Origin of the sequence: Mesorhizobium wenxiniae (genome assembly GCF_002284535.1) — a bacterium.
GTDB classification, from domain to species: domain Bacteria; phylum Pseudomonadota; class Alphaproteobacteria; order Rhizobiales; family Rhizobiaceae; genus Mesorhizobium; species Mesorhizobium wenxiniae.
Map to the genome: position 1 here is coordinate 173,015 of NZ_NPKH01000035.1, position 57,671 is coordinate 230,685.

The 57,671-nt window shown below is 59.0% G+C and carries 44 protein-coding genes and 7 pseudogenes (2 of these 51 running past the window's edge); 20 read left to right on the forward strand and 31 right to left on the reverse strand.

The window, feature by feature from the left end:
• The 3 genes and pseudogenes from istA to CIT31_RS33930 form a co-directional block, all read left to right on the forward strand.
• Positions 1–778, forward strand: a pseudogene (gene istA, locus CIT31_RS28180) (IS21 family transposase); it begins 775 nt to the left of the window's first position.
• Positions 711–1,025: pseudogene (locus CIT31_RS28185) on the forward strand (ATP-binding protein); the annotation flags it as partial. The pseudogenes istA and CIT31_RS28185, both read left to right, overlap by 68 nt.
• Positions 1,026–1,218: 193 nt before the next feature.
• Entirely contained in the window at positions 1,219–1,851 is a 633-nt protein-coding gene (locus CIT31_RS33930; protein WP_133116217.1) for a hypothetical protein, read from the forward strand.
• Here CIT31_RS33930 and CIT31_RS28195 read toward each other — a convergent pair.
• The 3 genes and pseudogenes from CIT31_RS28195 to CIT31_RS36190 form a co-directional block, all read right to left on the reverse strand.
• Positions 1,814–2,533: a site-specific integrase gene (locus CIT31_RS28195; protein ID WP_095521252.1), complete on the reverse strand. Its 720-nt coding sequence runs from the start codon at positions 2,531–2,533 to the stop codon at positions 1,814–1,816. The genes CIT31_RS33930 and CIT31_RS28195 overlap by 38 nt on opposite strands.
• 237 nt (positions 2,534–2,770) lie before the next feature.
• Complete coding sequence (locus CIT31_RS33935) at positions 2,771–2,992, reverse strand: hypothetical protein (protein ID WP_127323343.1); 222 nt, start codon at positions 2,990–2,992, stop codon at positions 2,771–2,773.
• 296 nt (positions 2,993–3,288) lie between these two features.
• Positions 3,289–3,654: pseudogene (locus CIT31_RS36190) on the reverse strand (transposase); the annotation flags it as partial.
• A 611-nt stretch (positions 3,655–4,265) separates the two neighbouring features.
• Here CIT31_RS36190 and CIT31_RS36195 point away from each other — a divergent pair.
• Positions 4,266–4,436, forward strand: a pseudogene (locus CIT31_RS36195) (transcriptional regulator domain-containing protein); the annotation flags it as partial.
• A gap of 115 nt (positions 4,437–4,551) precedes the next feature.
• Complete coding sequence (locus tag CIT31_RS28210; protein WP_236370644.1) at positions 4,552–5,067, forward strand: DUF2285 domain-containing protein; 516 nt, start codon at positions 4,552–4,554, stop codon at positions 5,065–5,067.
• A 796-nt stretch (positions 5,068–5,863) separates the two neighbouring features.
• Here the strand turns inward: CIT31_RS28210 and CIT31_RS28215 are convergent.
• The 3 genes and pseudogenes from CIT31_RS28215 to CIT31_RS28225 all read right to left on the reverse strand — a co-directional run.
• Positions 5,864–7,282 carry an NAD-dependent succinate-semialdehyde dehydrogenase gene (locus CIT31_RS28215; RefSeq protein WP_236370750.1) on the reverse strand — a complete coding sequence of 473 codons (1,419 nt, stop codon included), beginning with the start codon at positions 7,280–7,282 and terminating at the stop codon, positions 5,864–5,866.
• Between the two features lie 464 nt (positions 7,283–7,746).
• Positions 7,747–9,012, reverse strand: coding sequence for a M16 family metallopeptidase (locus CIT31_RS28220; RefSeq protein ID WP_292518214.1), 1,266 nt, complete (start codon positions 9,010–9,012; stop codon positions 7,747–7,749).
• A pseudogene (locus tag CIT31_RS28225) lies at positions 9,013–10,326 on the reverse strand (M16 family metallopeptidase); the annotation flags it as partial.
• Between the two features lie 1,682 nt (positions 10,327–12,008).
• Here CIT31_RS28225 and CIT31_RS28230 point away from each other — a divergent pair.
• Positions 12,009–12,221, forward strand: coding sequence for a cold-shock protein (locus CIT31_RS28230; RefSeq protein WP_008874821.1), 213 nt, complete (start codon positions 12,009–12,011; stop codon positions 12,219–12,221).
• 222 nt (positions 12,222–12,443) lie between these two features.
• Here the strand turns inward: CIT31_RS28230 and CIT31_RS28235 are convergent, their stop codons facing one another.
• The 6 genes from CIT31_RS28235 to CIT31_RS34470 form a co-directional block, all read right to left on the reverse strand.
• Positions 12,444–12,914, reverse strand: a complete 471-nt coding sequence (locus tag CIT31_RS28235) for a Ros/MucR family transcriptional regulator (RefSeq protein ID WP_029354830.1) — start codon at positions 12,912–12,914, stop codon at positions 12,444–12,446.
• Positions 12,915–13,380: 466 nt separating this feature from the next.
• The gene (locus tag CIT31_RS28240; RefSeq protein WP_101918715.1) at positions 13,381–13,914 is read right to left on the reverse strand and encodes a tetratricopeptide repeat protein; all 534 of its coding nucleotides are present in this window, start codon (positions 13,912–13,914) and stop codon (positions 13,381–13,383) included.
• Between the two features lie 53 nt (positions 13,915–13,967).
• The gene (gene sctV / locus CIT31_RS28245) at positions 13,968–16,031 is read right to left on the reverse strand and encodes a type III secretion system export apparatus subunit SctV (protein ID WP_029354834.1); all 2,064 of its coding nucleotides are present in this window, start codon (positions 16,029–16,031) and stop codon (positions 13,968–13,970) included.
• Positions 16,032–16,263: 232 nt separating this feature from the next.
• On the reverse strand, positions 16,264–17,154 hold the full coding sequence (locus CIT31_RS28250; protein ID WP_029354836.1) for a SctD/MshK family protein: 891 nt from the start codon (positions 17,152–17,154) through the stop codon (positions 16,264–16,266).
• Positions 17,155–17,270: 116 nt separating this feature from the next.
• Positions 17,271–17,513, reverse strand: coding sequence for a nodulation protein NopA (locus tag CIT31_RS35465; RefSeq protein ID WP_236370642.1), 243 nt, complete (start codon positions 17,511–17,513; stop codon positions 17,271–17,273).
• Between the two features lie 72 nt (positions 17,514–17,585).
• A complete protein-coding gene (locus CIT31_RS34470; protein WP_091595908.1) occupies positions 17,586–17,915 on the reverse strand; it encodes a hypothetical protein in 330 nt (109 codons plus the stop codon).
• 1,344 nt (positions 17,916–19,259) lie between these two features.
• On the opposite strand from CIT31_RS34470, the gene CIT31_RS28265 reads away from it, so the two are divergent.
• Complete coding sequence (locus CIT31_RS28265; protein WP_236370640.1) at positions 19,260–21,374, forward strand: hypothetical protein; 2,115 nt, start codon at positions 19,260–19,262, stop codon at positions 21,372–21,374.
• Positions 21,375–21,920: 546 nt separating this feature from the next.
• On the opposite strand, the gene CIT31_RS28270 is transcribed toward CIT31_RS28265, so the two are convergent.
• The 12 genes from CIT31_RS28270 to CIT31_RS28325 all read right to left on the reverse strand — a co-directional run bounded on the left by CIT31_RS28270 (position 21,921) and on the right by CIT31_RS28325 (position 31,484).
• Positions 21,921–22,724 (reverse strand): hypothetical protein, encoded by an 804-nt coding sequence (locus tag CIT31_RS28270; protein ID WP_024505378.1) that lies wholly within the window; start codon positions 22,722–22,724, stop codon positions 21,921–21,923.
• A 359-nt stretch (positions 22,725–23,083) separates the two neighbouring features.
• On the reverse strand, positions 23,084–24,121 hold the full coding sequence (locus tag CIT31_RS28275; protein ID WP_095521255.1) for an EscU/YscU/HrcU family type III secretion system export apparatus switch protein: 1,038 nt from the start codon (positions 24,119–24,121) through the stop codon (positions 23,084–23,086).
• On the reverse strand, positions 24,118–24,936 hold the full coding sequence (sctT, locus tag CIT31_RS28280; RefSeq protein ID WP_091595845.1) for a type III secretion system export apparatus subunit SctT: 819 nt from the start codon (positions 24,934–24,936) through the stop codon (positions 24,118–24,120). The genes CIT31_RS28275 and sctT overlap by 4 nt, the downstream gene beginning before the upstream one ends.
• A gap of 8 nt (positions 24,937–24,944) precedes the next feature.
• Positions 24,945–25,193, reverse strand: a complete 249-nt coding sequence (locus tag CIT31_RS28285) for an EscS/YscS/HrcS family type III secretion system export apparatus protein (RefSeq protein WP_081714428.1) — start codon at positions 25,191–25,193, stop codon at positions 24,945–24,947.
• 29 nt (positions 25,194–25,222) lie between these two features.
• Positions 25,223–25,888, reverse strand: a complete 666-nt coding sequence (sctR, locus tag CIT31_RS28290; protein ID WP_029354851.1) for a type III secretion system export apparatus subunit SctR — start codon at positions 25,886–25,888, stop codon at positions 25,223–25,225.
• Complete coding sequence (gene sctQ / locus CIT31_RS28295; RefSeq protein WP_187331393.1) at positions 25,881–26,909, reverse strand: type III secretion system cytoplasmic ring protein SctQ; 1,029 nt, start codon at positions 26,907–26,909, stop codon at positions 25,881–25,883. Before sctQ ends, sctR begins: the two co-directional genes overlap by 8 nt.
• A gap of 89 nt (positions 26,910–26,998) precedes the next feature.
• A complete protein-coding gene (locus tag CIT31_RS28300) occupies positions 26,999–27,511 on the reverse strand; it encodes a hypothetical protein (RefSeq protein ID WP_091595843.1) in 513 nt (170 codons plus the stop codon).
• Entirely contained in the window at positions 27,487–28,845 is a 1,359-nt protein-coding gene (sctN, locus tag CIT31_RS28305) for a type III secretion system ATPase SctN (protein WP_024505372.1), read from the reverse strand. The genes CIT31_RS28300 and sctN overlap by 25 nt, the downstream gene beginning before the upstream one ends.
• Positions 28,842–29,465: a type III secretion system stator protein SctL gene (gene sctL / locus CIT31_RS28310; protein ID WP_095521256.1), complete on the reverse strand. Its 624-nt coding sequence runs from the start codon at positions 29,463–29,465 to the stop codon at positions 28,842–28,844. The genes sctN and sctL overlap by 4 nt, the downstream gene beginning before the upstream one ends.
• Positions 29,462–30,109, reverse strand: a complete 648-nt coding sequence (locus tag CIT31_RS28315) for a nodulation protein NolU (RefSeq protein WP_329609620.1) — start codon at positions 30,107–30,109, stop codon at positions 29,462–29,464. Before CIT31_RS28315 ends, sctL begins: the two co-directional genes overlap by 4 nt.
• Positions 30,102–30,965 (reverse strand): type III secretion system inner membrane ring lipoprotein SctJ, encoded by an 864-nt coding sequence (sctJ, locus tag CIT31_RS28320; protein WP_095521257.1) that lies wholly within the window; start codon positions 30,963–30,965, stop codon positions 30,102–30,104. The genes CIT31_RS28315 and sctJ overlap by 8 nt, the downstream gene beginning before the upstream one ends.
• 9 nt (positions 30,966–30,974) lie before the next feature.
• Positions 30,975–31,484 carry a nodulation protein NolB gene (locus CIT31_RS28325; protein WP_095521281.1) on the reverse strand — a complete coding sequence of 170 codons (510 nt, stop codon included), beginning with the start codon at positions 31,482–31,484 and terminating at the stop codon, positions 30,975–30,977.
• 186 nt (positions 31,485–31,670) lie between these two features.
• Between CIT31_RS28325 and CIT31_RS28330 the strand changes: the two genes are divergently transcribed.
• From CIT31_RS28330 to tdh, 7 genes and pseudogenes are all read left to right on the forward strand, one after another.
• Complete coding sequence (locus CIT31_RS28330) at positions 31,671–32,369, forward strand: secretin N-terminal domain-containing protein (RefSeq protein WP_091595837.1); 699 nt, start codon at positions 31,671–31,673, stop codon at positions 32,367–32,369.
• Between the two features lie 301 nt (positions 32,370–32,670).
• A complete protein-coding gene (locus CIT31_RS28335) occupies positions 32,671–34,608 on the forward strand; it encodes an HrpF/NolX family T3SS translocon protein (protein ID WP_091595835.1) in 1,938 nt (645 codons plus the stop codon).
• A gap of 1,051 nt (positions 34,609–35,659) precedes the next feature.
• Positions 35,660–36,004, forward strand: a complete 345-nt coding sequence (locus CIT31_RS28345; RefSeq protein WP_091595831.1) for a helix-turn-helix domain-containing protein — start codon at positions 35,660–35,662, stop codon at positions 36,002–36,004.
• Positions 36,005–36,041: 37 nt separating this feature from the next.
• Positions 36,042–37,379 carry a serine hydroxymethyltransferase gene (locus CIT31_RS28350; protein WP_091595829.1) on the forward strand — a complete coding sequence of 446 codons (1,338 nt, stop codon included), beginning with the start codon at positions 36,042–36,044 and terminating at the stop codon, positions 37,377–37,379.
• Between the two features lie 57 nt (positions 37,380–37,436).
• Positions 37,437–38,612 (forward strand): methionine adenosyltransferase, encoded by a 1,176-nt coding sequence (metK, locus tag CIT31_RS28355; RefSeq protein WP_063169265.1) that lies wholly within the window; start codon positions 37,437–37,439, stop codon positions 38,610–38,612.
• Between the two features lie 19 nt (positions 38,613–38,631).
• Complete coding sequence (locus CIT31_RS28360) at positions 38,632–39,726, forward strand: adenosine kinase (RefSeq protein ID WP_245316490.1); 1,095 nt, start codon at positions 38,632–38,634, stop codon at positions 39,724–39,726.
• A 65-nt stretch (positions 39,727–39,791) separates the two neighbouring features.
• A pseudogene (gene tdh / locus CIT31_RS28365) lies at positions 39,792–40,825 on the forward strand (L-threonine 3-dehydrogenase).
• A gap of 1,084 nt (positions 40,826–41,909) precedes the next feature.
• Here the strand turns inward: tdh and CIT31_RS33940 are convergent.
• The gene (locus tag CIT31_RS33940) at positions 41,910–42,194 is read right to left on the reverse strand and encodes a hypothetical protein (protein ID WP_126089914.1); all 285 of its coding nucleotides are present in this window, start codon (positions 42,192–42,194) and stop codon (positions 41,910–41,912) included.
• A gap of 309 nt (positions 42,195–42,503) precedes the next feature.
• Here CIT31_RS33940 and CIT31_RS28375 point away from each other — a divergent pair, with 309 nt between their 5' ends.
• The 4 genes from CIT31_RS28375 (at position 42,504) to CIT31_RS28390 (ending at position 47,212) form a co-directional block, all read left to right on the forward strand.
• Positions 42,504–43,190 carry a response regulator gene (locus tag CIT31_RS28375; protein ID WP_029354874.1) on the forward strand — a complete coding sequence of 229 codons (687 nt, stop codon included), beginning with the start codon at positions 42,504–42,506 and terminating at the stop codon, positions 43,188–43,190.
• Positions 43,191–43,261: 71 nt separating this feature from the next.
• Entirely contained in the window at positions 43,262–44,683 is a 1,422-nt protein-coding gene (locus CIT31_RS28380) for a type II and III secretion system protein family protein (RefSeq protein WP_051695798.1), read from the forward strand.
• A gap of 12 nt (positions 44,684–44,695) precedes the next feature.
• Complete coding sequence (locus CIT31_RS28385; protein WP_236473720.1) at positions 44,696–45,256, forward strand: CpaD family pilus assembly lipoprotein; 561 nt, start codon at positions 44,696–44,698, stop codon at positions 45,254–45,256.
• Positions 45,257–45,340: 84 nt separating this feature from the next.
• On the forward strand, positions 45,341–47,212 hold the full coding sequence (locus CIT31_RS28390; protein WP_091595825.1) for an acyltransferase family protein: 1,872 nt from the start codon (positions 45,341–45,343) through the stop codon (positions 47,210–47,212).
• Between the two features lie 488 nt (positions 47,213–47,700).
• On the opposite strand, the gene CIT31_RS28395 is transcribed toward CIT31_RS28390, so the two are convergent.
• On the reverse strand, positions 47,701–48,840 hold the full coding sequence (locus CIT31_RS28395) for a porin (RefSeq protein ID WP_095521259.1): 1,140 nt from the start codon (positions 48,838–48,840) through the stop codon (positions 47,701–47,703).
• Positions 48,841–49,522: 682 nt separating this feature from the next.
• On the opposite strand from CIT31_RS28395, the gene CIT31_RS28400 reads away from it, so the two are divergent.
• Positions 49,523–49,879 (forward strand): hypothetical protein, encoded by a 357-nt coding sequence (locus CIT31_RS28400; protein ID WP_091595902.1) that lies wholly within the window; start codon positions 49,523–49,525, stop codon positions 49,877–49,879.
• Between the two features lie 495 nt (positions 49,880–50,374).
• Positions 50,375–51,702: pseudogene (hemN, locus tag CIT31_RS28405) on the forward strand (oxygen-independent coproporphyrinogen III oxidase).
• A gap of 231 nt (positions 51,703–51,933) precedes the next feature.
• On the opposite strand, the gene CIT31_RS28410 reads toward hemN, so the two are convergent.
• The 5 genes from CIT31_RS28410 to CIT31_RS28430 all read right to left on the reverse strand — a co-directional run.
• Entirely contained in the window at positions 51,934–53,577 is a 1,644-nt protein-coding gene (locus CIT31_RS28410) for an MFS transporter (protein ID WP_095521260.1), read from the reverse strand.
• A gap of 173 nt (positions 53,578–53,750) precedes the next feature.
• Entirely contained in the window at positions 53,751–54,734 is a 984-nt protein-coding gene (locus tag CIT31_RS28415; RefSeq protein ID WP_091595821.1) for a beta-ketoacyl-ACP synthase III, read from the reverse strand.
• Positions 54,731–55,996 (reverse strand): adenosylmethionine--8-amino-7-oxononanoate transaminase, encoded by a 1,266-nt coding sequence (locus CIT31_RS28420; RefSeq protein WP_091595819.1) that lies wholly within the window; start codon positions 55,994–55,996, stop codon positions 54,731–54,733. Before CIT31_RS28420 ends, CIT31_RS28415 begins: the two co-directional genes overlap by 4 nt.
• Entirely contained in the window at positions 55,996–56,631 is a 636-nt protein-coding gene (gene bioD, locus CIT31_RS28425) for a dethiobiotin synthase (RefSeq protein ID WP_095521261.1), read from the reverse strand. Before bioD ends, CIT31_RS28420 begins: the two co-directional genes overlap by 1 nt.
• A protein-coding gene (locus CIT31_RS28430; protein WP_029354886.1) for an 8-amino-7-oxononanoate synthase crosses the window boundary here: on the reverse strand, positions 56,628–57,671 show its 3' portion. 93 nt of this gene lie beyond the right edge of the window; 1,044 of the gene's 1,137 nt are visible here — the last part of the coding sequence; its start codon lies off the right edge, out of view; the stop codon is at positions 56,628–56,630. Before CIT31_RS28430 ends, bioD begins: the two co-directional genes overlap by 4 nt.

Below are 57,671 nucleotides of genomic sequence, written 5' to 3' on the forward strand. Positions count from 1 at the left end.
AGACGTTGGAGGATCTCAACGGCTGGCTGGCCGACAAATGCGTTGCCTAATGCCAAGGCGCGTCGGCATCCCGAACAGGGTGAGCGCACGATCTGGGACGTACTCGAAGAAGAACGCGCCAGCTTCATTCCCTATGCCGGTCGCTTCGACGGCTACCATTGCATTCCCGCGTCGGTGTCGAAGACCTGCACGGTGCGCTTCGACAACAACAAATACTCGGTGCTGTCGAGTGCCGTCGGTCGGCCGGTCGAGATCCATGCTTATGCCGACCGCATCGTCATCCGCCAGGATGGCGCGGTCGTCGGCGAGCACGCACGCTCTTTCGGCCGCAACGAGGTCGTCTACGATCCCTGGCACTACGTGCCGGTGATGGCCCGCAAACCGAACGGCCTGCGCAACGGCGCGCCTTTCCGGGAATGGGTTCTGCCATCAGCCATGGAGAAGGTGCGCCGCAAGCTAGGGGCGGCCGATGACGGCGACCGGCAGATGGTGTCGATCCTCACCTGCGTTCTGACCGACGGATTGAGCGCGGTCGAGAGCGCCTGCCAGGAAGCGCTCGAGCATGGCGTCTGTTCGGCGGCGGTGATCCTCAACATCCTGGCCCGCAGCCGCGATCCGGCGCCGGGCACGATCCTTTCCATTCCCCAGGCGCTGACCCTAGCTCACGAGCGGTCGCCGACTGCGCCCGCTTCTCAGGAGGACAAACAGCCATGGAACGCACCGAGGTACTGGAACTGATGGGGGCGCTGAAGCTCTACGGAATGCGCAGCGCCTATGACGAGATCATGGGCGTCGCCATCAAGCGACGGCACGAGCCGCCCAGGATTGTCGGTGATCTCTTGCAAGCCGAGATATCGGAGAGCAGGCCCGCTCCATCAAATACCAGTTCGCCGTCGCCAAGTTGCCGCTGGCCAAGGACATCGACGACTTCGACTTCGCCGACACGCCGGTCACCGAACCCCTGATGCGCGATCTCGCCCGGCGGCGCCTTCGTCGCCGATCAGCGCAACATCGTCCTGGTCGGCCGCCTTCACGGGTCACCCAACTCGCGCGGAAGGTCGACCGCATTGCGACGGGCGCGTGTCGACTTCCCAACAATGTCAGACAGGAGACACAACGCTATCGGAGCGATCGCATTGTCCGAAACGATTTTCCCAGTTGGCACGACGATTGCGGTCCTAGTGCGCAAAAGCAAACTAGACCTGAGAGCCGCACCGCATGAATGTAGCCTCCCAATATCTCCCGTTTGTGGCGCACCACGAAGCCGGGCACGCGGTGGCCGCCATCGTTTTGATGCGTCAGGTGTTCGACGACGACCGTAAACTCCCTGCTTTCTCAAGTGTTAGTATTTACCCCGACCCCGGTGACGGAGATTACCGTGGTGTTGTCGAAGGCGCGGGTTTTTATTCAGCGCAAGGATTCACCTCGAAGCGAAAGCCGATTTTCGAGGACGATATGGATCGATATTTGGAACGCGATTGTGCGATCCGGGAGATAGTTACGTGTCTGGCAGGTCCTTTTGCAGAATCCGCATTCGAAGGCTATCTGGACCCGTTCGATATGGCGATGAATGCGTCCGACGAGAATGAGGGGAGCAGCGACTACGCGGATGCCAAGCGAATCTATGGTGAGTTGCGGTTCCTGATGCCGCGCCGCCCCGATTGGGGGCGGATCGAAGATCGCACGGCCCGGCTAGTACTCGATCACAGGTCGGCCATCGAAGCATTGGCCGCGCATTTGCTGGTCAAGCATGATCTCCAATTCGATGAGGCTCTGATGATTGTTGCGCCGCATCTTCCGCCCATGCCAGCAGCTACGCCGCCAGAGCGTCCATTTCCGAAGCCTGCTTGATCAGCCATTCGATGTGATTTGACCACATCTGCAACACCTCGCGCTTCTCCTTGACGTAGGTATAGAGATTGTAGATTTCGCCTATGTCTGTCAGGGACGCTGCCTTGTGATTCAGTATGTGCTCGATGACGTGTGGCAATACCTGCCGCCTGCCGAAATTTGTCGCGAGCGTCCTGCGCAGATCGTGAAGGGTCCAGTTCTCCAAAGCCACCCCGTCAGTATTGACCTTGCCGTCTAGAGCCTTCTTGCCCTTCGCGTAGCCTGAGAAGTGGCTTCTTTCGTTGCCCCTCGCAGGGAAAACAAACGTGTCATTGGTCTTCGGTACCGACTGGGGGACCGACACCGCCAGTGTGGACAGCGGAATAAGCGTAGGCTCTTCGTTCTTCGTGCGGTCACCCGATAGTTCCCATGTTCCGGCTTCAAGGTTGAGTTCAGACCAACGCATCGCGGCAACTTCCGTACGCCTCTGTCCGGTCAGCATGAGCAGCTTGACGATGGAGCCGAACGAATAGCCGATATCGCCCGGTTCGGGCTCACAGCCCGTCCATATAGCCGCCAGTTCGGCATCGTTCACCACTCGCTTGCGCTTGACGATCAGGGCCGGATTTTCCAATCCCTCGCGGGGAAACCGCGACGAGCCGTTGCGGCGGTTTGCGACACCGGATAGCCGCCAGTTCGGCATCGTTCATCACTCGCTTGCGCTTGACGATCGGGGCCGGATTTTCCAATTCCTCGCGGGGAAACCGCGATGAGCCGTTGCGGCGGTTTGCGACACCAGTTGAAAATGCCCGCATATACCAGAAGGCCGTGTTAGCCGCTTGCGGGTGACCCCGGCGACGATCTTCTTGGTGATGTTAGCAATGTCGGTGTCGATCACATGGGATAGAGCGACTCCCGAGGGCAGGCACAAGATACCGGTTCAGGCTGGCCTCGACCAGTTCCCAGAAATCCCATTCTGCCTTGCCGGTCTTTGCAAAGCCCGCTCCCTTGCATTCGCGCCGATCGGCCGACCCCGTTCGAGGAAGGGCGTGATCTGGTCGGCGGCATGCAGAATCCGGGTGGCGCGGCTGGTCCGGTCGGACGCGGTCTGATCGAGGAAGCCAGCCGGAATGCCGGCGGCTCGTGCGGGAAGGGCGTTCATGAGAAGGTCCTGTCGGGCAAGCTGTTTGGGGGCACGATCACCATAGTTGATCAGGCTCCCGAGTGGGGCATTCTCGTAAATGTCGCTTGCGGACGTATGTTTGCTCTTTGTCCAGAAACAGAAAAGGCCCGATGGGACGGCCGGGCCCAGGGCGGTGTTTTGAGGGTCGTTACTCGGCGGCCTGGAGGTGATCGCCGTCGCCGTCCTCGGTATCGTCAGCGCTGATCTGCGCCTGATTGGCAAGGAAGGCTGGCAGTTCCGATGGAGCTATGCTGGAATTTGGGTGACGAGGCTGATCAAGCGGCGCTCTGCGGCTTCGTTTCGATGACCTCGATTCCGTCCAGGAACCTGGCACCTGCGATGAGTTTCGGCAACTGATTTTGTCCTTTCAATCGTCGCCACGTCCTGGCCGCGGCCATGACCAGCTTGAAGACCATCAGCTGGGCGGTTGTCGAGGATAGCGAGCCCTTGGTACGCACCGTGCGGTGGCGAACGGTCGCAAAGACGCTTTCGATGGGATTGGACCTTCGCAGATGATCCCAGTGTTCGGCGGGGAAATCGTAGAATGCCAGCGACGCATTCTGATCCTTCGTCAGGCAGTCGACCGCCTTAGCATACGCCTCGGCTTCCATCTCGATCGCCTGCGCAAGCAATTTGCGCGCGCCGCTGCGAAGTACATCCGTCAGGGTATCACCGATTTCGTCGGGCTGACGAAGGCGAACAATGTTGATAGTCTCGTTCATGGCGTATCGCTCTCCTTGAGAGGTTCTGGCAGGCTTCATCACCCGCCTCGATACGCCGCTCTCCTCAAACCGTCATCACCCAGTTTCCGCCATAGCTCCCCCCTGATTGGTCCGCTTCACCTGTGCAACTGCACAGGCTGCCATAGCGGGCAGATTGGCCTCCAATGGCGAAAACTTGCCGCAGGAGACCCTCCGATGACCGTGCCTATGGCGCCGCCGCTACGACAACTTGCCGACAAGCAGCGTGCGATCCACTGCCGCGCTACTGCGCCTTCAAGGGACGTCTGGATCGCGACGCAGGAGCCGATGACCGTTAAGGAATCAATTCCCTTGGCGTGCTCAGGTCGCGCTGGCCGTCGCTGTGCCCGTTCGACGGTCTGGTGGCAATTTGGGCACATCTTGTGTCGTCGCCAGTGCCAATGCCGCACGCTTCAACAAAAAGGTGCCTTCGACGTCTGCTGCCTTCGCCGGTGCTTTGCGAAGTGGCATAATGTTTCGACGCACGCAGGCGCGGGCAGGGGGTGTCAGTCATGAATCTCCTGACTGGCGCGGATCAGGCCGATTGGCGGGATGAAAGATCATACGACTACACCGCTGGCCTGACGCTGCGGGAGTGGGCTTGGGAGTTCTTACGCCGCAACCCGGCGTTCCAGCGCGATCTGACCGCTGCGCGCCAGCATTGCAAGACTTGGTCTCTCCGACCCTTTCTCGATATGGTCGCGTCGGCCGGCGACCTGTCACGCTGGGGTGTTCTGTTTCGCGGAGTCTTGTGGCCGCGCTTCGGTCGTATTCTGGTGTCCGCTCTGGTGCGTCCATGTGCTGCCGCTCATTGCGGAACGGTTGCCTGCCTCGTCGCCGACACCGCCGTTCGAACTCTCGGCATTGCCCTGTCGTGCAACCGTCCTGCAGGCGCCCGACAAGAGCCAGCATGTTCTTCTTCGCAATGCGGACCACGCGCTGCAGCTCGCCGTCTCGGGCGCGAATATCCTCCACCCTGTTTGCCTGCATACGCAAGCCATCTGGCCCGCGGTGCTTTTAAAGCATCGACTGAGGGGACTGGAGTGCCTCAATGCTCTCAGTCTAGGGCAACATTTGCCCCCCCGCTTGTTTGCGCCGGAAAAGCGCGGCGTCCGTTTGTCCTTCGTTCTTCGTGCGCTCGACGGTTCGCTCGCCGGAGCACCACATCGCGAGCTCGCCGAAGTTCTCATCGGTCAACGGCGCGTCCATGCCGACTGGGCGGATCCTCGCGATCATCTGCGCGACCGCATCCGTCGGGCCGTCTCGCGTGGCCGCGCGCTCATGAATGGTGGCTACAGAGATTTCCTAATTTGAAATGCGACAGTCCGCGCTGTGCGTCAGTGGATGAACGTTCGCTCGCAGCTGACCCGTCACCAACAGTTCGCCCGCCGACAGATCTGCATGGCGCCTTGCGGGTACGCTCTGGTCAGGCGTCGGCCGACGCCACAATGACATCGGTGAAGTTGCCAAGGCGGTGGTTCATTAGGGCCGGCCTCGACCTGAACCCACATCAGTGGTCGGAAAGCGGCGTGCACCGCAATGTCGCCATAGCAGCCAAGATCCTTTGAGTCCGGACCTGCAGTCCTGTTGGACCGGCGGGTGCAACAATATGGAGGGATTTGAGACCTCACACTGTCCCCTGGACCGACAGCTCGGTCAGACATCGCACTCACCGCTTGATTATGGAAATGGTGTGCCTGTAGTACAGCGGGTAGCGCTTGCTGCGCACTGTCCTAAGAATAGCAATCATGACCCGTCTGGGGATCTGCAACACGACGATCCAACCGCTTGGGCATTGTCGCATATCCCACAATGTAGAGTGCGCAACAGGGCAAAAGCTGATCCATCGGCGGTTTATCAATGCTTTTTGGCTTGGCACGGCACATGCAACGCAATCGGCAAAAGGCGCACGAACTGAGTGGCCCCATCGGCCCTAGGAGCGCTGACTTATGCCCTCCCAAGGCATGTCCGGCCCGGCAGCGAGCTCAGTCTCCTGCCGGGCATCCGTGTTTCAGGTCAACGGCGTTTGGAACTTCAAATTAGGTGGCGGCATTGACCGCAGGCCGCCCCCGGTGGGCGGCCGGTGGGCGGAGAGACAGTGCAGCAGGTTTCAAATCCCGCCCATGCAGAGATATTTCATTTCCAGATAGTCCTCGAGGCCATGGCGGGAACCCTCCCGCCCGATGCCGGATTGCTTCATGCCGCCAAACGGTGCCGCCTCCGAGGACATGCGTCCCGTGTTTATGCCAACCATGCCATATTCCAGAGCCTCTGCCACACGCCAGACCCGCTTCATGTTGGAGGCATAGAAGTATGCGGCGAGGCCGTAAATCGTGTCATTGGCCTCGCGCACGACCTGATCCGCATCGTTGAAGCGAATGATCGGCGCCAGCGGCCCGAATGTCTCCTCTTGCGCGACTGCCATGACGCTGGAAATCTCGGTGAGGACCGTGGGTTTGAAAAACGTGCCATTCTTGCCGATACGTTGGCCCCCGCATCGTATTGTGCCGCCTTTCGCAATGGCATCTGCGATGTGAGACTCTATCTTGGCCAGAGCATGCCTGTCGATGAGCGGTCCGATGTCCACTCCGGCATCGAATCCGTCGCCAACCGACAAGTGCCGGACTTTCTCCACGAATTTCTTGACGAACTCATCGTGAACGCTCGATTGGACGTAAATACGGTTCGCCGAAACGCAGGTCTGGCCGGCATTGCGAAACTTCGCCTGGATCGCACCGTCAACAGCAGCGTCGATGTCGGCATCATCGAAGATGATGAAAGGTGCGTTGCCGCCGAGCTCAAGGCTAACCTTCTTGATCTGGTCAGAGCACTGACGCATCAGCAGCCGCCCGACCTCGGTCGAACCGGTGAAGCTGATCTTGCGGATCTTGGAATTGGTGCAGAGTTCACGGCCGACGCGATCACCTTCGGACGCATAGATCAGGTTGACCACGCCATCGGGAAAGCCGGCCTGATGGGCAAGGGCGAACATTGCGCCAGCCACGAGCGGCGTCTGTTCAGCGGGCTTGAGCACGATCGTGCAGCCCGCAGCCAAGGCCGGCGAGATTTTGCGCGCCACCATGGAGGCCGGGAAATTCCATGGCGTGATCGTGCCAACAACGCCGATGGGCTGCTTGATCACTAGCATTCGGCGGTCTGTCGAGGGTGCCGAGATCGTCTCGCCATAGACGCGATTGGCCTCCTCGGCATACCATTGCAGATACGCCGCCGCATGCGATACCTCTGACATGGCTTCGGCAAGCGGCTTGCCCATTTCCGCAGTCAGAATCGCGGCGAGATCGCCTGCATGGTCGATGATCAGCTGATGCCATCGCCAAAGAACGTCGCTACGCTCTCGGGCAGTCAACGCGGCCCATCCCGACTGCGCAACATAGGCCTTGTCTACCGCAGCACGTGTCTCCTCCACGCCCATATCGGGAAGCTCTGCCAAAACTTCGCCGGTCGACGGATTGACGACCTCGAACGTCTTATTGCCAACCGGTCTGCCGAGTGCCGGCAGGCGGTCCATGGCTCCAAACAGGTGCGGGGATTTCAGACGGCGGATCATCGGCAGGCACAGGGGCAATACCGGATTCCTCCTCAACGCAGCGAACATCCAGGTCGACAGGCCGTCGGTGTGTATTCTGCACCAGCGGGTTCGTCCTAGGGCCTCGGCAAAGCAGCTGGTAGACCAAACATACGACAACAGTTCCGTTAGTTTGAGTGCCCGCGGTTCATCAGTTGATGGATTGAGCAGCCGGATGTTTGCTTCATCCACCCGCTGCCTGCTGGTGGCGTGCGAGTGTATTCTGCAAAAGGCGGCATACATGCTGAGGAGCGCCGTTTCGGCGAGAGGCCCGCCTGGACCGCCAATGCCGCGCAAGGCCCGCGAAACGACTCCGCGGGTCTGCATGATCTGCTTGGCCCACCGGCCTCCATATTCGCTCTTCCCACGAGAAGCCCCAAGGAAGAAGGAAGGCGAGATGAGTTTCTTTACTCATCCTTGCCGCCCAGCGGCGGGCCGACCACCAAAATGGCGGGCTCGGCCGAAAGCAGCTTCTTGGCCGCCGCCTTGACCTGTTTGAGCGTCACCCGACCGATGCTGCGGGCGCGACGCTGGTTGTAGTCGACGTCGGCCTTGTGAATCTGCAAATCCAGGAGCCGGTCTGCAATCGAGCTGGTCGAGCCCAGACGGTCAATGGCATAGGTGCCGATCAGGTGCTTCTTCGCCGCCTTGAGCTCGGCCCCGGTCGGTCCTTGCTGCGCCATCTGCTTTGCCACATCTCGCACGATGCTCAGCGTTTGGGCGGCGCAGTCCGAGCGTGTCTCTGTCGTAACCAGAAGCTTGTCAAGGGTCAGTTCAGAGCTGACGTGATAGGCAAGGCCGCGTTTTTCGCGCACCTCCTCGAAAAGGCGGGAAGTCATGCCCGAGCCGCCGAGGATGTCATTCATCAGCACGGTGGCGAAGTGATCCGGCGCGCTACGCTTCACGCCAGGCCAGGCCAATCGCAGCGAAGTCTGCGGCAGGTCGCAGTTCTCCTCCACCAGTTGGCCGAGCTTCGGTACGACATCGGCGACGGGGGCGAGGGTTTGTTGCTCAGGCAAGTCACCAAACAGCTGGTCGAGCCTTTCCCTCAGCGTGTTTGCATCAATGTCACCGACCACGGCAATATGGAGCCCGTCGCGAGCGAAAATCGCCTTGTGGAAGGCGAGGAGGTCGGACGGCGTGATGCCGGCCAGGCTCTCTTTTGTGCCTTCTCCCGGCCTCGAAAAAGGATGCGTGCCATAGATCGCGCGCAGCCATTTGCGCTGAGCGATTGCGTCAGGGTCGCGCTCGCTGCCGACGATGTCGGAGACAATCTCGGCGCGGACGCGATCGATCGGCCCCTGGTCGAAGCGCGGCGCGTTGAGTGCGAGCCGAAGCAGGCCGAACGCGGCGTCCTGCTGTTTGGGAAGCATGCACACCGATCCGCAGATGTAGTGTCTTTGCGCCTCCAAACCCATCTCGGCGCCGGCATCGTCGAGCTTCATCTGGAAGGCATCGCTGTCGTAATTACCGGCGCCTTCGATGAACAGGCCGGCCATCAGATTGGCCATCCCCTCCTTCCCGACCGGGTCCTGCCTGATGCCGCCGTTGAAGGCAAAGCCGATGTTGACGATTTCCACTGTGTGGTCCTCCACCAGCCAGGCGATCATGCCCTTTTCGGACTTCACCTCCTGGATGTTCATCGCAGCATGGGGCTGAGCGCCGAGCGTCATCTCTTCATTCTCCGTCTTGGGCAAGAGATAGCCCGTGGTCGAACGGTCGAACGCGAGATAGCGGGCGGCAACTGCTTTGATTTGCGCGGCGGTAACCCTGCGGATGCGAGACGGCCGTTCCTCGACATCTTTCACGGTGCCGCCGGTGGCCAGCGTCGAGCCGTATATGCAGGCGAGGTCGTCCTGGTCGTCTTCGGCAAAGATCATATCGCGCACAAAGCGCTCCTTGGCCTTGCCCAGTTCCTCGCTGCTGACACCATCCTTGGCAATGCGAGCGACTTCGGCAGCGGCCGCCGCTTCGAGATCGGCCAGCTTGGCATCGCCGCGCGGCGCGCCATAGATGGCGAACCTGGTGTCGTCGAGCATGGTGCCCTGGAAATAGGCGCAGGCGCTGGAAGCGATACCTTGCTGGACAGCGAGCGCCTGGTAGAGCCGGCTGCGGTTACCGCCGCCGAGGATTTCGGACAGCAGGTCGAGCGCTTCGGCCTCGCCCGGCTTGGCGGTATGGTAAGACGGCACCACCCACTGCGTCGAAAAACTGGGCACGCTGACGCGGGCGTCGGAGAGCGTGACGGTGCGCCTGGTGTTCTGCTCGGGCTCAACCGGCCGGATGCGCGGCGGCAGGTCGGGCCCGCGCGCCACCTTGCCATAGGTCTTCTCGGCCAGCACCTTCACCGTCTCCGGCTCGACATCGCCGGCCACGATCAGCACGGAGTTGTTGGGCCAGTAGTATTTTTCATAGAAGGCGGTGGCGTCGACGCGGTTCAGCTGCTCGATCTCCTGCATCCAGCCGATGATCGGGATGCGATAGGGCTGGTTCTGCCACAGCGTCGCGTCGATCTCCTCATGGAGCACGTCCTGCGGGTTGGTGTCGGTGCTTGAGCGGCGCTCCTCGATGACCACGTCGCGCTCGGTCTTGACGACATCGTCGGTGAGGATGAGGTTTCGCATTCGGTCGGCCTCGAAGCTCATCATCAGCTCGAGCGCCGACGGCGCCACTGTCTGATAGAAGGCGGTGTAGTCGGAGGAGGTGAAGGCATTTTGCGAGCCGCCGATCTCGAACACTGCGCGGTCGAATTCGCCGGCCGCATGGTTGGTCGTCGCCTTGAACATCAGATGCTCGAAAAAATGGGCAATGCCGGATTTGCCCGGCGGCTCGTCGGCGCTGCCGATCTTGTACCACACCATGTGGCTGACGATCGGCGCCCGGTGGTTGGGAATGACGACCACCTCCATGCCGTTGTCGAGCACGAAATCCGTCGCCTTGCCGTCCTCCCATGCGACGGGGACCGGAGCCGTCCTCGCGCCGCCCAACTCGGTCGCAACGGACGTCCTGCGAAGCCCGTGAGTGCGGGGCTTGCTTCTGATAGGGAGAGTGGGATTATGGGCTGGGTTCCTGGCAAAGTGATTTGTTCCTCATTTTGAAGGCTCTATGTCTCCCGACGCCTATTGGGAGAAAGTGGATCGGCACGCGACGCCGAGCCAGATGAGCCGTCAGCGTGTTGCCGGGCCTGACGCGGGCCTCATCTTTGGATGCGTCCGGGGAACGTTCGGCAGTATTTTGGTGGGGCCATGGGAAGTCTGCTCGTTATCCATTGGGTGTTTGCGGATACCTGAGCATGCGCCGTGCCAAGTAAGAAAGCCCCGATTTGCAAGGTTTGATCCAACCTTGATACTTGCGATATCCGACATTGTCGGGCATCCGACAGAAAGCGCCTTTCGCCGGCGCGCCGGCTACGGCGCTCGCCTCCTCCGGCGTGACGACGATCCTTTGGCGGGCGCCGCGCACACCGATCTGCCCGCCTATCAGCACTGCGACATCGAAGGACAACGCGATCGTGAATGATGGGTCTTACGCAAACATGCAGCAGTGCCACCGCCATCAGGACTTCATCCGCCCCTCAAAGCCCCGAGCGCGAGGGGACGACGTGTAAGGCAACATGTCATCCTCGACAATGATGCCGCGCATAAAGAGGTAAGGTCCCTCGTCGTACCGGCGAGCCCCTTCGCTGGGTTCGCCGAGGGTCTGGTTTGCGAACGTCGACCGACAGCATCACGCATGGGCGGCCGGATCGATAGACAAGCATTGACCGTGCCACCAGCGCATTGAGGGCAGCGCAGAGTCCAATTGGCCTGTGCCAGCCGGTATGTTGGAGCTTCAAGTGTGGCCAGCCAAGCGGGCTGAGGCCATGGAACTCCTGATATCCTGGACAGTCCAGATTGCAACGCACGACGCCTTTGGTCATCGCCCGAACGTTCATTGACGCTCAGCGAAGCTTGCGTCATCCGGACGATCTGGGAAAAGCTTGGCGGGGCCGGCGCCTTCCCAGGCGCACGGGACGCGCGACGACCCATGTGGACCTTGGATTTCACTCCGCACCTACGCTGCTTTGGCCTTGTCAGCAGCCTGGGCGGCATAGCTGAGTCCCGCCCTTGCTCAATCTGCCAAACCATCTCGCTCACAAGCGATCGGGTGGTTTGTGCCGTCTGAACGCGCATTGTCAACTTGCCGACAGTCTGGGGTTCCGAACCCGACAGTTGATTCAAACCGACAATGGCCCGCCTCAGAAGCAGGCAACCGCGCTTCGTAGCAGGCCGAAGCTAATCGAGGTTCGCGGGTCTCGGTTTGAGTGTGCAGTGTCGCTGCGCGCCTGATCTTTCGGTCTGATGACAAAAACATCGTCATTTTGGCCGACGATATCGGTCAGGAGCGGGTATTGCGGTCGAGCAGCGACCCAAGCACGTCCACAAGATGTGCCGAGTTTGCAGGGTTGGGTCATTGTTTCTGTCGACGTTTGAGCGACAGCGCACGACGAAACGTCTGGCATACGCCTCGTCTGGCACGCGCCTCGCATGTGTGGCAGGTGCTGCTGGAGATCAGGCGGTCGAGTGGGCCTTGCAATTTTCCGATTTTGCTGCGCCTAAAGTCTCGTGTACAAATCAGGCTGGCGTGAATGGCCTGCCTAAGTTGCGACTTGTTACAAAGGAATGGATATATGGCGACTGGAACGGTGAAGTGGTTCAACAGCACCAAGGGTTTTGGTTTTATTCAGCCCGACAACGGCGGTCAGGATGTCTTTGTCCACATTTCCGCTGTTGAACGAGCGGGCCTGTCGACCCTTAATGAGGGCCAGAAGATAAACTACGAGGTCGAACAGGATCGCCGCACCGGCAAGTCCTCTGCAGGCAGCCTCAGCAAGGCTGGCTAACGCGTGCGGCAAGGATGCGGCATACTCCGAACGCATTGACCGGCTCGAAACCCGGCCGGAGCATGCAACCAGGTAATGCCGCGGCAGCGATTGCTGGAGCCGTCGCGAATTCCTCTGGAATGAGGCTCTTGGACGGGAAAGGCGGGGCTCGTCCCCGCCTTTTGATTCCGCGCAGATTGGGCCTACGGCTGCCGCGCGTCCCGAACGACTGTTGATACGGATTTAGGCTGCGACCTTTTTGCGGGTCCGTTTCGCCGGCGCCGGCACCGGGGCTTCCGGCTCTTTCGGTTTGCGGCCGAGTCCGATGGTCTTGGCCAAGGCGGAGCGCGTAGCGGCGTAATTCGGCGCCACCATCGGATAATCCGACGGCAGACCCCATTTGGCGCGATATTCGTCCGGGGTCAGACCATAGTGCGTCGACAGATGGCGCTTTAGCGATTTGAATTTCTTGCCGTCTTCAAGGCTAATGATGTAGTCCGGTTCGATCGACTTTTTGATCGGGACAGCAGGTTTTTTCACAGGCACAGGCTCTTCTGCCGGTATTAGTCCGGCCGTGCCTTTTAGAGCCCCGTGCACTTGGGCGATCAGGGCAGGAAGCTCCCCCGCCGGGACGGGGTTGTTGGAGACGTAGGCTGATACAACATCGGCAGTGAGCTCGATGAGGATGTCGGTGTTGTGGGCTTCTTCTGTCATAAACTTCTCCGGGCAGCTTGAAACACAGTCGGGCGAAGTGTCGCTACATAGTGGCGGTTGACGCTGAAAGCAAATGGATCGACGGGTGCGCTGCTCCCCACCATTGAAGTCTCGGGGAAGTATCCCGTCATCGTCCATCGGCCTAGAGGCAGCGTATTGCATTATGGGAGCGGTCGCGCCTGCCCCAAGTTAGAGGCAGGCATTCGCGCGTGAATTAATCAAATCCATCCTGAGCGTATCTCGCGTGGCAACCACGAAGGCGCTCTGGCAACGAAGCGAGGCGGATGGCCTTGCGGGTGGCCGAGAGATGTCATCCGGCTCTCCTGCCGACCTCTGCCGGCCAGATCTGGAGCAACAGCTTTGCGCAGATATGGCTCTCTTCAGAGGCCATCTATGATGGGAGCCGAGCGCGTCTCGAGCCGGGGAATAGGCTGCACATGCGCTGTGCCCACCTATTGCGATCGTGCTAACCTTGGCTGTTCGGACTTGCCGTTAAGGCAAGCGACAGATTGAAGTTATGCTGCACCATCTGATTCCCTGGCTCGGTTTCGAGAGCTCGCCGATACAGGGCCTGTGCCGCGTCATGCCGCCCCTCAATGTCCAAGATCACGCCCTTCGCATTCAATGCACGTACGTTTGCTGGGGCTGCAACCAAGACGCTGTCGAGCACCTCAACCGCTTCGTGCGGGCGCTTCTGGGCCACCAAGGCTTTTGTAAGCCGTATCGCCGCATCAACATTGTCCGGGTGCTGCTTCACCTCATCCCGCAAAGCCCGCTCTTGAACATCCTGACCAACTTCGCGCAAAATGCGTTCGCGCATAGCCGGATCGATTTGATCGGCGCTGAGCAACTCTGGGGAAGATGTCTCCTGCACGGAAAGAGCGGGCTTTTGCCAGCTGGCGCAACCGCCCAAAGGCAGAATGGCGAGTACGGCAAAAAGAAGTGAGCTCCGGCGCAGAAACATAGGCGATGGAGAAACTGTATTTCTAACAAATTTCATATTATCTCTCGGTTATCAGGGAGGCGGGTCGCGTTCAGTTAGGAAAGGTGGAACTACTCTAACAATCCGCTGTTCGATCCGTGCGGGAGTTTGACGGATCCTGCCGGGCGAATTGTAAAGTCGGAGGCGAGGTCTTGATAAGACAGCACGGCGAGATCGATCCCGTTTCGCGTCAGAAAGCCGCGGACGAAACGTCGGACATCCATTGACGTCAACAGAATAGGGCGGGTTTGACCCGGTTCTGTGTTCGAAAGGACCTGACGTATCTGTGATAGCATCGCTTCGCTTTGCCGATCCTCCAGTGCGAGATAGGGGCCTGCATCCGAATCTCGAACCGCGCCACGCATCACATCCTCGCTCTCGCGTTCGACGACCAGGGCGGACACGATGCCCTCGGTGTTGGCATAGCGGTGGCAGATCTGTCGCTTCAAACCAGAACGGACATATTCCGTCAGCAGGGCAACGTTTTGCTCACGCTCGCTCCATTCGGCCAATGCCTCCAACACGAGACGGGTGTGGCGGATTGGGATACCTTCCTCCAGGAGGCGGCGCAGAACATCGGCAATCCGAGGAATCGGCGTCGTGCGCAGCACCTCTTTCACAAGATCAGAATATTCCTGCTCCATTCGGCCCAGGAAATGTCGGGTCTCTTGGATGCCCACCAATCGCGGTGCGTAGCGGGTCAACGTTGCATGGACGCGCAAGGCGAGGAGTTCGCCGGGAGCCCAATGCTCCGTGCCGGCGCCCGTAAGGGCCTGTGCAGGGGTATGTTCGACCGGGAGTCTGTCCGTTTTCGGCTCACGCCTAAGGGGGATACCGCTCGAGTCGACGTGCGCTACATCGGCTCGGAGCGTCATCTGGCTTGGATCTATCGCGTCCTGTTCGACTGGCACGCCCTCGACATCTATCCGGAATTGCGATGTAGGCAGCTGCTCGTCAACCAAGACAGGGATGCGGGGAACGATAATGCCCAGATCGGCTGTGACCAGGAGCGAAACGCGCCCAATATGTTTTTGCAATTCGGCTTGATCGATCGCCTGCATAAGATTTGGCGCTAAAAAAAATGCGATCGGGAATTCCTTCGCAGGCGCGGCTTGCTTAGGCTCCGCTGCAGTTCCATCTTTCGCATCGGCAGTGCCGGCGCCCAGCACATCAGCCTTGACAATGCTTACCGCAGCGAACACTGCGGCCAGCATCAGAAAGACGGGGAGGGGAAACCCAGGAACGAACCCCATCACGACCAGGACGCCGGCCGCCAGCCGCAAGGCTCGAGTACTGGCCGTGAGCTGACTGACCATTTCGGTACCGAGGTTGATCCTCGCCGTCCCAGTCACACGGGTGACGATGGTCGCCGCAGTAATGGAGAGCAGAAGGGCCGGAATCTGCGATATCAATGCATCGCCTATCGTCAGCAGAGTATAGTGATGCAGCACCTCGCCGAAGGACATGCCCTTGGAGAGCAGACCGATCGAAATTCCACCCAGCATGTTGATGCAGATAACCACCAGCCCGGCGATGGAATCGCCCTTCACAAATTTCATCGCGCCGTCCATCGCGCCATATAGTTGGCTTTCCTTCTCCAATTCGGCGCGCCGCCGGCGGGATTCGTTGGCATCGATGTGGCCGTTGCGTAGCTCTGCGTCGACCGCCATTTGCTTGCCCGGCAGAGCATCCAGCGTGAAACGCGCCGCCACTTCTGCCACCCGTTCGGCACCCTTCGCGAGGACCATGAATTGCACCATGGTGACGACCAGAAATATGACGAAACCCACCACGATATTGCCTGAGATGACGAAATCGCCAAAGGTATGAATAATGCTGCCGGCCTCCCCCTCGGCCAGGATCAGTCGCGTCGTTGCGACCGTCAGCGCGAGACGGAATACAGTGGAAATCAAAATAACGCCGGGCAAAGAGGAAAAATCAAGTGGAGTACTGACATACAGGGCAACCATCATCAGCAGTATGGCCAACCCCATATTGAATCCTATCAGTGCGTCGACCACCACGACCGGGATAGGCATGACCATCATCGCGACAGCCAGAAGCAGCATCAACGCAACCATTAAATCCGGGCTGGCCGGCGCACGCTTGATGAAGTCACGCAGGACGTTGGCCATCGAGACACCTTTGCAATCGGTTGAGACTTACTCTGCTGTTACGCCCTGAAACGTAGCTTTCGAACTCCGAAGGCGCCTCGGCCTTGGCCAGCGCGTGACCCTGCATGAGAGCCACAAACAGGCGCGAAATGGCTGGGCAGCAAATGTTTCCAACGCAGCCAGCTTGTCAGCACCGAGCGCGACAGGATGTTTGGCTGGCCATAGAGTGCTGCTTGATGGGGCCTGCGAGCTTTCAATATGGGAGAGCAGCAATGCGGCCATTCCTGCTCAGCAGCACACGGCTGTCCTCAATACGATCGACTACCCATCCATCAGCCAAAATGGCCCCGACAAAATACTTCTCGCTGTCGATGACAAGATACGGTTGGGCCCCATGCCACACAGCTTCGACCGCGATTGCGGATGGCGCCTTCTCCTCTTTGATGAGCACTCCGTTCACCAGTGTTAGAGTACCCTTGGTGCGACGATCGAACGATTGCTGAAGCTTCTGCCAGCTGATGACCGATTCAGACGTGACGGTGCCCTCGGCGGTCACAACACCCTTTGCGGAGCCAATCTTGACGTCGAGAAGACCCGCTCGATCGACTTCCTCCTGCAGCTCTTTGGCCGCTGCCCCCGTAAGTTCATTGTCAGCGCGGTGACTGATCGTTCTGGACGCGACTTCAGCCCGAAGTGAATTGGGGCTCGATCCACTTGCATTGCCAAGATAGGAGAACATGCCCGAAAGCGCGCCGATCCCGAGTGAGCTGATTATGACCATGGCGAGCACACCGATCGGTAGGCGCGGTATGCCGGTCGAACCAGGCGGCTCTGCATCCTGCACGGACCAAGCAATGGACATCTCGCCTACGAGCAGGACGGCAGGAAGGGGCACAACAACGGACTGGCCTGCGGCGATATTCCGGTTGCCCTCGATACTGAGTCCGGGTGCAAGCGCCTCGAGTTCGATCGACTTGCCAAGAAGAGTTACACGAAGATGATGCGGTGCCAGTCCTTGCTCGACAAAGACCAAATCGGCATCGAAGCCGCTGCCGATTAAACACGTTTGAAGATCCGTCTTGCCGGTCAGTCCGCAATAGAGCCCCGAAAGCACTTCGAAACGGAGGGAAACCGCGTCATCCACAGAGCATCTCTCAAACAGGATAGAAGCCGCACGGCAATTGCCATGCGGCTCATTTCGGGACTACGTCGCGTCAATAAGGAGACGCGCTAGGGGCAGTCTAAAAGCCGCTTCCGACATTACGAAACGCGTTCGTCGGCGGCCTTCTTGATGGTCTGGAGATTGGTCGTTAGAGTGCGCAACTGGACACTCCTTTTCGTCGCCTCCAAGCTAACATTGGTTAGTTCTTGCACTTGCGCCTGAAAAGCAGTAGCATCAGCTCCGCTTGTATTGCCGGGAGTGCTACCGGTAGTTTTATCGGTGTTGCCAGTGCTATTGGTGTTGGTATTGCCTGATTTTTTATTATTATCAACTGCAGCCATGATCATTCCTTTTTCTGTTGGAGTTGTGCCGTCAATAACGGCCTGTATGACCTCACGCCGGATTTTCCCGCGTCAGGCATCTTCTGTGTCATCCAAAGCTTCATCGGCCTCAGCCATCGCATCGTTCGCGAATTGGAACGCGAACGATCGCAGGATACTTTGGAAGGCTTCACTTTGTGCTGCAGACTGTGAGTTGTCTTGAAGTTGATCATTTGAAACGGTCCGGTTATCCGCCCGATCGTTCCCGCCAGCTGGCTTGCCATCATTCCCACCAGCTGGCTTGCCATCATTGCCACCAGCCGGCTTGCCATCACCAGAATGCTCGGATTTCGAATCCCCATGGCCCTTTCGGATCAAGGAAGTCCCGAGGTTGCCAACTCCACTCCCAATTGCTGCTATCATCAGGTACTCCGGCATTTGCCATTGGCGGCGACGTGTTAAAGGTTAACCTCGATCAAGCTAAGGGCGGGAGCTTTCGAGAACCTGACGGCTTTTGACAAAAACCGGCCAGCGCAAAAACGTATGCTCTGCAGGATGTTGCTCTCGCATCGAACAGTCGACCACGATCTCGGCTGTTCGGCCAATCCCGCCGTCCACGCATGCCGCGACCGAATGGCAGCCGCAGCAGCTCGTTTGCATCCTCGATGCTGTGGTGTCGAACAGGAGACACGGTCCACGTGCTGCATGACCGCAATGACCGTATTCTTGCTGGCTCCACGGGCGCACGCAACGAGCAGGAACTCGGTCTTTGCATCACCATTCTCTCGCCTGCACATCACGGCCCGGCGCGGTGAGCTCATTGGCTTCGAGAAGGTCGGCGACCGTACGAACATGGGATGGTCTGCCGGCTTTGGGAGGCCGGTGCGGATCCTCTTCTCACCATATCGAAAGCTTGAAGCGGTCGGATTTTCTTGCCCTGTTCGTGAGAACTCCCATCGTCAGCTAATCGTCAGCCAAGCGGTCTATCTAGGCCGGCCGTGCCTGACCTTCGGATCCAAAGGTCCCGTCTCGACACTTTTTGTAACTATAGATCGAAATGGTTTCCCGCGCGATACGCAACGCACACGCTTCTCTGAAGCAAATGTGTGACTTTGTCGGTGGCGAACGAGAGGAGTGACGCCTCAATAAAATCGTCAGGCACGTGTCTAGGAAGGGGAGCTAGCCGAGTTGGTCTGATTTCATTCGCTGTTCCTGGAAATCGGCGGACTGAAGCGCTGATAATCTCAGGACATCGATATGCGAAAGTCCTGTGAGCTCGGGCCAATCTTGGCCTGCTACTGAGAAGCACTTTGGCGGGAACATTACGCCGTCGCGGGTCTGGCTGACCGTGACGTTAACCGAAAGATGCCGCTGGTCTCGTCAGCCGCCAGCACAATAGCAGCACATTCTCGCCTACTACGGAGACGCAATATGAAGGGCATTGGCCGACCACGGAAATCGCAGGCTGAAACTGGAGCCAGCCGCGCGGGGCGGGCGAGCAGTTCCCTTTCGCAATCAAGTCTTGCTGCGGGAGAAGGTGGACAGTCATTCGATTCCGTTGTGGAGCAGATGCGCTCTGGGGACGCCGATAGGAGGCCCTCCTCCCTTCCAGTTGCGCGCGGTCCAGGCGATGCCCGCGAAAGTCTGCCAGGCGCCTCGATTGGCGAAGATCAAATCCTGAACGCACCGCCACGTGGAGCCGCTGCGCCACCACGCGGAACCGTAGCGCCACGTGGCGCAGCCGCAAGGCGGCGCGGTTCTCCCTCCATGTCTGAGGGCGAAGCCATGGCGCCGGTCGGTAGCCAACTATCAACCGCGCAGGTGGAAGGCACCAGCTCATCGTCAAATGAAGATATCAGTCCGACACAGCTCAGAATGAACAGTCTTGTTCAACAACTGACTGATTGCGAGGCTGCGGCCAGGAAAACCGACGTCCCCGAGGAGGCGGTGGAGCTGATCAGTCGGGTCGTCGATGCAGCCTCAGCAATTCTGGAGTACCGCGCTAGCCTGCCTGCGGCTGAGGCGCAGACAATTATGCCAGACGACAAGGTGCGTAGATGTTGCCAGATCGTGTGCGACGCCGCGAATGAAGTAGACAAACTTGGCCTGTCGACGATCACGAAATTGGACAAAAAGACCAAGAAAGCGGCAGGTATGGTCGATAAACTCTACTCCTACTCCCAGGCGGACCGGCAGGAGCTGTTGATTTTAAATGTGGAGAACCACCATACGGCGGCAATTAAGTGGTGGGAAAAAAAGGCATGGCGCTCCGAACGGCAGCGATCCGCCTGCGCTGCCACCGCTAGCCTATCCAGTGGAACGCCCGTGATGCGGGAAGCCGAGCGGTGCGCACTGCGGCTGCGTGCCGGCTCGGTACTGAGTGTCAGGATCTGGCTGGTCCGTGAGCGGATCGGTCTTGCGCGGGCCAAGATTGAACTGCGGGCGAGCAGGTTCGAGCCAGATTTGAAGGAACTCCTCGTCGGTCGAAATGGAGTGGTGCAGCTGATGGCAAGCGCCGTTCAAGAAGCTCTTCGCGCCCTCTCTTTGGCGAAGGGCATAATGGATGATGGCAAAGCACTCAACGCTCATGATTGCGCGGTTGTAGAAAAGATCATGGAGCGGCTTTCGGATTTTGGATTGGCGTTGCACGAGGTGCATACCAAGCTAAGCCATACCTACCCAGATGCCGGCCTCCCATTGAAACTGTTCGAACGGATCGTGGACGATGCATGGATCACTGCGCACGATGCCATGCACTTGTTGAACCTGCAGTCTCCGCCGTCAGCCATCATGGCGCCACAGGCCCAGGCGGGCGCTGCGATGCCGGCCAGGGCAGGCGCTGCGATACCGGCTGACACTGCTGGTACGGCTGCAGTGTCAGAAGGCACTACAGCGCGAAGGAAAGGGAAGTCAAAGCATAAGTCGGCAGCTCGCGCCGGGACTTCTGCCGCCGGGCAGCCATCAACACCAGTCGCTGCGAACGCCGGCACAGTGCCAGCAGCCAAGGTTCTCGCGCGCTCGGATCAAGTTGCGAGTACACAGGTGAGAGCGCAAGAGGTGGCTGCGAGTTCGTCGGGGGCAGGCTCGACAATCGGGGGCGCCGCGTTGTCAATGGAGGTATTGACGGAGCGGCTCAAACGATTGGACGAACTTTTGCAGTTCGATCTGGCCGGTCAGCAAAGCGTCGTCTCCCAAGTGCGCCAGATGAAGCCTGAGGAGGCCGGTAAGGTCGTGGACGATGTGGCCCAGTACCTGCGAGCCCAGGCCATTGAGATGCAAACCTGTCTCGCCGGGTTGCAGGGGCGTAATGTACGCCTGCTACTCACCTCCACCCAGCTACCCAAAGTGCACGAACGCACAGACCAGCTCAAAGGGTTGCTGAACATGGTGCTGGGACAGGCCAACGCACTGAATGAAGGAAAAGCCGGCATTACGACTGATTGCATGAAGGCCTACGCATTTCCGGCGCAAAAATACCTGGAACATTTGTGCAATGCCGACGAATTGATGCCGCCGGAGGCACCGGTCGCGCTGCGTGGCGAGCCAGGAAAGCTGTTTGAGATGAAGCTGCAGCCCAAGATGCTGGTCAATGGTGGGATGCCGAGCCCGATGTGGGTGCACATCCACACGAGTCGCCCCGTCATGGCCAGAAACTTGGAAGGGCTGGCTGATTCCGAATTCACCGCTTGCCACGTTAAATCCAACGAACAGCGCGGCTACAATCGAGAGCGAGAGGAAGCCGATGCTAGGTCCGGTCGCGAGAAGGTCATAATTCATCGCGGCAAACTCACCCCCGCTTTCTGTAAGTCCTTGTTGACCTCGGGGCTTGGCCGCCAACCACGCCATTCGCGTGCCGAGCTCCCGTCGGCGCAGGCTGCATGACAGGGCACGTACTTTGGGGTCTAGGGCAGAATGCGGCCGGCCACGCTGTGAGTCAGCGAGCATTTCTCCTGGCCAAACCGCGAATGCCGCTGCGCGAGTTGCGGTCCGGCGATTGGAGTCGATCGGCTACCGTCAGGGCCGATTTGCGATGTCGCGTTACCTGCTGTTGACGTGGCGGCGTATCTTGCCTCCCATCCAACTTATCGCCGAGATCGCGCCGCCAAGATCGAGGCGGAAGGTCTTCCTGCGAGCGCGGAGCAGGCATAGCCGATCCGATCGGGATCGGCGCATCGCAACGACCCAACGGTGTGGTGGAGAAAATTGGATTCGGGAGAGCTCGTATCCAAGAGGCGGAGTTCCGGCCCGAATACAATCCGCTCGCCCGCTGCACCCACGATGCGCATCCGCAGTTTATTGTCTGGGAGATGGGCTGGATTGCTCGGCGGCGCTGGCGCTAAGGCGGGGCTGATCGCCGGACAATCAGCATTCACTGCCAACAGCCTTGCAACCGTCACCAGTTGCAAGGCTCGGCGGCGGGTCGACAAATCACATGAAATCGTCGTCGGACCCGCTATCGCTGCTGTCGCTGTCCTCGGTTTTGTGGAGATAGAGTGGAGGTTTGCCTGCACGCTGCCACTCACCGGCACTGTTCTTCGTCCATTTGTCGGGATGCTGCGTAGGGTCAAGCACCAGGTCGCCATGATCCACTTCAACAAACCCCATCGTCTGCGCGCGCGCTTGTGCTTCCGGATTAGCCGCACGCCAATTCAGCAACGGTCGGTCGCCGTCTATCCGAAGTTGATGCTCCAGCAGAATATCGCCCGCATTTTCGACGAGCGGATGGGCGACTTGAAGATCCACTATGGAAGTGACCTCAGTTCGACCAGGAAATTGTTCCCGCCAACTTTCCGATTCGAACTCGTTCATGCTGAATCCGCCTTCCATTCTCAGCAGTCCGGCACTCCGGTCTCCCAATTGGTAACTGAAATATCGCGCGTGCTCCGTATCTCGACGGATGCCATATTGCTGAGCAACGTCCGCGGTGCGCCTGGCTCGTGACGATACGAACTCCGAATACTCTTGAGGATTGTCGGCGATGTGCGTGATTTCATCACCATGAAATTGCCTCACCTGTCTCCTGAAGGAAGTCCTGTTGATCTCCACCACAGGAGGTCGGGAATTGAGGGAGTATGCTTGGGGAGCCGCCGATGATGAGGCGCCGCTACCTTCCGATCCGGATAAGTGCATTCGGGCAAATGTGTCCGCGAACCCTTCGCTTCCTGCATCCGATTGCTCGCCGGCATTATGCGCGCGGTAACTATCGGATGAGCCACCAATTCGACCATACATGACGATTCGTACTCCTATGTTTCGCAACCGAGCTCAAGTTAGCACGGCTGTTCAACATAGGTCGCTTAGTTGACGACTAGCTGACGAGGGCATTCCAACGGCTGCACGAATCAAATCCGCACTGCCGGCCTCAAAACCTCGGACTGCGCCACGCACCGGCCAGCAGAGGCTGCAAGGTCATGCCGGAGGACTTGCCGTAGTTGCTGGGTGGCAGATCCGAGGGGAGTGATTGCCCCAGGCCCGCGGTTGCGCGGTTGGCCTGACAGAGACACTGGGGCACGGATGGCCAGCCGACATTTGCCACTAGCTAGCATGGAGCCAGGTCAGTTTTGAACTGGGCAGTCGTGGACTTCCAATGACTAGGCCAAGCCTGCGGCAAAGAGTGCTTTCGCGACAGGCTGGAAATATTGCATAGGAACGGCGTTGCCGAGTTTTGTAGTGCTTATCAGCTGACGTGCTAAGACATGGTCATGGACGATCGTCAGGCGTAGTGCCCGCGCCTCACTCAACACATGTGAAACGCGCTCACCTTCGGCACGGCAAACTAAGAACGGCACCCCGGTTTCACCGCGAACGTAACGCAGACCGATCAGGACCGCCCTTCCTGTTAAGACCAGCGTGGCGCGATGCACGCCAAGCGCAGGCTCGTCGGCCGCCTCCTCGCGGATGCGACGCTGTTCACCTTTCAACTCTGGCGCTCCTTGCTGATCCTTCGACTCGCGCGTCACTTCGGTATTGGTCATGCGCATTTCGCGCAGATACAACGCGCGCTGGAGCAGGAGATCGATCAGTCCGCCGACCAGCAGTGCGCCGGCGCCAATTCCCATCAGCAATTTTGTCTCCATAAAGATGAGGCCAACACAGCCCATGCCGCAGATCGGCAGAGGGACCATTGTCTTCCACATCCCGAGAAGGACAATGGAAAAGGTTGCGCTGAGAACCAATACCTTGAACATGGTCTTGCAGACTTCGACCATGGAACGAGCAGACCCCAAGCGCTTCAGCCCTTCAAAGGGGTCAATTTTCTTAAAGCTGAGCTTCATCGGCTCCAGAGAGAAGACAAATCCACCATTGGCTAGCAGGCTGGCCAAAATCACCGCGGCGACGAGGGTTCCAAGCAGCGGGCCAACAGCCGCGACGGTGAGTTGGACGAGCACAACCAATGCCTGCGGCACCGCGGTATCGAAAGGTAGGCTCTGCAACTTGGTGGCTAATAGGAGCGCTTCCCGGCATTTGTCCTCGATCACGCTGCCTCTTAGCCAAAGGTAGCCGAGCCCAGCGCAAGTCCCGACCGCGCGGACGAAATCGGAGCTACGTGGCAGCTGTCCTTTTTTGCGCGCTTCACTTAACTTCTTCGGGCTGGCGGCGTGTGTCTTCTCTTCACTTGTGTCGCTCATGGCAGCAATTTGTCGAACCACTCCAGCGCGCCGTTGGCTTGTGTGACCTCCAGTTTCATGCTCTCCACCAGATAGGCAGCGTAGGTGACCATGAGAACTGGAAAGACAATGTTCTTGATTGCCGGAGACAGTTGGCTCGCCTTAAATTGCGGGGCAAAGCGACGCAGCAGCATCATCGATATATCAATCAGTATCAGGAAGAACACGACAGGCCCCGATACCAATAATGCCGTGCGCATTATGCGGTCGAGAAGCCCCAACAACTCCATTGCTCCTGGCCCGCTCAGTGTCGGGTGAAACTGATACACCGGCCAGATCAAGTAGCTGCGGTACAGGACACTGATCAAAGTTTCCAGGCCTCCTGATCCGACGAATATGGCAATCGCAGTGATCCCCAGAAAAACGCCCATCGCGGAAGCCTGACTGTTCGTCGCGGGATCGGCCGAAGCGGTCGGGCTGCTGATGCCGCGTTGGTTGTCGATAAGCTCCCCGGCAGCCTGAAGGCCCCAAAGCGGAATGCCAAGAAAAGTGCCAAGGAGTACACCGACAAAAACTTCCTTGAATCCGAGCAGGGTTAGCTGGATCAGGCGTGTATCAGAATCCAGCGCCGGCAATCCGCCGCTGACGTGTGCCAGGCATGGTAGTGCGAAGCCAACAGCCAAACAGCCCCGGATCAGCCCACTGATCTGCGAGCGTGTGAATACGGGAAAGATCAGCATGATGCCCATCGCGCGGGCTGCCCCAAGACCTGCCGCAACGACGAGTTCGAGAGCCGTCTGGATCAGAATTTGAATATCGGCCGATGGCGCGTCCATGGGGCGGACTAGTAGCTAAGTGTCATTGCGGGAAACTCGGTGAAGATCTGATCGGCTAGCTCTATGAGCGGGGCGCTTAGCACAGGAGCAAACAGCCCAATCACCGCGACAACGACCAGAAGCTTCACGGTGAGCGGCAAGCTTTCATCCTGGATCTGCGTCGCCGCCTGGAGGATGCCGATGACGAGGCCGACAACCACTGATGCAATGAGCGGCGGTAGAATCCAGATCATGAAAACCACCAGTGATTGGCTCATAAGAGTAATGATGCTGGATTCAGTGATGATCAGCCTCCCGGTAACGTATAACTCAGCACAAGCCCATGCATCAATTTTGACCAACCATCAATGGCAACAAACAAAAAGATCTTGAACGGGACAGATATAACAGTTGGTGAGACCATCGACATACCCATTGCCATCAAGATAGTTGTAACTATCAGATCTATAACAATAAAAGGCAGATAAAGTAGAAATCCTATCTCAAATCCGCGCTTCAATTCTGATAGCAAGAAAGATGGTACAAGTATTGCAAAGTCATCAGGCGTGGCTGCGGCGTGCATTTCCTCTGGCCAGACCTTTTCTGTCGAAGATAGGAAAAATCGCCGCTGCTCTTCATTTGTGAATTTCTTGAGATGCTCGCGCAAGGGCTCACTTCCGGCTTTAGCGGCGCTTACCCAGTCGTCGAATGTCTGATAGTGGAGCTTGGGATCCGACATGCGGTCATAGGTCTGCTCAGCAACGGGCGCACTAACGAACATAGTGAGGATCATCGCCGCGGCGTACAGCACCACATTGGGTGGTATGGTCTGGGTCCCGAGCGCATTGCGGACGAGGAAAAGAACAATTGATACCTTTACAAAGGCCGTTGTCGTGGCAACTGCTAAAACCAGCAGACCGAGTCCGGCGGTAACCGCAAGAAGCGCCAGGATTGTCGGCTGAGCTTCACTCATTGCATGCAAACCCGCCACGGAGCCTGATGCCCAGCTCTTCTCCGATGCGGACAATGTCGCCACGCCCGATACGCTGACCATTGGCCACTATGTCGACCGGGCCGTCGATCGGCCATCCAAGTTCAAAAATATGCCCTTCGCCGGCACTTCTTAATTCCCCAAGAGAAATAGGCCAGCGGCCGCATTCAAAGACAAGCACGATCTCGACATCGTCGAGATCCTTAGTAAGCTCCAGTTGCGATCCGGGTTGTGTCATATGCGCATTCTCCAAAGGACACGGTCGCGGGCGGAAAGGCCCCCGCAAGATTAATTCATCGCCGTCAAGATCCGCCCCGGCGCACAACTGGCCGACAGCTAGGGTGATCTGGCCGCGGCCGAACGGCGCAATATCGGGCAACAATGCATCACCGACACATGCGCTTCGAAGAAGCGCCGCAGGAAGGCGAAGCGTGCCGACCTCTCCTGCAACAATGAGCGGGAGCTCTGGAGGCAGCCCGCCCAGCTGCCGCGGCAACTGGGCAAGCAGTTCGCCTAGCGCGCGAAACGCAGGCGGTACTAAGCCGTCAAGAGGCGTGAACAGGAATAGACGGCCCTTGCCCTTGACCGCGCCGAAAATGATGTCGAGTTCAAGATGAGGAGCCAGCATCGTGGCTTCGCATACGCGCACGAGTTGCACGTTCAGACGCGTCGTCTCCTCCAGTCGAGTGACAAGCGGCTCAAGAGCGAGTTCGAGAATAAGCGAAGCAGTTGGCTCGGAAGGGAAGGCCAAGCCGTTCTGCACTGTCGTGATGAACTCCTCTACGAGCGGGCGCGACAGCGACAAGATGACCGTCTCGGCTCCCACTCTCCAGACGCAGTCAAGCATCGGAATGGCAGCAGGTTCCTGCTGCCAGACAAGCCCTGCCGTTCGCACCGATAGCGGCACCTCGTTGATCCGGCTTTGAAACGGCGTGCGGGGCGCTGCTGTATCATTGAGCCACGAGACAACCGTGCGGGACAGTTTCAGAACTGGTTCGAACATGGCGGGTGTGACCGCAGCGGCTATCAAAGACTGCACGGTCGTGTCATTCGGACGACCTCTTGCGACTGTCGGATCCGGTTGCGCGGCATTTAGGCAAGCGACCCCCTCGCATATTTCAGCAGTATCTCGTCGTCGGCCTCGATCTCGGCTGCGGCCTCCGAATGAGTCTCGACGGCGCGCCGCACGTCGTCCTCGATTTGTTGCCATTTGTCCCTTGCCGCCGAACATATGACCCATAGCTCCCTCGTCCTGGACGCCGCCATCTCAGCCTCCTCTTGAGCGATTTGGGCATCATCAAGCATCTGCCGTCTGGAAGTGATCTCAGCGGCAAGCTGTTCAGTGTGAAGGCGGTGACGGTCGAGCGCTGCGCTAGACAAGTTGTCGAGTGACATCAGATGCTGATAGAGCGCTGCTTCTGTTCTTGAACAATGTTGCTGTATCATTGCAAGCTCCCTAGCGGCATTTTGTACGGCTGAGGCGGCCACATCGCGCTGGGCTTCCTTCTTGGACAGCTCGCCAAGGGCACGACGCTCTTGCATTTCCTTCAGAAGCCGTAACCTCGAAGACTGAACCCAGTTCACGCGGTCAGACGCGACATCCATGCGACCGTCTCCTCGAAATCTGACGCGTCATCTTCGCTCTGGCGCAGAAACTCCCTCAGTTCGTCGATTGACGCGACGGCCCGGTCAGTCAGGGGATCTCCACCTGGCTTGTATTCGCCAACATTGATCAAGAACTCGGTCTCGGCATAGCGCGATAGGAGCTCGCGGAAAATGGATGCTGCCTTGCGATGTGTCCCCGAAACGACTGCATCCATGACGCGGCTGCGACTCTGCAGCACATCAATAGCGGGGAAATGCGATCGCGCCGCAATAGCGCGTGAGAGGATGACATGGCCATCGAGAATACCACGCGATTCCTCGGCGATTGGATCACCTGTGCCATCACCCTCTACAAGCACCGTATAGAAGGCCGTGATTGAGCCCCGCTCACCCATGCCGGCGCGCTCGAGCAGGCCTGGCAGCATGCCAAAAACGGAAGGAGGAAAGCCCCGTCGCGTCGGCGGCTCACCCGCAGCAAGGCCTATTTCGCGCATAGCGCGGCAGAAGCGCGTCAGCGAATCCAGCATGAGAGCAACGCGTAGGCCCTGATCGCGAAAATATTCCGCGAGCGCAGTCGCCATTGGAGCGCATTGCGCACGCTCCACCGCCGAGCGGTCGGAGGTTTCAACCACGACGACCGTACGGAGAAGGCCCTCTTCACCAAGATTCCTTTCGATGAATTCACGAACTTCCCGTCCACGTTCGCCTATGAGCGCCACTATGACGACGTCAGCGGCGGCACCCTTTACGATCTGTGACAACAGCGTCGACTTGCCACCACCTGGCTCGCCATAAATCCCGATCCGCTGGCCCTCGCCGCACGTCAGCAGACCATCGAGGACACGGACCCCAAGCGGGAATGGCCGCTCAATCATGCGCCTCGTCATCGGATTGGGGGCTCTGCCATGCAGTGGCCGAGTTTCGACGGTCTTGATTTCGCCTTTGCCGTCCAATGGGCGGCAACGACTGTCGATCACGCGACCGAGCAAATCGCCGCCGACGGGCACCTCACGCATTCGGCCAGTGGCCACGACCTCTGCGCGGCTGGATAGGCCCACCAAGTCCCCGATCGGTGTCAGCAATACACCATCACCCGACAGGCCGATCACCTCGGCCTCGAGCGACAGCCCGGTTCGCGGGTCCTCTAGGAGGCAAAGTTCCCCAATACGAGTGTCTGGCAAGACGGCATGAACCAGTGTGCCGATAGCCCGCGTGATCCGACCCCGCACCGCACGCGTGTCAATTCGCTTGGCCGCAGCCCTCAACGACGAGATTGCTGGAACGAGAGCTCGAGTGTCGGCGTCAGCGTTATGTTCTGGGACGGGCTTTCTCATAGCTCGCCTTTTTCACAGAGCGTCCCGAAACCAAGGCGCAGCGCGCGCATCTGGGCGTCAAGTCCCAGGTCGACATTGCCGTACTCGCTCCACAGCACGCACCGTTGCGGCGACAACGTCGGGTCGGGCTCGATCCGCACCCTTGGTCGACCATCCTGGCCGTCGCATCGAGCAAACTCTCGTGCAAGCATGTCGACTTGCATGGGAGAAACATGAAGGCAAACTTCGGCGCCGCTGTATTGACACTCTATGGCGTGACGAACAGCCCTCACCAATAGCTCGCCCGGATCGAAAGCGCCGATAAGATCGCTCAATATTTCCATCACGAGCTGCGGCAATTCCTGCTCCAGAGCCGCCTTTCGTCGCGCGATTTCGGAGATTGTCTCCGCAATCAGCCCTGCCATCTCCTCGGTGCCTGCATTCGAGCCCTCCATGTGGCCGCGCGCCCACGCCCGCTGGTAAACGGCGCGTGCCCAGTTTCGAACGCGCTGCCGATGCCGTTCTGCCGCGGCAAGCGCTTGCGCGGCGCTGTGCCAGGTTTCGAGCTCGCTCGCGGGTATCAGTGGTCCGACTGGACGCATCTGCGGCGCTATTGGCCCCTCGGAAAGTTCGGCTGTCATTTCACCGGGGTCTCTGTCTCAAAATGAGCTAGTACAAGTGAAAGCAATTGGCCGGCGGCGGTCCAATGCTCAGGTGCTGGAGTCTCCGCGGCAGTCCCCTCGGGCAACCGAAGAAGCACGCGGTTACGCTCGGTCGCTGAACTGTCCTGGAGCCAAGCCCCAAGACATGCATGTCCATCGTATTCGATTTGCTGAGCGAGTTTTTCTGGGTCCGCGATCAGTCTGTTCTCAACGGCATGCAGCAGGTGTCGGATTCCGAATGCGTGTGCATCCACGCCGATGCGTTTAACAAGGATGGCAAGCTCAGGCTGAGAGACAAACGCGACCAGCGAACGGGCATGCCAGATACTACCAGCAAGAAGGGCAGCTCGATATGGATCGTGCCCGCGTAGAAGGTCCGGCCTGCAGCCGATGTGGTTCAGATCCACGTCATAGTTGCCCAGCAATTCTGCCAGCCTTGGATGCAGTCTGGAACACTTCTGCAACTTCACTAACGTTTCTGCCGATAACGCCGGATCAAGACGCGCCGCTAGACGGGTCGGATGGGCCGAAGCCGCAAGCTCGCTCGCGCCCGGAAAACGCAATTGGTGCGGACCATCAGGTCGGGCGGTCTGTATAGGCATTTGCAATGAGATGTCACCCACGTCCAATTGCAGGCATTCTTTTGCGAATGGCCTCGACAGCAGAAGCATCCCGGCGCCCCTCGACCTTGGAAACGCCGGTTGATTGCTTGCGCCGACGCGTAACAACGCTGACCAAGAGATAACAGGCCAAGGCGAATACGGCTGCGGCAAAACCTGTCACGGTCGCCAGAATTGGCGCAGGAAGAGGTATTGATGCTTGTGGCAAAACAGCAGTCGGATCGGGCCGTTGCTCGTGTGCGGACCGTTCTACCGGCACCAAAACCACTTCCACCTTATCGTAGGACAAGCCTTCGATGCTGTCGGCTACGAGCATCTTTATCTTTGGCAGCAGAGCCGCGACATTTGTTTTGGCGTCGTGCCTGATAAACACCGAGGCCGAGGATGGCGTGGCGCCGGCTCGCACAAGGTCGTTATGCGGCAGCACGACGTGAACACGTACAGAAAAAACGCCATCGATATCGCTGATCGTCCGCGACAACTCTTCGCTCAGGGCATACACGTAACGGGCACGCTCTTCGGTCGGCGAGGCAATCAGGCCTGATCCTTGGAATATCTCACCGAGGTTCTTGAAGGATTGGCGCGGCAACCCCTTGGCGTTCAGAAGGTTGATTGAGAAGGCGAGCAGCTTTTCGTCAACCTGGATCGTGCTGGTCCCATCCTTGGCGACCACCCGGATCGCGGCGACCCCGTTGTCTTCAAGAAGTGCGAGCATTTCATTTGCCTCACGCTCTTGCAATTGCGTGTAGAGGTCGGTTTTGCAAGCACTGAGGGCGACGAGAACTGGCAGCATGACAAGTCTAATCGACCGCCACCCTGACAGGCCACGCATGATTTCGCCCTTGGCCAAGCCAATCATGCGCCCGGTTCAGCCTTCCTTCAAAAGTTTATTCACGGATGATGTGATGCCGCTGACGCCTTTGGAGATAAGCGCCACCTGGGTGACGCCGTTGTAAACATCCCGAAGACCAGCCATCATCGTTTCGAAGTCTTGCCCTTGTTGAGGAATGCCCGAGATTCCGGTTCCCGCCTCACCTGCGACGGGAAGCTTCTGCGCCGGTCCCGGTAGAGCGCCCTTCGAAAGGGCTATGTCATGGTCGAGCGCGGGGAAGGAAACAGTGTTGTGTGGATATAGGGAGGAAATCGTCTGCAACACGCGATCGCCCATGCCGCTCGTCGGCGCAGCCGCGCGCTGAACATCCATCGCCGCAGCAACTGGCGCCGCACTCGCTGGCCCCGCGGCGGCATCGTTTTTCAGCGAGTCGGCTGCATGCCCTAAGGCGCGCTCAAACTGGGCCTGCTCGACAATCGACGGTGATCCGACCCTGGGGAGGCCAGCCGTTAGAGTGGCAGAGATCGACGTGACAGGCATCATCATGTAAGGACTCGGTTGCTCTCTCTGACCGGGCGAGCCCCGCCCATTCATCACCCGGTGTCGGCGCAACACTCCTAGGGGGGCAAGCTGACAACAAGCTGACTAACGGCGGCGTCATTTCGACATCTAAAATCTCTTCGGCAATTTAGTCACTTGTGATGATTTCAGCGTTTGGTTTATCAGTGCGACATGCCGAGAACGCTTATCCAACCCGTCACCCTGCATGTTTTGAGACTTCTCTGTGCCGGGTTTTTTCTGTCCACCGGGATTCACCCGGCGCACGCAGTCCCGCTGTCCCTTCCGGCGACACCCTATAGATACACGGTTCTGGATCAGGAACTCGCTGCAGCGTTGCAGGAATTCGGCAACAACCTGAATATCAGGGTCAACATCAGTCCTGCGGTGAAGGGGCGAATTCGCGGACGTATGCCTGATTTGCCACCGCGCGCGTTCCTCGACCGCTTGACGAACCTTTACGGTCTCCAATGGTACTATGACGGCCTTGTGCTCTATGTGTCTGCTGCACAAGAATCGCAAACTCGAATGCTTTTGATGACGTCGATTCGCTTCGATGCGTTCAAGGGGGCTCTCGACAAGCTTGATATCTCCGACGAGCGCTATGTAGTCAAACCCGTGCCAGGCAATGGCCTCGTCTTCGTTTCCGGTCCACCGCGCTTCGTCGCACTCGTGGAGCAGACCTTTAACGGCTTGGTGGCGGAGGCGCAGGCGCAGACTCACATAGCGGCCACGCCAAAGGAATCAGTGCTGATCTTGTTTCGCGGCTCCTCCACTACGGTCGTTCGCGACGGACGACCGGATGCTTCTTATTCTTCTGACATCCCACAACAGGATAGCGTTGGCGGGAAGCCTGAGCTGGGCAAGAAATGAACATTGAGGATTTGCCGCAGCTCTGAAGAACATGACTGCGGCTACCCCTTTGTGAACTCTTCGCAAACTCGTCAGTTTCTCGAAAGCTAATCCGCTCATGATGAGTCCCGGCAGCTCTCGCGGTGACTCCGGCCATTGTGTTGGACCGAACCTTGGAGCCGGCCCGGAACACAGCAATTGAAGGCAGGGCAGGCGCATTCGTGACCTGCCGACGCTTGGAATTGTCGAATTTTGTGAAACGCAAGGGATCTTCTGTCGGGGTCTCTTGTGGGGATTTCAACGTCACGTCTGAGGATGCACAATGTCGGCCAGCAATCTTTCAACTTTCTACCGCTCAAATTCGCTACAGTCCGCAAGGGGTTGGCCGGGCCTGAAAGTTTCCCATTTTGCGACCCAGCATCAGCAAAGTGCATCGTGCTTCGAAGCGATGCTGTCCACTTGTGTGCTGGCAAACAAGCCCGGCTCTTTCGCGCAAGGGGATCTGCCAACGTCGAATCTTGATTCGACAATGGATAAATTGCGGCAGGACCCTTTGGGCCATCTGGCACCGGATGTCGAATCGACATTGAAGGGCTTGGAGCAACACCCACTGGATCTGCTGCCGCCACATATGAGGGCGGCTCTCAAGGAGGACCAATCGCAACGCTCCAAGGCGACTGAAGCCCAACATCTGCTCCGCGTCACCCCGAAGATCGAGCCGGCTCCCAGGCCGAGCCCCGGAATCACGTGGAACGGTGGGTCGCTGACCACGGCTGAGTTGCAGATTGTTGCGGTACTCAACCGTCACAAGGACCAATGCCCGCTTAGTTGGAAGTCGTTGACCGAGAAAGCCAATGATCCCTCTACGCCACCGGATCTGAAAGCGGCGATCAAGGGACTGCAGCAGGATTCGGGACTTTTTTATGCGATTGGCTCGCAGGGCGACGGCCGCTGTGGAGGCAAGATCAACGCCAAGGACTTGGCCGGATTTTCAAACCACCACCCACAAGTTGCTGCATTTCAGGAAGCCCAAGCGCAAAGCTACGAGCAGAACTACATACCATCCGACGGCAGCGGAGGTTTGCAGCCTTCGGTCATGACCTTGAGCGATGCCTTGCGGGAGTTTTACCGGTACTCCGAAAATCTGTCCAAGGACCTGAGTCTGGATGAGTTCAAGAAAATGGTCGGCGGCGAATCGAAAAACGGCAAATTTCCGCCCCAGGTCATTGCGGCGGCGCAATATTTCCTCGATCACCCCGATGCTTGGAACCAGTTGTGCGGTGGCTCGAAAGGGAAGATGCACAAAGAGGATTTCCTGCAAGTCGCCTCATCGTCGATGAGCCTCACGCAAACTGAGCTGAATACGGTCGAGATGATCAAGGACCATCAGGACACGTTCTTTGGAAGCGGTGTTCTGACTCGCGACAAACTGGCGAAAATGAAAGACGACAAGAGCCTTGATCCGAAAGTGCGGGAAGCAGCCTCTCAGCTCCTTTCAGATCCTCTTTTGTTTGGCCTCCTGAACAATTCGATCACGGGCTATAAGACCCATCATAAATTCTTCGACTTTGGCGGCGGGCATACGGTTGATTCCGGCAATATCAGCAAAAAAGACTTTGCCCATTTTTGCACAAACATGTCGTCTGCGAACCGCAACGTTCAGCAGCCAATCACCCACGGCGCCCAAACCGCAGAAGAGCAGAATGCCGTCGCGGACATGAAGATGGGCCTGATGGACCAGCCTGACATTAAGTCAGCCAAAAAGAACGGCGGGGCCGTCATGCACGTCGTCGACTCCGTGCTCAAAATCGAGACGAAAGTGCTCGACTTGGCGGCAACGGCGGTGGGACTGCTCAGCTTCATTCCGGGCCTCGGACAAGTAGCCGATCTTGCCTCGATGGTTCTCGAGGCTGAGTCGCAAGCAGCCAATCTCCTGCGTACGGCCATTAACGGAGGCGATATGAAGCGAGCGCTGGAGGAAGCTGGCCTCAATATGGCCGCGCAGGCGATCGGCCTTATCGCAGGCCCCGAGGTCAAGCTGGCCATTCGAAATGGGCTCGTAAAGCACCTGATGGAAGAGGCCTTGGCGGCAGGCATTGATCTTTCGGTCTCGACGGCGCAGGACTACGCAGAAGGCTATGTGAATAACCTCCAAGCGCGCCTTGCAGGCGGCCCTGAGCAAAACCTAGGCCTTCCGAGCATGCCATCATTCCAGAGTGTGGCAAGCAATGTGCCCTTCGTCGGCATTGCCTTATCCTAGCCGTCGCCTTGCGCGGAAGCTTTGGCTCGCGCGCTGAGATAAGGGTCATTGTGGCACAAGCAGGGGTTCATCCGCATCAACGCAAGCGGTGTTCCTGACGCCATCTTGATCGGACTGTGAGGGAGATGTCCGAAGTCTGTGAAGGCTTCGGTATATGACGACTTCAGAGTTACGCTGAGCCCAGCCATCTCGAGCCGGTGCGCCGGGTCGAGGTTTTCACGGGCGCCGGCCGGCAGCGGGAATGGTCTCCGGAAGGCACGGCGCGGATGGTGGCGGAGCTGGCGCAGCCGAAGGAACGGCTGTCGCGCGCCCAGGGCGGCCTCCCGAACAGCCAGACGATGATCTCCTGCGGCCTATATCCTTGTGCCCACGCTCAAGGCAGTCGGCTGAAAACAGCGCTAAAACAGCATTATCCTGCACTGCACCCTCGATCCTTGCGCTCACCGATCGCTCGTCGACACGCACGCGGTCAAGTCGTTATCGGCGCTATGCCGATGGGCTTCGAGAGCAAGGTGGACGCTGAGCGGTGCGTCAGCCTCAGGGCGCGGCTGGCCAGCTTTGGGTCTCACGCTCTATGACGGCAACACCCGGCTGATCCACTTGGCCTGTTCGGGGGCTCCCGGCAGCGGCGCGGAAGCCACGGTCCGCCTTCCTCGGCTTCAGGCCAAAGACACCGCAGCATGCTCCAGAGCTATGTCTGCCGCCTTCGCCCCATCGTCGCTGGTCATGTGGAAAGGACAAGCAGGCTACGCACCCCATAATCCCGTCGGGCAGGATTCGACAGTCGACGGCGAGACATTCGCCAAACCTCACCCTTGATTCTCAGCAACGTTAAAAAAAATTCACATAATGTTCGTGAGCGTAGTCTCCTGTCAGGTGGTACATTAGCCCCAATATCTGGCGTCTTAGTCGTAGAAAGGACTGTGATCCATCTTCCATTAGCATCCATACCAGCGGATTTACAGCAAATGACAAGAAGAGATCTCATGCGGATTGATGGGGATAGAAGGGCTAGCGGCTTGCTGCATCCCGTCCGGGTTGATGCCAACCAATGTTGACACTGGTAAATCGCGTAAGGACGGCAGCGCATCTTGATCGCCTTCGAATCCTGGGCCTTTGCGCGCATGCGGATCTAACCGTCGGCGAGCTGGCCGATATTACCAGTCTGCCTCGCGAGCAGGTTCGACGCCACGTCCGGCGGCTGGTCAGAGCCAACTTTCTTTGCTGCAACGAACAACGTCCGCAGTCTTCGTACCATATGCAAGCAGGAGGCAAGGATGGCGGGCTGGCTCAATTGGTGGTCGATCTCCTGCCCCACGATGATGGTCATCATAAAAGAGACCTACAACGCCTGGAAGCAATACAAGACGCGCGGTTGAAGGGACCGCCTGCTTGATCGTGAAATAGATCAGTCCAAATGGAGCGCGACTACCATGGATAACTCCGCCGGCGGCGCCATCGCGCAGCCCGACACTTACGGGCGGCCTCACTTAGCCGCCGTCGACTCCCGCGTTCGCGAACTGCTTCTAAGACAGGAGCGCCAGGAGCGGACAACTCTCAAACTGATCGCCTCCGAGAACTTTGCCTCCTCGGCGGTGTTGGAAGCGACCGGGTCGATTTTCACCAACAAGTATGCCGAGGGATACCCCGGTGCGCGCTACTACGCCGGAAACGAGATCGTCGATGAGCTTGAGACCCTCGCGATCGAGCGCCTGAAAGCGCTATTTGGCAGTGAACACGCCAACGTCCAGCCTTATTCAGGCTCGCCAGCCAACCAGGCTGTCTATCGCGCGCTTTTGAGCCCCCGTGACAAAGTGATGGGCTTGCCTTTACCCGAAGGCGGCCATCTGACTCACGGTTGGTCCGTCAATTTTTCCGGCAGCGATTATCAGCGCGTCCCGTACAGGCTGCACGAAAAGACACAGCAAATTGACTATGACCACTTGCGCGAGACCGCCAAGCGGGAACGCCCGAAGCTAATTTGGGTCGGCGGAACTGCTTATCCGCGTATTTTTGACTACGCGGCAATGGCCGAAATTGCTTCGGAGGTGAACTCGTATCTGGTGGCTGACATCGCCCACATCAGCGGCCTGGTTGTCGCAGGAGTGCATCCGAACCCCGTGCCCCATTGCGATGTGGTCACCAGCACCTCTCACAAGTCGATCCGCGGTCCCCGGGGTGGCTTCATTTTATCAAGGAATGAAGACCGTTATCAGCCCCTCCATCATCCGAAGAGCAAACACAATCTGGCCAAACGTATAGACCGCGCCGTGTTCCCTCTTCTGCAAGGCGGACCGCATATGAATACTATCGCCGCGCTTGCCGTCGCTTTGCAGGAAGCAGCGAACTCGTCCTTTCGTGTCTACGGTCAGCAGATCGTCCACAACGCCAAGGCTCTGGCCCAGGCGCTTCTGGAGCGAGGTTATGAACTCGTCACCGGGGGCACTGACAATCACATGCTGATCCTTGATCTTCGGGACCGGCCGCTGTCAGGCAAAGCCTATGCGGAGCGCTTATCGCGTGCAGGCATCATTGCGAATTTCAATATGGTCCCGGGCGACCGGCGGCATCCGGCGCTGACAAGCGGCATCCGCTTAGGGACACCAGCGGTGACGTCCATGGGCATGCGCGAAACGGAGATGGTGCAGATCGCCGCTTTCATCGACTCGGTCTGCCGCCAGCCCGATGACCAGGAAGTTCATGCGAGCGTACGAAGAGACGTTGCCGACTTCTGCACTGCGTTCGATGTTCCCGGCATCCCCGACCGATAAGCCACCCCAATCCAGAAACTCCTCACTAACTCCAGCACTTGAAGCGAGGGCATTTTTATGACCAGGCAGTTCGTGTTCTCTTCCGAATCCGTCGGCGCGGGACACCCCGATAAGATGGCAGACAACATCTCCGATGCCATTCTCGATGCGGTCCTGCGCACCGATCCGAAGGCGCGCGTCGCCTGTGAAGTGTTGGTGAAGACGGGGATGGTCGTTGTGGCTGGCGAGATCACCAGCCATGCCCACATCGATTACAGCCAAGTCGCCCGCGATACGATACTCGATATTGGCTACGACGATGATGCGATTGGCTTTGATGGTCGACGTTGCGCCGTCGTTCTGGCCCTCACCGAGCAGTCGCCCGACATAAGCCAGGGCGTTGATGAAGGACGAGGGCAGGATCTCGGGCAGGGGGCAGGGGATCAGGGCATCATGTTTGGATTCGCATGCAACGAGACGGATACATTGATGCCCCTGCCGATCCAACTCGCTCACCATTTGACGAAAAGACAGGCCGAGGTCCGGAAAGCGGGACAGCTTGGCTGGCTGCGTCCGGACGTGAAATCTCAAGTGTCCGTACGCTACGAAGGGCTCCGCCCGGTGGCGCTGGATACCATAGTCCTGTCGACGCAGCATGACGAAGCGGTCTCACAAGCCACGGTACGCGAAGGCGTCATTGAGGAGATCATAAAACCGGTCCTGCCGGCCCACCTGGATACTTCGGGGATCAGATTTCTGGTCAACCCAACAGGGCGGTTCGTGGTCGGTGGGCCTGCCGGCGACTGCGGCCTCACAGGACGGAAGATCATCGTCGATTCCTACGGTGGGACCGGGCGTCACGGCGGCGGTGCCTTTTCGGGCAAGGACCCATCCAAGGTTGACCGCTCGGCGGCCTATGCCGCCCGGTATGTCGCGAAGAACATCGTTGCCAGCGGCCTTGCGGAGGTCTGCGAGGTTCAGCTTGCCTACGCGATCGGCGTGGCCAGTCCGGTTTCTGTCATGGTCAATACTTTCGGAACCGCAAGGATCGAGGAAAAAAGGATCGAGCGCCTTGTTCTCGAGGTTTTCAATCTCCGACCGAAAGGCATCATCAAGATGCTTGATCTCTTACGCCCGATATACCGCAAGACGGCGACATACGGACACTTCGGGCGTGAAGAGCCTGAGTTCACCTGGGAGAAGACGGACAAAGCTGACGATTTGCTGCGTGAAGCAGGACCGGCAGCTGCGTGAGGGCGGCTGGATCAAGCGCATGCGGCAACCCATTTCAACTCGCGAGACCACGCCCGGCCGGCATGGCAAGAAGCCGGCTCGGGTTTTTGGCGGAGATTTTGATGCGGATTATGACGTGCTCTGCATCGGTAATGCCATTGTCGACATCATCGCCCAGTGCGACGAGGCATTCCTCGAGACCAACGGCATCATCAAGGGAGCGATGAACCTCATCGACACAAGGCGCGCCGAGCTGCTCTACAGCCGCATGGGTCCGGCGATCGAGGCCTCCGGCGGCAGCGCCGGCAACACGGCGGCCGGCGTCGCCAGCTTTGGCGGCCGCGCCGCCTTCTTCGGCAAGGTCTCCAACGATGCGCTGGGCGAAATCTACGCCCACGACATCCATGCGCAAGGCGTCGCCTTCGACACCACGCCGCTCAAGGGTGAACCGCCGACGGCGCGCTCGATGATCTTCGTCACGCCCGACGGCGAGCGCTCGATGAACACCTATCTCGGCGCCTGCGTCGAGCTCGGGCCTGAGGATGTCGAGGCGGACAAGGCCTCTGGCGCCAAGGTCACCTATTTCGAAGGCTATCTGTGGGATCCGCCGCGCGCCAAGGAAGCAATCCGCCAGACGGCGATGCTGGCGCACGCGGCAGGCCGCGAAGTGTCGATGACCCTGTCGGATTCGTTCTGCGTCGACCGCTACCGCGACGAGTTCCTCGAGCTGATGCGTTCGGGTACCGTCGACATCGTCTTTGCCAACAGCCACGAGATCAAATCGCTTTACCAGACGGCGTCGTTCGACGAAGCGCTGGCGCAGATTCGCAAGGATTGCCGCATCGCCGCCGTGACCCGATCGGAAAAAGGCTCGGTGATCGTGCGCGGCGACGAGACCGTGGTGATCAAGGCGACCGCCATCAAGGAGCTGATCGACACGACGGGCGCCGGCGATCTCTATGCCGCCGGCTTCCTGCATGGCTACACGCAAGGCCGTGACTTGCAGACCTGCGGCGACCTTGGCTCACTGGCAGCCGGATTGGTGATCCAGCAGATCGGCCCCAGGCCCCGTCAGAATTTGCGCCGCGAGGCCGAGCAGGCGGGGCTGACCATTCCGGACGTTCAAACGAGTTAGTGGCCTACCTTCCCGTTGTGCAGGCTATCTCGCCAGAAGCGCAATCACGGAATAGGGAAATCCTGATGTCGAACATGATGAAGGCGCTTGTGAAGGCCAAGGCCGAACCGGGCATCTGGATGGAAGAGGTGCCGGTGCCGGAAATCGGCCCCAACGACGTGCTGATCAAGATCAAGAAGACGGCGATCTGCGGCACCGACGTGCACATCTACAATTGGGACCAGTGGGCGCAGAAGACGGTGCCGGTGCCGATGGTGACGGGCCATGAATTCGTCGGCACCGTTGCCGATTTCGGCGCAGCGGTCACCGAATACAAGGTCGGCCAGCGTGTATCGGGCGAAGGCCACATCGTCTGCGGCCATTGCCGCAACTGTCGCGCCGGGCGAGGGCATCTGTGCCGCAACACACTCGGCGTCGGCGTCAACCGGCCGGGCGCCTTCGGCGAGTATCTGGCGATCCCGCAGCACAATGTCGTGCCGATTCCCGACGATGTGCCCGACGAGATCGCCGCAATCTTCGATCCCTTGGGCAATGCCGTTCACACCGCACTGTCCTTCGATCTGGTCGGCGAGGACGTGCTGGTGACTGGCGCCGGGCCGATCGGCATCATGGGCGCGCTCGTCGCCCAATGCGTCGGTGCGCGCAAAGTGGTCATCACTGACATCAACCCGGTGCGGCTGGCACTGGCGAAAAAGCTCGGCGTCCAGCATGTCGTCGACGCCTCGAAGGAAAAGCTGCGCGACGTCATGCCGGCGCTCGGCATGACCGAGGGGTTTGACGTCGGCCTCGAAATGTCGGGCGCAGCCCCCGCCTTCCGCGACATGATCGATACCATGAACAATGGCGGCAAGATCGCCATTCTGGGCATTGCGCCGACCGGCTTCGAGATCGACTGGAACAAGGTCATCTTCAAGATGCTGCATCTCAAGGGATCTACGGCCGCGAGATGTTCGAGACCTGGTACAAGATGATCGCGCTGGTGCAGGGTCCTCTCGACGTATCGGGCCTGATCACACACCGCATCGGGGTCGATGACTACCTCGACGGTTTCGAGGCGATGAAGAGCGGCAATTCGGGGAAGGTGGTGATGGATTGGTAGGGATTGCCTTGGCCGCTCTTCAGGAAAAGCTGACGGGACAGCACCCCTCTGGTCCGCCGGACATCTTCCAACGAGGGGAACATGGCTGGGTGGAGAGCTATGGCTCCGCTAGGTGCGCCCCCTAATCATGATACGGCGACGTATCGCGGCCCATCCGATAACGGTCGATGGTGGCAATTCGCCTCAGCCGATGACGGAAACCCGGTGAACGGATGCTCACAGGCCCCCACGCGATCGTCTATTTCCTAAGATCTGCGATTGAGGTCGAGGTGTTGCCGCCGTTTCAGCGGGTAAGATGCGTTAGACGACTTCCGGTACCTTTCCGGTCAGCGAATTAAGGAAGGCAACGAGCCGCATTGGACAGGTCGTGCCATTCCGGTTCGGGGGAAGTATGGCGCGGCTCAGCATGGCGACACGGTCGGAACTGAAGCGGCGATCGTGGAGCGTTATCGCGGCGTTGACAAGCGGCGCATTCTGAATGAGTTCGGGGCGGTAATCGGCTATTATCGCAAGCGCGCGCGATCCGTCTTATGAACCGTCGTGAGCAGAGGCCGTCTGCGGGCAAGAGCCGCAGCCGCTGTTACGGCAGCGATGTCCGCGAGGCGCTCATCGTGTTGTGGGAGGCTTCGGAGCGGCTGAGGTCCGCATCGTCGCTCGCGGCGGCCAGCGCCGCCGGGCAGGAATGAGTTCGGCAGTTCGCCGCTCGGTGCAAGCCCGCACCTTCGGCGATTGGAAAGATCCGCCGCCCGGCTTTGTTGAGCGCATTCGGGCACGTCTTGGTCGGGGAGCTTCGTGCAGACGATGGTGCTGACCGAAATTGCCACCGGCTGGACCGAATGCATTCCGGTCCGCACGCGCAACAGCGGCAATGTGATCATGGCGATCAAGCAGGCCCGCTCGCGGTTTCCCTGACCCTGTGCTGCTGTTTGCCGGCATCCGCCCGCACAGGAAGAGCTTGGAAAGCGGTCGATCGTCGTGGCCTGAATCCGGAAATCGAGGAGCCGTTGGTCGTCGATCTCCAGCCTGAACGCGGTCGTTTCCTGGTGCCGCAAATCGGCTGTTGCATACACATCCCTGTCAGACGTCAGTTTTCCTCGCCCATTTTGGTGTCGAGACGCGAAGTGCTCTTTTGGACCAGCAAGGCTTTTTGGAAATCTGAGAGCGGCTTTCCGCGGGGCGCTCCATTTTTGAGCATCAAGCTACCACAGCCAATGACGCGCAGGTTCCACCAGACTCGCCAGCCTTGAAGGACAGCGAAAATAGCATAGCACGACAGACACAACAATCCATCAGGAAGCCGCAGTCGTTGAAGATGCGGCGCTGCATCCATACCGTGGATGCATTCGATCCAAATAATCGATTTGTTCAATCAGTTTCTCGAAAGCTAACCCTACCCTCTGTGGGAATCGGGCTCTGGGCCGCGACGCTGCCTTGCGAGCGCAGGGGCTGCACGTAGGAGAGATGATGCAACGAGAAATCGCACGCGGGTTGCTGGCGTCGTGGGTTCGCCGACCGGCGTATTTGAGCCCGTCAGTTGGTCCTCACCCGCGCCTATTGCCACCGAGCGACTTGCATGTCCCTCCAACTCGGACCTGTTCCGAGAGATGCGACGAGTTGCGCGCCGTGTGCTCCGATCAGATGGCCGCCGGTGACGCGTCTCTCTTCGATAGGAGATGAAATGCGAACGCTGCTCGTGGATCATCATGCGGATCTTGCGCGCGCCATGCGACTTGCGCTCGGGGATGGCGGCTTCGTCGTTGATGTCGTTGGTACTCTGGAACTGGCCTCGAGTGCATTTTCTTGCGCCAGCTATGAAATTCTCCTGCTGGAATTGGCTCTGCCAGATGGCGATGGCTTGGGTTGGCTGAGGCAGTTGAGGACCCACGGGCATTCAGTTCCTGCCGTCATTATGAGCAGCCTTAACGATCTCGATAAGCGAATTGCGATCTTCAACGGTGGTGCGGACGACTTTCTGCTCAAACCCGTCTCTACCGATGAGCTTATCGCCAGAATGAGAGCCATTCTGCGCCGGGCGTCACAGATGACCGACCTGAGGCTCGTATTTGGCAATCTCAACTTCGATCCGGTCGCCCGGCAGGTTTTCGTTGCTGGGCACCCAATGATGATCGCACGTCGCGAACTCTGTATTCTAGAGCATCTGCTTAACCGGGCAGGCCGCATCGTGCCCCGTGCGCAGTTGGAAGATCACCTCTATTCGTTCAACGACGACGTGTCTGCCAACGCGCTTGAAGTCGGAATCTATCGTTTACGTGGACATCTGACCAGATCAGGTGCAACGCCACGGATCAAGACCATCCGTGGCATTGGCTACATTCTAGAATTGACTGACGCGTCATCCGCATAGTTTGTCGAATCGAAAGAAGATCTATTTTGCTGATCCTTCAACATCCTTGCCCTGCGCTCAATTGGCGGGCGATCGCCATCAAGGTTCCGAGACCTGCAGTGCCCCGTTACCTGGGCCATCTCCTCTGCGCGCTTATTGTGACTTTCCCACTTGGTGTCGCGGCGCAAAACAAGCAGGACAAAGGCGCGCCGCGTGCGGCTTCGAATAGCATCAATGCCACGCTGACCCTTTCCTCTTCGCTCGGGGAGACCGTTCATCTGCCCGCGCCAGCCACGACCATCTTTGTTGCTGACCCGACGATCGCGGATTTTCAGGCACCATCGAGCAAAACAATCTTCGTCTTTGGCAAGAAATCGGGGCGGACCAGCCTATTCGCCTTGGACGGCAACGGCGAGCCTCTCGCCGAATTGCGTATCGTTGTCACGCAACCGATCGGGGATTTACGCGCCATGTTGCGGGAGCAGGTCGGCGACTATCCCATCCGCGTCAACTATACGCCGCGCGGCGCAATCCTTAGCGGGACGGCGCCCGACGCAGAGGTCGCCGACACCGCAAAAAGAGTCACTGAGCAATATCTGGGCGACGGAGCGCAAGTCGTCAACAACATCAAGGTCGCTGGATCCCTGCAAGTTAACCTCAGCGTGCGCGTAGCCGAAGTCTCACGCAGCGCCATGAAGTCACTTGGCGTCAACCTGTCCGCCTTCGGTCAAATCGGCAATTTCAAAGTGGGCGTTCTAAGCGGAAGCGGTGCAAGCGCTGGATCTGGTTCAACCCAGGGTGGCGGTACAGCAGAAATCGGATTCGACAACGGTGTCGTCAACGTCAGCGCGGTTCTCGACGCGCTCGCCAAGGAGCATATAGCTTCCGTCCTGGCTGAGCCGAACCTCACCGCTATGTCGGGTGAAAAAGCCAGCTTTCTAGCTGGCGGCGAATTTCCCATTCCTGTCCTGCAGGAAAACAGGCAGGTATCGGTTGAATTCCGTCACTTCGGCGTCAGTCTGGAATTTGTGCCGACAGTTCTCAGCAACAATCAAATCAACATTCACGTAACGCCCGAAGTCAGTGAACTGTCGACGCAAGGTGCCGTGCAAATCAACGGAATTTCCGTGCCGGCAGTTTCCACGCGCCGAGCCGATACGGTCGTCGAACTCGCCAGTGGGCAGAGCTTCGCAATCGGCGGTCTAATCAGGCGGAACGTCAACAATGATGTCAGGGCCTTTCCCTGGCTCGGAGAAATGCCGATCCTGGGACCGCTTTTTCGCTCGTCCTCGTTTCAAAAAGAGGAGTCAGAACTGGTCATTCTAGTTACGCCTTACATTGTAAGACCAGGCTCCAACCCAAACCAGATGAGCGCACCTACGGAGCGGGCGGCACCGGCTTTGAACGGAGGGGGCGCTCCGACGAATTCCGTGGCAAGTCCCCCGCGAGACCGCGCTGCTATCCGTGCGGGCGCGCCAAGCGCCCAGGGCGGTCTCGGCTTCATCATCGAATAGTGTCGTCCAATGATGTTGCGTTTTATAGTCCTCTTTGTCGCTCTGGCACCAAGCGTAAGTGGCTGCACAAGCACTACGCCAGTTGATGTCGAACCATCGGCATCAATGCTTGTCCGAGAGGAGACCACCCTCCTGACGTTGCAAAGCCTGCGCGCTTCCGAACGGCAGCGTTTGCGTGATTTCCTAAACAAGGCCAGTCGCGGCCGATTCGATGCCCTCCACCTCCTCATCAGCGGTTCGCCCCAGCTCAGCGCAGGGGTAGCCCATCAGGCCAGGCAGTTGGCAATCGAAGCAGACAACATTCAATTGCTCGATCAACACGACGCCGGCTCAGTGCGAATTGAGGCGATTGTCTATCACGCCCGTCCGCCGGTCTGTCCCTCATATGGTGCCTTACCCAATGAAGAATCCTTCAAACAGCCGCTTGGTTGTTCGACAGGATTTAACCTGGCCGTGATGGTCAACGATCCGCGCGATCTGCTCGACAATCAGGCCGTCAAGTCCGGCGATGGCGATCGTGCTTCTGTACCAGTTGCCACTTACAGAACATTCGGGACGGATAAAGGTGGCTGATACCGGCCCTTATCTTGGCAGCACTCCTACCGGAGATTGAAAGCTTCCAATCTCGTCCTGATCTAAAATCAAAGGAACCGCTGGATGCAATATAGGCGCGATATCGCGGGCCTTAGGGCTGTTGCTGTACTTCCGGTCGTACTCTTTCATTTCGGAATTTCGGCGATCCCGGGTGGCTTTAGCGGGGTCGATATCTTCTTCGTCATCTCCGGCTACCTGATCAGCGGAAGCCTCTTGGATGACCTTGAACGCGGCCAATTTTCGATCGTCAACTTCTACTGGCGCCGTGCCCGGCGCATTCTGCCGGCTCTCGTCTTTGTGATGCTTCTCACCTGCATTGCCGCATTGTTCATTCTTCTGCCATCGGATCTGCGCGAATTCGGTCTTAGCATCATAGCTGCCTCGACCTTCTGGTCGAACGTTTTTTTCTGGAAAACGTCAAGTTACTTCTCGATCGATGCCGCGCTTCGACCACTGTTGCACACCTGGTCGCTTTCCGTAGAGGAGCAGTACTACATCTTCGCCCCAATCCTGATGTTCCTAATCTATCGCTACATCGGGAAGCGCTGGCTGACGACACTTCTTCCGATAATTCTCTGCAGCTTCGTAATGGCGGTGATGGCGACATCGCTGGCGCCCACCGCCGGATTCTATCTGCTGCCGACCCGAATCTGGGAACTCATGTTGGGCGCCCTGCTCATGCTCAAACGCCCCCCGCCGTTGGGCAACAGATTCCTGATGGAGTCGGTGGGGTTGGCCGGATTTGGCCTTCTCGCCATCGGGTTCTTCGCGCTTTCGGAGAGCGACCCGTTCCCAGGCTACAACGCCTTGTATCCATGCATCGGAACGGCCCTTCTGATCTATGTTGGCCAAAATTCCCCCTCGACGGTCGCCAGCCGCATGCTCGAAGTCCGGCCGCTGGTCTGGATTGGGCTCATCTCGTATTCTTTGTATCTTGTTCACTGGCCGCTCAATGCGTTCGCGCATTATCTTTCGTTCCAAAAACTCGATCCTTTGATGACCGGTGCGATGTTGGTAGCAAGCCTCGCATTGGCTGCATTCTCCTGGAAGTTTGTAGAGCAGCCGTTTCGACAGAAGAGGGCCTTCACCGCCCCGGGGCCTATCTTTGCCTTTTCAGCGCTCGCGATCGTTGTTCTTTGTGCCGGCGGAGCGGCGGGGGCGCTCGGCAACGGCTTTCCGCAACGGTTTCCGGACTATGTCCAGCGGCGCATTTCCGTCGGGGACTGGAGGAATGGCATCTGTTTCAACGAGGGCACCAGCCGGATCGAAAGCTGGAATATGGAGGATTGCACGCGCACTCGCGGTTTTCCAACAACGGTTTTTTTGTGGGGCGACTCCTTCGCCGCGCACTATGTTTCCGGCCTGGGTGCTAACATAAATCGGTTGCAGGCGAACATCGTGGAATATACGTACGCCGGCTGCCCGCCGATACTCTCTTACTACTCTTACGCTCGTCTTGATTGTGTCCGGTTCAATCGCAAGGCCTTGGACATCATCTTGGAAGCGGACATCAAGACGGTTATCCTCAGCGGTAAATGGAGTGACTATGAGGTCAGAGGCTTCGACGGTCTTCAGCAAACAATCGATACGCTTCGTGCCCTGGGCGTGCGCGTGTTTGTCATCGGCCAGTCTCCGCAGTTCCCAACTGACGTCCGGAAAATTGCGTTCTTCGCCAAGCGCCAAAATCTGGACGATACGTCCTGGCCGATGGCGATGGACCCCGGCATCAACGAACGTGTGCGCTCATTTACCAAAGGCGCCACATTCATCGATCCGCTGAAATTCCTGTGCAGCGCAGGACGCTGCCCCTATTCCGACAGAGGAGAGTTTATGTATTTCGACTATGGTCATTTCTCTTCAGCCGGCGCCACACTGGCAATCTCGAAATACTGGCCGGCTTTTGGCAAAGACAATGCTCTTCCTAAGACGAAGTAGCGGGTCAGACGGCTGACAAGCACCAGTGCGGGTCCCTGTGATTGCTCCTGCTTCGGCAGCAGCCGCGACGATGGAGCTGTTCAGGTTTAAGGCCACCCGATAGCGACCTAGGATGGGTGCTGCCACGCGGATCGGACTAAGCGTGCATTATCACGTAAATGTTGAGAGAATGAATGGCGCCGCGAAGGGCAATTCCAGCCATCACAGCGACAGGCGTGTCGCGGTCCCGACATAGCAGTGGCACTTACCTGACACGGCCTCACACTGCCCTCTAAACGGCCCCGAATTTGAACTGACCACCCCTGGCCGGTTCATTGGGCAGGTCAAGGGCTAGGCTGTATTACACAGGGCTCACCCCTTTCAGTCTCAAGTTGGTACGATGGGCCGTGGACGGTCGATGCAGACTTCAAGGATGGCGAAAGAAGCTCTCTATGCGTGCGTTGTCGAGGCAAGTGCCTTTGCCAGAGATGCTCGCGGCTGGAGAGATTTCAAAATGAGCGTTGGAAGCGGAGAATGCCGCCGACGCTGTTCGGCTTGCTCGTGCCCTTGACGGTGGTAGGGTCGGCAGGGCCGACGCCAAAGTTGCCGTAGTGGTCGTAATCGACCTCGGCTGTGACCGTGAAGCCAGGAACGACCATATAGACGACGTTTGCAGCCAAACCAGAATTCTTGAGCTGATCACTCGAGACCTGAAAGTTGAACGAAGTTTTCTCGTCAAACTCGTAGGTGGCGCCCGCCCAGAAAGCCCACTGGCCGTTCCAGATTTTGTACGAGCCGCGCACATGATTGGCGATTGCGCCGTTTGAGTCCTCGTTGAGACTGCCATTGGAACCGTAGCCGAACAGTCCAAACAGCGACAGCTGGTTTGTGACAGCGACGTCGACACGGATCTTGCCGGCCAAAGCTTCGTAGTTGCTGTCATAAGCCGCGACGCCGGTGATCGAGCCCCAGCCTTGCGTGTATTTCAAGCCGGCGACAACGTGCGGAATATAGCTGTCGATAGTACCGGCTGAGCCCGATCCTTGTTCGAGCGAAATCACGGTCGAAATGCCGTTGCCGGCGTCGAAGTAGTACTGAGCCACGTTGGTGTCGAAGCCGGCCGACCGAACGAGCATACTATCGAGAACGTTGCCAGCGTAGCTTACAAACGTATCGAAGGCCGACCCGTCCTTGCCAACTCGCAGGCCCCCCAGCTCGACCCAGGCAGAAGCCAGTGCGAGGCCGCTGTTGAAACCATAGTTCTGAGGACTGTCACGCGAGTTAGCGCTATTGCCAAAATTCACGTGGGTTTCGGTATAGGTCGTCAACGCGCCGAGCTCGGTCTGCTGGCCGCTCCAAGTTTTGAACGTGAAGCGTGTGTTGTTTCGCCAAGTGCCTTGGTCCTCGCCAGTTCTCACATCCGAGGTTCTTGCGCTGTCATACGATCGGACATCACCCAGGCCGATATCATAACGGACATAGCCGCCGATGCGCAGGCAGGTCTCGGTGTTGGGAATATAGAAATACCCCGAGCCGAGGACGTCGCAGATCTTGATGTACTCGGCCGGTTCCCGCTCGGCGCCAGCTGCTCGAACGACGGAGGCGGCGATCAGAGCAGTTAAGCCGAGAAGACGAATCTTGATGTACATGTCTAGATCTCCATGAAGGAATAAAAAGGATAGAGGCGTAAGAGCAAGCTTTACTCTAAATTTTGTGCGTGTTGTCTCCAATTTGTGGACGTAAAAGCGCTTGACATGGGAGGTTATCCAGCGTAAAAGCCACATGTACTTAGAATAGTGTTTTCTTCTAGGAGATTCATTATCGTTTATATGTGAAACACTCCGGTCAGACCGCTGCAGCCTCGGAATAGAGCAGCAAGCGACATGCCAACCTGAAGCGTAGATGCGGCCGACACCAAAATTGGGCCGACGCGCCTTCGTCTCGCTGGAATCACTTTTTTTGAGGGTCACTGCGAAAAGCAATGTGCGACACGGTTCGCCATGTTCGATATGTGACAGTCTCGTTTAACAGCGACGGCTTCCCGTCTGACCGCAACGGAGGCCGCTTCATGCGCTACCGAGAAGGATTACTGCGCGCGTGCGGTCCGCAAGGGCTGCGCCAGGAACAGAGGGCGTCCACGTCCGATGTGTCGCATGGTGGCCGAAGCACCTTTTCGCCGCTGTAAGTTCGCCGTGCAGGTACATTGCGCGGCCGATAGCGAGAAGGGATCGCACCCTGAAACGGTTGCCTAGGGCTCGCCTCGAGTAATTGGCGATGAACAGCATTCTCGAGAACTTAGTCTCGACGGAAAGAGCAACGAAAGGAAGCCGCTTGGACGAGCACGATCCGAAGGAAGAACTGATCGAGACCATTTTCCGCAACGGCACAATCACTGCCGTGGGTATCCTGCTTGCCTTTTCGCTCGGCTTCCTCACTCATTGGGCGGCGAACCCCTTGCCATGGCAACTCTACGATCTGTTCGCCGTAGTGCCGATCCTGCTCGGCATCGCACTGCAGATGAGAGCGCTGTCCATGCTGCTCGACATGAGTTCCTTGCGCCGCCCCATCTACGAACGCGCCAATCGCATTTTCATGGTCGGCCTCATCCAGACCGCGTGTGGCGTCGGGATGGCGATCTTGGTCGATCTTTTCGGGATATCGGTAGGGGGCACGCTGCCCGGCGCTTGACGACAAGCCACACCGCCGCTCATCGCTCGAAGCGACGTCAAGCTGGGGAGCCTTGTGCACCCCCTAGCGGCGCCTTCCTTTCATCAAATGAGCGGACGTCAGCTTTAGAGCGTCTCGGTGGCTAAAGCCGGTATGGTTTTTCGGCCGGCAGGGAAGGCCGCTGGCTGGACCTGGATGGCGTCTGAACGAGGCTTGACAGGTGCGTTGCGACGTTTGGCGTCGGACATGAATTTCGCATTGCAAAGTTCTTCCGCAGACGCCTCAAGCACACTGCATCGGCGTCACGTACTCAAACGTTGAATGCGGCACCGCACCATCACCTCAGGCGGACCATGGCACGCGCGCTCGGTTGATACCGTCCTCTCCAAGCGAGACTGCGACATCGCCGCCTCCGCCTTGAAAACGCGGAGAAAGCGGGACGCACTGACTTAGGTCAGAGACAGGACGAGCGCGCAACGAAAGAATGATGGATCAGCGACGTGGGACGACAGCTCCTTGCACACCTCAATCCTGACAAAGTACCGGGACCCCCGGCCGCCTTGGTATACCATCTATCCGACTGTGCCAGACTTCTCTGCGGCGGTTGGTGCTGACGATTATGAGGAATGGCTGGGGGGCCTCCCGGCCGACGAATCGGTGTCGCTCTATTTCCACATTCCGTTTTGCCGATCCATGTGCTGGTATTGCGGCTTCCCTACCGCCGTCACCCGTCGCAACGGCCCGATCCTTAATTATTTGGCGGTGCTGCGTCAGGAGATCAGTTTGGTGTCGGAGCAAGCGCGGCAAGGGCTGCCGGTGAGCGATGTGCATTTCGGCGGCGGAACGCCTCACCTTATCGGGCCAGCCGAGCACTTAGCGCTGATGGAATTTCTACGCCGCCACTTCGCTTTCAGCAAAACTGCTGCGATCGCCGTGGAGTCGATCCCCGAACGTTCACACCGGAAATGGCCGAAGCCTTGGCAGCTACCGGTGTCAACCGCGCGAGCATCGGCGTGCAGAGCTTTGATCCCGATGTGCAAAAGGCGATCAATCGGATCCAGAGTAAGGTGCAGACGGCCGCTGCCGTCGAAAATCTCCGCCGGCATGGCGTTGGCCATATCAACTTCGATCTCATCTTCGGTCTCCCGAAACAGACTGTGCAGTCCTGCATCCAGACCGCGATGGCTGCGGTCGCCATGCGCCCCAACCGGTTTGCGGTGTTCGGCTACGCGCATATTCCTTCCGTGATAAAGAATCAGCGCCTAATCGAGCAGGCAGGTCTACCGGACGGCGATGTTCGCGCCGAACAGGCTGCAGCTGTCGCCGAGACACTGGTTGGCGCCGGCTACCGGGAGATCGGGCTCGATCATTTCGCTCTGCCGGACGACGAACTCGCGCTAGCGCAGAAGACCGGGCGCCTGCGGCGTAATTCGCTGGGATACTCGGCCGATACTTGCAAAACCGTGATCGGCTTCGGCGCGTCGGCTGTTGGCCGAGTCGGCGAGGGGTACGTTCAGAACGAAGTAACACGGGATTCTTACGCCCGGCACATCGCAAGTGGACGTCTGGCGACATCAAAGGGCCACCGGCTGACCGACGATGACCGGGTGCGCGCAGCAATCATCGAGCGACTGATGTGCGATTTGGAGGCCGACGTGCCGACCATCTGTGCCGCCCACGAAATCGAACCAGCTCGTTTTCTCGATTCAGTTGAGCGTTTGGTGACGCTGGCTGAGGAGGGGATCGTGGACGTCGAAAACGGCTTCATCCGCGTGCGGCCGGAGCACCGCTTTGTTGTTCGCGCCGTTGCTGCTGCATTCGATGCTTTTCTCGCGAATCGATGAGTTGAGGCCACGACTCCGAAGGCATCAGACCTTGTTTGGCGCTCGTCGGCATGGGCTCTCGCAGAAGACTCCGCAAGCGCATGCAGGGGACTTCCACTTGACGCCGCGTTCATCATCATCTCGCCTGGGTGCGCTCGATCGCACAACTCGGAGCACGCTGCTCTCGGCGTGAGGCTGTGCTCTGCAAAGCACCGGTGATCCACCCTGTCCCTGGATAGCAGCTTGATGGCGTCATCTTGGAGGACGAGAAAAGATTGTCGAGGTACGGGTACGAATTGCCTCGGTCGTTCGTTCAATCGAAAGCACTGTCTGCGGAGGCACCTCTCCTTCATGCAGTGACAGGAGATGCTGGCCGACTTCCTTATCTGCTGCGGTGAGTCGATGATTTAGGCGGAGAAAGTCCATCCAGGTGGGGGTGCGGAATGTCTCCGTCCAAAGTGACGGTGTTTGCAGATTTCGCTGGAGCGTCCAGTTTCGTGCACCGGCACGGCTCTGGACGTGTCGCCGCGTGCGCATGTAGCCCAGAAAGGCCTCGATATTTTCCTCCGATATCAAATACTCGACCTTGGCCACGATAGGGCCACTTCTGGGTTTCAGATCGAGAGCCACGTCCGGCGGATGAAAAACTGAACTTTCTTGATCCGTTTCTTCCCAGGGACGGACCGGCAACACGATCCCCGCTGCTGCAACCAGCAACAGAGCGCCCGCGGCGCCCTCCAATGCTGAGGTCAAGGAATAGTTTTGCGCGACAGAACCCCAGATCCAGCTGCCAGCAGCCATACCGCCTGCGCTCAAGGCGTAGTAAATGGAGAGCGTGCGGCCTACAACCCACCTTGGGCTTGCCAACTGCACCGACACGTCAATGCCCGTCCAGGTGATAAGCCAACCCGCTCCGCCGAGCGCCAGCGAAATGGCCGCCACAGGAACCGACGATGTCAGGGCAAGGGAGAGGCAACAGACTGCACAAGCCACAGAGGCGAAGGCCACCAGCCTGTTTTGAGACGTGACCTTCCTCAAGAAGCCGTTGCCCATGCCCGCGATGAAAGCACCCATGCCGAAGCCGGCCAATAAGATACCGTAGACAATTGGCCCACTCTTCAACTGATCCCGGACGACGAGAGGGAGCAACGCCAGAATGGAGATGCTTGCCAATCCGAAAAGAGCTGCTCGGGCGGTCGCTGCCCTGATCTCCAAAGACATCGCCGTAAAGCGCACTCCGTCATGAATTGCCGTCGTCATTCTCTCACGAGGGAGAGGCGAAGAGCGGACCTCCCATTTGGTGCGCCATATCGCGCTTATAGGCGCCAGATCACTCACCGCAGCCAAGGCGAAAGCGGCCAGCGGCCCAAAGACGGCCAGGATCACGCCCCCTAAGGCCGGACCAACGCTGCGCACAATGTTGTATCCGACGGACATAAGCGTCACTGCGGCCGGAATGTCGCGTTTGTGAAGGATATCGCCGACCGAAGCGTGCCAGGCCGGATCATTCAAGGCAAAGCCGCAGCCGGCCAGGAAACCTAACCCGAGAATCAGCCAAGGACTGACAAATCCCAGACCCACAGAAATCATCAGCGTCATCGACGCCCATGCTATCAGGCAGTGTCCCGCAAACATCACCCACCGGCGGCTGAAGTTGTCGGCAATGGCTCCGGCGAAAACTGAGAGGAAGAACACCGGCAGTGTGGATGCGGCCTGGACGAGAGCCACCATAAGGTCGGACGCTGAAATCGTTGCCATAAGCCAACTGATGGCGACCGTTTGCACTAGCCAACCGAGGCTGGAAATCTGGGTGGCCGTCCAAATTGAGCGAAACACCTTGTTTCGAAATGGGGCGAGCGTCTTTGAAACGGGCGGTTGAGGATTTTCGCTCTGCATGAGGTTTTGCTGGCCTTCGATGAGCGCTGCGATTTGAGCAAGTGGGTCGATACTTAGACATCGCGGAGCACCGCACGGAACCCAGCTCTATGGAGCTTGCCGGCGACTATTTGCGTATTGAGCCATTCTCATAGTCTCATTCATGAGCAGTCCTATGCGCAAGCGTTGCTTTGCTAAATTCCCACGACAAGCGCGCCGCCGCTGAGACCCGCACCCGCTGCCGCCAAGAGGACTTTCTCGCCAGGCCGAAACGGCTGCGCCCGATGGGCGAGCGACAACGAGAGCGGGATCGTCGCGGCGGAAGAGTTGCCATATTCGGCGATCGTCTTGACCATCGAGTGATCTGTGATGCCGAGGTTCCTGCCGACCGCGTCGAAAATGCGAGCATTGGCCTGATGCGGCACGAAACGATCGAGGTCTTGCGGCCTCAGTCGGGCAGCAGTGAGCGCGTCTCTCGAGCAGGCGGTCATCATCTCCACGGCCTTGGCGAACACTTCGCGGCCATCGGTGATCGTCATCCGGGTCTGCTCGAGGTCGAGGCCGCCATGGAACGGATTGTTGCTTCCACCGGCAGGAATCTGGATCAGCCCGTAACGCGAGCCGTCCGAATCCACCGAAGCGCCGAGAATGCCTCGATCCGGGTCATCGCACGGACCGATCACCACCGCGCCGGCGGCATCGGCAAACAGCACGGCGCTGGCGCGCTCGGCCGGATTGATGCGGCGGCTGAGGATGTTGGCGGCAATGACAAGGCTCGCTTTGCCATGCAGGCGAGTGAACCCGTCGGCGAACATCAGCGCATAGATGAAGCCGGCGCAAGCGCCGGTCAGGTCGATCGCGCCGGCGCGACCTAGTCCCAGCCGATGTGCGACCAGGGGCGCGCTTGGCGGCAGAAGATGATCGGGTGTGGAGGTAGCGAGCAACAGCAGGCCGATGTCGCCGCGGTCGATACCGGCATTGGTCAGCGCCATGTCGCCGGCGTGCGCGGCAAGGGCCGACAGCGTGTCTTCGTCCGCTGCCCAGAAGCGCGACCGTATCCCGGTGCGCCGCTCGATCCAGCCGGGTTCAAGCCCGAGACGATCTTCGATTTCCGGATTCTCCACCTTGCGCGCGGGCGCATGATGGCCAAGCCCGAGAATGCGCGATGATCGGCTCATGGCTTTGAGCCGAAGCGTTCGCCGGCCTCCTCGATGGCGTCATAGAGCCCATCCAACTCGTTGCCGGTAATGCAATAGGGCGGCAGAAGGTACAGGACATTGCCGAGCGGGCGCACGAGCAGGCCGCGCTCAAGAAAAAAAGCGCGCAGTTTTGGCCCGATCTCGGCCAGATAACCGGCTGAGCCGGTGCGTAGGTCGAGTGCCGCGATGGTGCCGGTTGTCCGGCAATCGGTGAAGCGAGGGTTGTCGCGAAAGCGTCGAAGCCCGGCGGCCTGTCGCTCGCTCAAGGCCGCGATCCGATCGGCCACCGGCTCGTCGTGCCAGATCTCGACATTGGCAAGTGCCGCCGCGCATGCAATCGGATTGGCGGTGTAGGAGCTCGAATGGAAAAACGTCTTCTTGCGATCCTCGGAATAGTGAGCCTGGAAGATGGCATCGGTGGCGATCGTGGCGGCCAGCGGGATGGTACCACCGGTCAGACCTTTCGAGGTGCACAGGATGTCCGGCGAGACGGACGCCTGTTCGCAGGCGAACATGGTTCCGGTGCGCCCCCAGCCGGTCATCACTTCATCGGCGATCAGCAGCGTGCCGGCGGCCTCAGTGATCCTCTTCAATTCGGTCAGAACCCAGGCCGGATACATGAGCATGCCGCCGGCGCCGAGCACGAGCGGCTCGACGATCAGCGCGGCGGCGCGCCGGTCGCGGGAGAGTGCCTCGAACCGATCCAGCGTTTCCTGCTCGCGCCCGGCGGCCGGGAAGGGGATGGTGTCGACCTCGAACAGCAAGGGCTCGTAGGCGGCGTTGAACACGCCACGGGCGCCGACGCTCATCGCCCCGATCGTGTCACCATGATAGCTGTGCTCCATGACGACGATGCGCGAACGCGGCGCGCCGATGTTGCGGAAATAGCCGAGCGCCATCTTCAGCGCGACTTCGATTGAGGTCGAGCCACTGTCGGAATAGAACACCCGGTCAAGGCCGGCGGGTGCGAGGCCGACAAGCGCCTCGGCCAGGCGCTCGGCCGGCTCGTGGGTGAAGCCCGCGAAGATGATCTGGTCGAGGTTCGACGCGGTCGTCTCGATGGCCTTCATGATGCGGGGGTGGCGGTGGCCATGAGTGACGACCCACCAGGAAGAAATCGCATCCAGGATGCGGGAGCCGTCGGCCTTGTGGAGATAGGCGCCTTCAGTCAGCACGATTTCAGGGATCGAGGGCTCTAGCGCGTGCTGCGTGAACGGATGCCAGACTCGAGACTGCGCCATCAGTCGCCTCCGGCAATCATGGCCAGGTCGAAGCCGGAAATCATTGCATCTCTCAACGTTTCACCCGTCAGCGGACCGAGGTGCGGCAGCCTGCCGAGCTGCGGCACGCCGCCGAATTCCACGATTGTCCTTTGCGTATCGGCCACCTCTTCGCCCATGAAGGCAATGCCGATGAGCGGGATGGAGCGGGCTCTCAGGGCCTCGATCGACAACAGCGTATGATTGATGGTGCCGAGCGCGGTGCGGGCGCACAGTATGACCGGCAGCCGCCATTGTTCGAATATGTCAATGAACCTTGTCTGTCGATTGAGCGGCACCATCAGCCCGCCGGCGCCTTCGATGACGAGCGGTGTCGGCAGGACCGGAAATGAAAGATCGTCGGCCTCGATCGCGACGCCGTCGATTTCGGCTGATCGATGCGGCGACAGCGGCATCGTCAGTCGATAGACTTCGGGCAGCACGCGTCCGTCGGGCAAGCCGGAAAGCCGGGCGACGACCTCGCTGTCAGTCTCCTCGTCGAGGCCCGATTGCACCGGCTTCCAGTAGAAGCCGTCGAGCAGCCCGGCAAGTCCGGCCGAAAATACTGTCTTGCCAATTTCGGTGTCTGTTCCGGTGACGACGATGCGTTTGGTCATGCTGTGGCCAACACCTCAACGAGAGCCTCGACCATGGCGGAAATGTCGGTCTCGTCGACGTTGAGCGTCAGCGAAATGCGCAGGCGCGATGTGCCCTCGGGCACCGTCGGCGGACGTATGCCGCGTATGTCGAAGCCGCGTGCCTGCAGGGCCGCCGCCACCGCCATGGTGCGCCCAACGCCGATGACAAATGGCTGGATCTGCGAGCCGCTGGGTACGACGCCGCAGCGCTCGGCCAATTGGCGGCCGGCGCAGGCAACGCGTTCCTGCAGCTGAGCGCGGCGCATGGGCTCGTCGGACAGAATAGTCAGCGCTTCGCGCGCCGCGACCGCCATCAGCGGCGAGGGCGCGGTGGCGTAGATGAACGGCCGGCACCGGTTGACGAGATAATCGCACAGTGTCCTCGGCCCGGTGACGAGTGCACCGGATGCGCCGAGCGCCTTGCCGCATGAGTGGAGCGTGACGATGTTGTCGCGGCCTTGGCACGCGGCGGCCAGTCCCCGGCCGTCCGGTCCCCAGATGCCGGTGGCATGCGCTTCATCGACGACGATGAATGCCTGGTGCCGATCGGCCATCGCGACCAGGCTCTCCATCGGCGCGCGGTCGCCATCCATGCTGTAAAGGCTTTCGACGGCGATCCACACGCGCCCCGTGCCGCCTTCGGCGCGCCAGCGGGTGATTGCGTCCTCGACAGCGTCGACGTCGTTGTGCGCGGCCAGCTTGAACTCGGCGCGCCCGGCCTGCGCGCCCTCATGCATGCTGGCATGGGCGAGTTCGTCGAGGACCAGCAGGTCGCCTTTCTGCGGCAGCGCGGTCAACAGGGCGAAGTTGGCGATGTAGCCGCTGCCAAAGAACAGCGCACGGTCGGCGCCGAAGAATGCCGCGGCGTCCGCCTCCAGTTGCTCATGTTCCGGTGCGTTGCCGCGCAACAGCCGCGACCCGGTGGCGCCAACCGGCGTGCCCCGCGCAATCGCCGCCGCAACCGCTTCGCCAAGTCTTTTGGAGGCGGCAAGTCCGAGATAGTCGTTCGACGAGAAGTC

What these genes read in the sequence shown, in the direction of transcription:
- CIT31_RS33930 (WP_133116217.1), top strand. Translation starts at nt 1,219, where the DNA reads ATGAATGTAGCCTCCCAATATCTCCCGTTTGTGGCGCACCACGAAGCC.
- CIT31_RS28195 (WP_095521252.1), bottom strand. Translation starts at nt 2,533, where the DNA reads ATGCCGAACTGGCGGCTATCCGGTGTCGCAAACCGCCGCAACGGCTCG.
- CIT31_RS33935 (WP_127323343.1), bottom strand. Translation starts at nt 2,992, where the DNA reads ATGAACGCCCTTCCCGCACGAGCCGCCGGCATTCCGGCTGGCTTCCTC.
- CIT31_RS28215 (WP_236370750.1), bottom strand. Translation starts at nt 7,282, where the DNA reads ATGGACCGCCTGCCGGCACTCGGCAGACCGGTTGGCAATAAGACGTTC.
- CIT31_RS28220 (WP_292518214.1), bottom strand. Translation starts at nt 9,012, where the DNA reads ATGACGCTCGGCGCTCAGCCCCATGCTGCGATGAACATCCAGGAGGTG.
- CIT31_RS28230 (WP_008874821.1), top strand. Translation starts at nt 12,009, where the DNA reads ATGGCGACTGGAACGGTGAAGTGGTTCAACAGCACCAAGGGTTTTGGT.
- CIT31_RS28235 (WP_029354830.1), bottom strand. Translation starts at nt 12,914, where the DNA reads ATGACAGAAGAAGCCCACAACACCGACATCCTCATCGAGCTCACTGCC.
- CIT31_RS28240 (WP_101918715.1), bottom strand. Translation starts at nt 13,914, where the DNA reads ATGAAATTTGTTAGAAATACAGTTTCTCCATCGCCTATGTTTCTGCGC.
- sctV (WP_029354834.1), bottom strand. Translation starts at nt 16,031, where the DNA reads ATGGCCAACGTCCTGCGTGACTTCATCAAGCGTGCGCCGGCCAGCCCG.
- CIT31_RS35465 (WP_236370642.1), bottom strand. Translation starts at nt 17,513, where the DNA reads ATGGCTGCAGTTGATAATAATAAAAAATCAGGCAATACCAACACCAAT.
- CIT31_RS34470 (WP_091595908.1), bottom strand. Translation starts at nt 17,915, where the DNA reads ATGATAGCAGCAATTGGGAGTGGAGTTGGCAACCTCGGGACTTCCTTG.
- CIT31_RS28265 (WP_236370640.1), top strand. Translation starts at nt 19,260, where the DNA reads ATGTCTGAGGGCGAAGCCATGGCGCCGGTCGGTAGCCAACTATCAACC.
- CIT31_RS28270 (WP_024505378.1), bottom strand. Translation starts at nt 22,724, where the DNA reads ATGTATGGTCGAATTGGTGGCTCATCCGATAGTTACCGCGCGCATAAT.
- CIT31_RS28275 (WP_095521255.1), bottom strand. Translation starts at nt 24,121, where the DNA reads ATGAGCGACACAAGTGAAGAGAAGACACACGCCGCCAGCCCGAAGAAG.
- sctT (WP_091595845.1), bottom strand. Translation starts at nt 24,936, where the DNA reads ATGGACGCGCCATCGGCCGATATTCAAATTCTGATCCAGACGGCTCTC.
- CIT31_RS28285 (WP_081714428.1), bottom strand. Translation starts at nt 25,193, where the DNA reads ATGAGCCAATCACTGGTGGTTTTCATGATCTGGATTCTACCGCCGCTC.
- sctR (WP_029354851.1), bottom strand. Translation starts at nt 25,888, where the DNA reads ATGAGTGAAGCTCAGCCGACAATCCTGGCGCTTCTTGCGGTTACCGCC.
- sctQ (WP_187331393.1), bottom strand. Translation starts at nt 26,909, where the DNA reads ATGTTCGAACCAGTTCTGAAACTGTCCCGCACGGTTGTCTCGTGGCTC.
- CIT31_RS28300 (WP_091595843.1), bottom strand. Translation starts at nt 27,511, where the DNA reads ATGGATGTCGCGTCTGACCGCGTGAACTGGGTTCAGTCTTCGAGGTTA.
- sctN (WP_024505372.1), bottom strand. Translation starts at nt 28,845, where the DNA reads ATGAGAAAGCCCGTCCCAGAACATAACGCTGACGCCGACACTCGAGCT.
- sctL (WP_095521256.1), bottom strand. Translation starts at nt 29,465, where the DNA reads ATGACAGCCGAACTTTCCGAGGGGCCAATAGCGCCGCAGATGCGTCCA.
- sctJ (WP_095521257.1), bottom strand. Translation starts at nt 30,965, where the DNA reads ATGATTGGCTTGGCCAAGGGCGAAATCATGCGTGGCCTGTCAGGGTGG.
- CIT31_RS28325 (WP_095521281.1), bottom strand. Translation starts at nt 31,484, where the DNA reads ATGATGATGCCTGTCACGTCGATCTCTGCCACTCTAACGGCTGGCCTC.
- CIT31_RS28330 (WP_091595837.1), top strand. Translation starts at nt 31,671, where the DNA reads ATGCCGAGAACGCTTATCCAACCCGTCACCCTGCATGTTTTGAGACTT.
- CIT31_RS28335 (WP_091595835.1), top strand. Translation starts at nt 32,671, where the DNA reads ATGTCGGCCAGCAATCTTTCAACTTTCTACCGCTCAAATTCGCTACAG.
- CIT31_RS28345 (WP_091595831.1), top strand. Translation starts at nt 35,660, where the DNA reads ATGTTGACACTGGTAAATCGCGTAAGGACGGCAGCGCATCTTGATCGC.
- CIT31_RS28350 (WP_091595829.1), top strand. Translation starts at nt 36,042, where the DNA reads ATGGATAACTCCGCCGGCGGCGCCATCGCGCAGCCCGACACTTACGGG.
- metK (WP_063169265.1), top strand. Translation starts at nt 37,437, where the DNA reads ATGACCAGGCAGTTCGTGTTCTCTTCCGAATCCGTCGGCGCGGGACAC.
- CIT31_RS28360 (WP_245316490.1), top strand. Translation starts at nt 38,632, where the DNA reads ATGCGGCAACCCATTTCAACTCGCGAGACCACGCCCGGCCGGCATGGC.
- CIT31_RS28375 (WP_029354874.1), top strand. Translation starts at nt 42,504, where the DNA reads ATGCGAACGCTGCTCGTGGATCATCATGCGGATCTTGCGCGCGCCATG.
- CIT31_RS28385 (WP_236473720.1), top strand. Translation starts at nt 44,696, where the DNA reads ATGTTGCGTTTTATAGTCCTCTTTGTCGCTCTGGCACCAAGCGTAAGT.
- CIT31_RS28390 (WP_091595825.1), top strand. Translation starts at nt 45,341, where the DNA reads ATGCAATATAGGCGCGATATCGCGGGCCTTAGGGCTGTTGCTGTACTT.
- CIT31_RS28395 (WP_095521259.1), bottom strand. Translation starts at nt 48,840, where the DNA reads ATGTACATCAAGATTCGTCTTCTCGGCTTAACTGCTCTGATCGCCGCC.
- CIT31_RS28410 (WP_095521260.1), bottom strand. Translation starts at nt 53,577, where the DNA reads ATGCAGAGCGAAAATCCTCAACCGCCCGTTTCAAAGACGCTCGCCCCA.
- CIT31_RS28415 (WP_091595821.1), bottom strand. Translation starts at nt 54,734, where the DNA reads ATGAGCCGATCATCGCGCATTCTCGGGCTTGGCCATCATGCGCCCGCG.
- CIT31_RS28420 (WP_091595819.1), bottom strand. Translation starts at nt 55,996, where the DNA reads ATGGCGCAGTCTCGAGTCTGGCATCCGTTCACGCAGCACGCGCTAGAG.
- bioD (WP_095521261.1), bottom strand. Translation starts at nt 56,631, where the DNA reads ATGACCAAACGCATCGTCGTCACCGGAACAGACACCGAAATTGGCAAG.